This is a genomic window from Effusibacillus sp. SKA8, from assembly GCF_058273125.1.
Window position 1 is genome coordinate 57,672 of sequence record NZ_JBZCSF010000003.1, and the last position, 57,671, is coordinate 115,342.

Annotated in this window: 57 protein-coding genes and 1 other annotated feature (2 of these 58 cut by a window edge); of the genes, 4 read left to right on the forward strand and 53 right to left on the reverse strand. The window is 51.7% G+C overall.

All coding sequences use genetic code 11. The annotated features are described in order from the left end of the window. A protein-coding gene (locus AC4ED1_RS04085; RefSeq protein WP_490936144.1) for an Hsp20/alpha crystallin family protein crosses the window boundary here: on the forward strand, positions 1-165 show its end. The gene continues 276 nt to the left of window position 1, outside the view; 165 of the gene's 441 nt are visible here — the last part of the coding sequence; its start codon lies off the left edge, out of view; it ends in the stop codon at positions 163-165. 14 nt (positions 166-179) lie between these two features. Here AC4ED1_RS04085 and AC4ED1_RS04090 read toward each other — a convergent pair whose 3' ends face one another. The 4 genes from AC4ED1_RS04090 to AC4ED1_RS04105 form a co-directional block, all read right to left on the reverse strand. Beyond that, positions 180-2,303 (reverse strand): RNA degradosome polyphosphate kinase, encoded by a 2,124-nt coding sequence (locus AC4ED1_RS04090; protein ID WP_490936145.1) that lies wholly within the window; start codon positions 2,301-2,303, stop codon positions 180-182. Positions 2,304-2,421: 118 nt separating this feature from the next. Continuing rightward, positions 2,422-3,951, reverse strand: a complete 1,530-nt coding sequence (gene ppx, locus AC4ED1_RS04095; RefSeq protein ID WP_490936146.1) for an exopolyphosphatase — start codon at positions 3,949-3,951, stop codon at positions 2,422-2,424. Between the two features lie 85 nt (positions 3,952-4,036). Then, complete coding sequence (locus AC4ED1_RS04100; protein ID WP_490936147.1) at positions 4,037-5,317, reverse strand: ATP-binding protein; 1,281 nt, start codon at positions 5,315-5,317, stop codon at positions 4,037-4,039. 20 nt (positions 5,318-5,337) lie between these two features. Beyond that, positions 5,338-6,048: a class I SAM-dependent methyltransferase gene (locus AC4ED1_RS04105; protein WP_490936148.1), complete on the reverse strand. Its 711-nt coding sequence runs from the start codon at positions 6,046-6,048 to the stop codon at positions 5,338-5,340. A 367-nt stretch (positions 6,049-6,415) separates the two neighbouring features. On the opposite strand from AC4ED1_RS04105, the gene AC4ED1_RS04110 reads away from it, so the two are divergent. After that, positions 6,416-6,604, forward strand: coding sequence for a hypothetical protein (locus tag AC4ED1_RS04110; RefSeq protein WP_490936149.1), 189 nt, complete (start codon positions 6,416-6,418; stop codon positions 6,602-6,604). Between the two features lie 101 nt (positions 6,605-6,705). Here AC4ED1_RS04110 and AC4ED1_RS04115 read toward each other — a convergent pair whose 3' ends face one another. The 30 genes from AC4ED1_RS04115 to AC4ED1_RS04260 all read right to left on the reverse strand — a co-directional run bounded on the left by AC4ED1_RS04115 (position 6,706) and on the right by AC4ED1_RS04260 (position 34,640). Continuing rightward, complete coding sequence (locus AC4ED1_RS04115) at positions 6,706-7,062, reverse strand: phage holin (protein ID WP_490936150.1); 357 nt, start codon at positions 7,060-7,062, stop codon at positions 6,706-6,708. Positions 7,063-7,064: 2 nt separating this feature from the next. Next, entirely contained in the window at positions 7,065-7,811 is a 747-nt protein-coding gene (locus AC4ED1_RS04120; protein WP_490936151.1) for an N-acetylmuramoyl-L-alanine amidase, read from the reverse strand. An 815-nt stretch (positions 7,812-8,626) separates the two neighbouring features. Continuing rightward, positions 8,627-9,328, reverse strand: a complete 702-nt coding sequence (gene sigK, locus AC4ED1_RS04125) for an RNA polymerase sporulation sigma factor SigK (RefSeq protein ID WP_490936152.1) — start codon at positions 9,326-9,328, stop codon at positions 8,627-8,629. 172 nt (positions 9,329-9,500) lie between these two features. Further along, positions 9,501-9,704 carry a hypothetical protein gene (locus AC4ED1_RS04130; protein ID WP_490936153.1) on the reverse strand — a complete coding sequence of 68 codons (204 nt, stop codon included), beginning with the start codon at positions 9,702-9,704 and terminating at the stop codon, positions 9,501-9,503. Beyond that, positions 9,701-10,870 (reverse strand): HEAT repeat domain-containing protein, encoded by a 1,170-nt coding sequence (locus AC4ED1_RS04135; RefSeq protein ID WP_490936154.1) that lies wholly within the window; start codon positions 10,868-10,870, stop codon positions 9,701-9,703. The genes AC4ED1_RS04130 and AC4ED1_RS04135 overlap by 4 nt, the downstream gene beginning before the upstream one ends. Positions 10,871-10,993: 123 nt before the next feature. Then, on the reverse strand, positions 10,994-11,683 hold the full coding sequence (locus tag AC4ED1_RS04140) for a class I SAM-dependent methyltransferase (RefSeq protein WP_490936155.1): 690 nt from the start codon (positions 11,681-11,683) through the stop codon (positions 10,994-10,996). Between the two features lie 51 nt (positions 11,684-11,734). Beyond that, positions 11,735-13,528 (reverse strand): putative bifunctional diguanylate cyclase/phosphodiesterase, encoded by a 1,794-nt coding sequence (locus AC4ED1_RS04145; RefSeq protein WP_490936156.1) that lies wholly within the window; start codon positions 13,526-13,528, stop codon positions 11,735-11,737. Positions 13,529-13,571: 43 nt separating this feature from the next. Next, on the reverse strand, positions 13,572-13,874 hold the full coding sequence (locus AC4ED1_RS04150; RefSeq protein WP_490936157.1) for an STAS domain-containing protein: 303 nt from the start codon (positions 13,872-13,874) through the stop codon (positions 13,572-13,574). A gap of 27 nt (positions 13,875-13,901) precedes the next feature. Continuing rightward, on the reverse strand, positions 13,902-15,614 hold the full coding sequence (locus tag AC4ED1_RS04155) for a methyl-accepting chemotaxis protein (protein WP_490936158.1): 1,713 nt from the start codon (positions 15,612-15,614) through the stop codon (positions 13,902-13,904). Continuing rightward, a complete protein-coding gene (locus AC4ED1_RS04160) occupies positions 15,592-16,107 on the reverse strand; it encodes an ATP-binding protein (RefSeq protein WP_490936159.1) in 516 nt (171 codons plus the stop codon). Before AC4ED1_RS04160 ends, AC4ED1_RS04155 begins: the two co-directional genes overlap by 23 nt. A gap of 43 nt (positions 16,108-16,150) precedes the next feature. Beyond that, a complete protein-coding gene (locus tag AC4ED1_RS04165) occupies positions 16,151-17,620 on the reverse strand; it encodes a SpoIIE family protein phosphatase (protein ID WP_490936160.1) in 1,470 nt (489 codons plus the stop codon). A 22-nt stretch (positions 17,621-17,642) separates the two neighbouring features. After that, positions 17,643-19,790, reverse strand: a complete 2,148-nt coding sequence (locus AC4ED1_RS04170; RefSeq protein ID WP_490936161.1) for a sensor domain-containing protein — start codon at positions 19,788-19,790, stop codon at positions 17,643-17,645. Between the two features lie 275 nt (positions 19,791-20,065). Then, positions 20,066-21,151 carry a hypothetical protein gene (locus AC4ED1_RS04175; protein WP_490936162.1) on the reverse strand — a complete coding sequence of 362 codons (1,086 nt, stop codon included), beginning with the start codon at positions 21,149-21,151 and terminating at the stop codon, positions 20,066-20,068. Positions 21,152-21,280: 129 nt separating this feature from the next. Beyond that, positions 21,281-22,543: a peptidase U32 family protein gene (locus AC4ED1_RS04180; protein WP_490936163.1), complete on the reverse strand. Its 1,263-nt coding sequence runs from the start codon at positions 22,541-22,543 to the stop codon at positions 21,281-21,283. A gap of 1 nt (position 22,544) precedes the next feature. Continuing rightward, on the reverse strand, positions 22,545-23,183 hold the full coding sequence (locus AC4ED1_RS04185) for an O-methyltransferase (protein WP_490936164.1): 639 nt from the start codon (positions 23,181-23,183) through the stop codon (positions 22,545-22,547). Between the two features lie 94 nt (positions 23,184-23,277). Beyond that, on the reverse strand, positions 23,278-24,360 hold the full coding sequence (gene mltG, locus AC4ED1_RS04190) for an endolytic transglycosylase MltG (protein ID WP_490936165.1): 1,083 nt from the start codon (positions 24,358-24,360) through the stop codon (positions 23,278-23,280). Positions 24,361-24,484: 124 nt separating this feature from the next. Continuing rightward, the gene (locus AC4ED1_RS04195) at positions 24,485-24,754 is read right to left on the reverse strand and encodes a DUF1292 domain-containing protein (protein ID WP_490936166.1); all 270 of its coding nucleotides are present in this window, start codon (positions 24,752-24,754) and stop codon (positions 24,485-24,487) included. 14 nt (positions 24,755-24,768) lie between these two features. Then, a complete protein-coding gene (gene ruvX / locus AC4ED1_RS04200) occupies positions 24,769-25,185 on the reverse strand; it encodes a Holliday junction resolvase RuvX (RefSeq protein ID WP_490936167.1) in 417 nt (138 codons plus the stop codon). Then, positions 25,182-25,442, reverse strand: a complete 261-nt coding sequence (locus tag AC4ED1_RS04205) for an IreB family regulatory phosphoprotein (RefSeq protein ID WP_490936168.1) — start codon at positions 25,440-25,442, stop codon at positions 25,182-25,184. The genes ruvX and AC4ED1_RS04205 overlap by 4 nt, the downstream gene beginning before the upstream one ends. A 102-nt stretch (positions 25,443-25,544) precedes the next feature. Beyond that, positions 25,545-26,609, reverse strand: coding sequence for an AI-2E family transporter (locus tag AC4ED1_RS04210; RefSeq protein ID WP_490936169.1), 1,065 nt, complete (start codon positions 26,607-26,609; stop codon positions 25,545-25,547). Between the two features lie 113 nt (positions 26,610-26,722). Next, on the reverse strand, positions 26,723-27,595 hold the full coding sequence (locus tag AC4ED1_RS04215) for a UbiA-like polyprenyltransferase (protein WP_490936170.1): 873 nt from the start codon (positions 27,593-27,595) through the stop codon (positions 26,723-26,725). A gap of 82 nt (positions 27,596-27,677) precedes the next feature. After that, on the reverse strand, positions 27,678-27,872 hold the full coding sequence (locus tag AC4ED1_RS04220) for a YrzR-like zinc ribbon domain (protein ID WP_490936171.1): 195 nt from the start codon (positions 27,870-27,872) through the stop codon (positions 27,678-27,680). A gap of 16 nt (positions 27,873-27,888) precedes the next feature. After that, the gene (locus tag AC4ED1_RS04225) at positions 27,889-28,392 is read right to left on the reverse strand and encodes a PRC-barrel domain-containing protein (RefSeq protein WP_490936172.1); all 504 of its coding nucleotides are present in this window, start codon (positions 28,390-28,392) and stop codon (positions 27,889-27,891) included. A gap of 53 nt (positions 28,393-28,445) precedes the next feature. Continuing rightward, positions 28,446-29,579, reverse strand: a complete 1,134-nt coding sequence (locus AC4ED1_RS04230; protein WP_490936173.1) for a cysteine desulfurase family protein — start codon at positions 29,577-29,579, stop codon at positions 28,446-28,448. A 24-nt stretch (positions 29,580-29,603) separates the two neighbouring features. Then, positions 29,604-30,011: a cysteine metabolism transcriptional regulator CymR gene (cymR, locus tag AC4ED1_RS04235; protein WP_490936174.1), complete on the reverse strand. Its 408-nt coding sequence runs from the start codon at positions 30,009-30,011 to the stop codon at positions 29,604-29,606. After that, the gene (locus AC4ED1_RS04240; RefSeq protein ID WP_490936175.1) at positions 30,008-30,730 is read right to left on the reverse strand and encodes a YczE/YyaS/YitT family protein; all 723 of its coding nucleotides are present in this window, start codon (positions 30,728-30,730) and stop codon (positions 30,008-30,010) included. Before AC4ED1_RS04240 ends, cymR begins: the two co-directional genes overlap by 4 nt. Next, positions 30,708-32,063, reverse strand: a complete 1,356-nt coding sequence (locus AC4ED1_RS04245; protein WP_490936176.1) for an AAA family ATPase — start codon at positions 32,061-32,063, stop codon at positions 30,708-30,710. The genes AC4ED1_RS04240 and AC4ED1_RS04245 overlap by 23 nt, the downstream gene beginning before the upstream one ends. 166 nt (positions 32,064-32,229) lie before the next feature. Further along, positions 32,230-32,403 carry a hypothetical protein gene (locus tag AC4ED1_RS04250; protein WP_490936177.1) on the reverse strand — a complete coding sequence of 58 codons (174 nt, stop codon included), beginning with the start codon at positions 32,401-32,403 and terminating at the stop codon, positions 32,230-32,232. 125 nt (positions 32,404-32,528) lie between these two features. After that, positions 32,529-33,653, reverse strand: coding sequence for a tRNA 2-thiouridine(34) synthase MnmA (gene mnmA, locus AC4ED1_RS04255; RefSeq protein WP_490936178.1), 1,125 nt, complete (start codon positions 33,651-33,653; stop codon positions 32,529-32,531). Between the two features lie 93 nt (positions 33,654-33,746). Next, positions 33,747-34,640 (reverse strand): LysR family transcriptional regulator, encoded by an 894-nt coding sequence (locus AC4ED1_RS04260; RefSeq protein WP_490936179.1) that lies wholly within the window; start codon positions 34,638-34,640, stop codon positions 33,747-33,749. A gap of 109 nt (positions 34,641-34,749) precedes the next feature. Between AC4ED1_RS04260 and hpaB the strand changes: the two genes are divergently transcribed. Beyond that, positions 34,750-36,240 carry a 4-hydroxyphenylacetate 3-monooxygenase, oxygenase component gene (gene hpaB / locus AC4ED1_RS04265; RefSeq protein ID WP_490936180.1) on the forward strand — a complete coding sequence of 497 codons (1,491 nt, stop codon included), beginning with the start codon at positions 34,750-34,752 and terminating at the stop codon, positions 36,238-36,240. A 39-nt stretch (positions 36,241-36,279) separates the two neighbouring features. Next, on the forward strand, positions 36,280-37,272 hold the full coding sequence (gene hpaD, locus AC4ED1_RS04270; protein ID WP_490936181.1) for a 3,4-dihydroxyphenylacetate 2,3-dioxygenase: 993 nt from the start codon (positions 36,280-36,282) through the stop codon (positions 37,270-37,272). Positions 37,273-37,316: 44 nt separating this feature from the next. Here the strand turns inward: hpaD (AC4ED1_RS04270) and AC4ED1_RS04275 are convergent, their stop codons facing one another. From AC4ED1_RS04275 to AC4ED1_RS04365, 19 genes are all read right to left on the reverse strand, one after another. After that, positions 37,317-37,730, reverse strand: coding sequence for a PaaI family thioesterase (locus tag AC4ED1_RS04275; protein WP_490936182.1), 414 nt, complete (start codon positions 37,728-37,730; stop codon positions 37,317-37,319). A gap of 17 nt (positions 37,731-37,747) precedes the next feature. Next, positions 37,748-38,206 carry a pyridoxamine 5'-phosphate oxidase family protein gene (locus AC4ED1_RS04280; protein WP_490936183.1) on the reverse strand — a complete coding sequence of 153 codons (459 nt, stop codon included), beginning with the start codon at positions 38,204-38,206 and terminating at the stop codon, positions 37,748-37,750. A 27-nt stretch (positions 38,207-38,233) separates the two neighbouring features. Beyond that, positions 38,234-38,962 carry an ABC transporter ATP-binding protein gene (locus AC4ED1_RS04285; RefSeq protein ID WP_490936184.1) on the reverse strand — a complete coding sequence of 243 codons (729 nt, stop codon included), beginning with the start codon at positions 38,960-38,962 and terminating at the stop codon, positions 38,234-38,236. After that, positions 38,956-39,744: an ABC transporter ATP-binding protein gene (locus AC4ED1_RS04290; protein WP_490936185.1), complete on the reverse strand. Its 789-nt coding sequence runs from the start codon at positions 39,742-39,744 to the stop codon at positions 38,956-38,958. The genes AC4ED1_RS04285 and AC4ED1_RS04290 overlap by 7 nt, the downstream gene beginning before the upstream one ends. Further along, positions 39,744-40,832 carry a branched-chain amino acid ABC transporter permease gene (locus AC4ED1_RS04295; protein ID WP_490936186.1) on the reverse strand — a complete coding sequence of 363 codons (1,089 nt, stop codon included), beginning with the start codon at positions 40,830-40,832 and terminating at the stop codon, positions 39,744-39,746. The genes AC4ED1_RS04290 and AC4ED1_RS04295 overlap by 1 nt, the downstream gene beginning before the upstream one ends. 12 nt (positions 40,833-40,844) lie before the next feature. Next, positions 40,845-41,726, reverse strand: coding sequence for a branched-chain amino acid ABC transporter permease (locus AC4ED1_RS04300; protein WP_490936187.1), 882 nt, complete (start codon positions 41,724-41,726; stop codon positions 40,845-40,847). A 92-nt stretch (positions 41,727-41,818) separates the two neighbouring features. Then, a complete protein-coding gene (locus AC4ED1_RS04305; RefSeq protein WP_490936188.1) occupies positions 41,819-42,997 on the reverse strand; it encodes an ABC transporter substrate-binding protein in 1,179 nt (392 codons plus the stop codon). Between the two features lie 302 nt (positions 42,998-43,299). Beyond that, a complete protein-coding gene (locus AC4ED1_RS04310; protein WP_490936264.1) occupies positions 43,300-43,989 on the reverse strand; it encodes a GntR family transcriptional regulator in 690 nt (229 codons plus the stop codon). A 66-nt stretch (positions 43,990-44,055) separates the two neighbouring features. Further along, a complete protein-coding gene (locus tag AC4ED1_RS04315) occupies positions 44,056-45,234 on the reverse strand; it encodes an MFS transporter (protein ID WP_490936189.1) in 1,179 nt (392 codons plus the stop codon). A gap of 78 nt (positions 45,235-45,312) precedes the next feature. Further along, positions 45,313-46,752 carry an aldehyde dehydrogenase family protein gene (locus tag AC4ED1_RS04320; RefSeq protein ID WP_490936190.1) on the reverse strand — a complete coding sequence of 480 codons (1,440 nt, stop codon included), beginning with the start codon at positions 46,750-46,752 and terminating at the stop codon, positions 45,313-45,315. Positions 46,753-46,772: 20 nt separating this feature from the next. After that, positions 46,773-47,762: a 3,4-dihydroxyphenylacetate 2,3-dioxygenase gene (gene hpaD, locus AC4ED1_RS04325; protein WP_490936191.1), complete on the reverse strand. Its 990-nt coding sequence runs from the start codon at positions 47,760-47,762 to the stop codon at positions 46,773-46,775. A 42-nt stretch (positions 47,763-47,804) separates the two neighbouring features. Further along, positions 47,805-49,331, reverse strand: a complete 1,527-nt coding sequence (gene hpaE, locus AC4ED1_RS04330) for a 5-carboxymethyl-2-hydroxymuconate semialdehyde dehydrogenase (protein ID WP_490936192.1) — start codon at positions 49,329-49,331, stop codon at positions 47,805-47,807. Then, positions 49,312-50,103, reverse strand: a complete 792-nt coding sequence (locus AC4ED1_RS04335; protein ID WP_490936193.1) for a fumarylacetoacetate hydrolase family protein — start codon at positions 50,101-50,103, stop codon at positions 49,312-49,314. The genes hpaE and AC4ED1_RS04335 overlap by 20 nt, the downstream gene beginning before the upstream one ends. Then, positions 50,100-51,023, reverse strand: a complete 924-nt coding sequence (gene hpaI / locus AC4ED1_RS04340; RefSeq protein WP_490936194.1) for a 2,4-dihydroxyhept-2-ene-1,7-dioic acid aldolase — start codon at positions 51,021-51,023, stop codon at positions 50,100-50,102. Before hpaI ends, AC4ED1_RS04335 begins: the two co-directional genes overlap by 4 nt. Before the next feature lie 297 nt (positions 51,024-51,320). Next, positions 51,321-53,111, reverse strand: a complete 1,791-nt coding sequence (gene aspS, locus AC4ED1_RS04345) for an aspartate--tRNA ligase (protein WP_490936195.1) — start codon at positions 53,109-53,111, stop codon at positions 51,321-51,323. 4 nt (positions 53,112-53,115) lie between these two features. After that, on the reverse strand, positions 53,116-54,363 hold the full coding sequence (gene hisS, locus AC4ED1_RS04350; protein ID WP_490936196.1) for a histidine--tRNA ligase: 1,248 nt from the start codon (positions 54,361-54,363) through the stop codon (positions 53,116-53,118). A 37-nt stretch (positions 54,364-54,400) separates the two neighbouring features. Further along, positions 54,401-54,657: a binding site (T-box leader), on the reverse strand. A gap of 107 nt (positions 54,658-54,764) precedes the next feature. After that, the gene (locus tag AC4ED1_RS04355) at positions 54,765-56,147 is read right to left on the reverse strand and encodes an MFS transporter (protein ID WP_490936197.1); all 1,383 of its coding nucleotides are present in this window, start codon (positions 56,145-56,147) and stop codon (positions 54,765-54,767) included. A gap of 36 nt (positions 56,148-56,183) precedes the next feature. After that, positions 56,184-57,185 (reverse strand): TAXI family TRAP transporter solute-binding subunit, encoded by a 1,002-nt coding sequence (locus AC4ED1_RS04360; protein WP_490936198.1) that lies wholly within the window; start codon positions 57,183-57,185, stop codon positions 56,184-56,186. A 184-nt stretch (positions 57,186-57,369) separates the two neighbouring features. Next, positions 57,370-57,671 carry the 3' portion of a sigma-54-dependent transcriptional regulator gene (locus AC4ED1_RS04365; RefSeq protein WP_490936199.1) on the reverse strand. 1,066 nt of this gene lie beyond the right edge of the window, so the window shows 302 of its 1,368 coding nt (coding positions 1,067-1,368); its start codon lies beyond the right edge, outside the window; its stop codon occupies positions 57,370-57,372.

Sequence of the window (57,671 nt, forward strand, 5' to 3'; positions counted from 1 at the left end):
ACGGTGCAACTCGAAGCGAAAACAAACGGGGACCATGGCGCCGTATGGAAGTCCTACTACGAACATTTTGAACGAACCGTCCCTCTGCCCGCCCCTGTCCGCTGGGCGGACCGGCAAATTGCCGCCCAGCCGGGGCGCTGGAGCATCCGGCTGCCGAAAGCCTGAAACAATCGGCCATATCATTCCGGCGCGTGCAAGATCGGCTGCAGACGGTTCGGGCGCGGTCCCCCGCTGTCCGCCGCAGCCCTTCGATAAGCCTCTTCGACAAAATACATCTGGCTTTCCAGCGGCGGCCCGTTGAGCCCCTGGACTCTTTCGTAGGTACCGTCGGGCAGGAGAACCCAGGCTTTCACATTGTCTTTCAGCATGATGTCCAAAATCTCTTTCAGCCTGTCCTTCAAATCGTCCTGCACCACCGGGAAGAGCAGTTCCACCCGCGCGACCATGTTGCGGGTCATCCAGTCGGCGCTCGACAAAAAAATCTGTTCCTCCCCGCCGTTCCCGAAATAATAGATTCGGCTGTGCTCCAAAAAGCGGCCGACAATGCTTCGCACGCGAATGTTCTCACTGACGCCGGGGATCCCCGGGCGCAGGCAACAGATGCCGCGAACGATCAGATCGATCTGGACGCCGGCGCAGGATGCCTTGTAAAGAGCTTGGATGATCTGCTGGTCGGTCAGCGAGTTCATTTTCGCGACAATCCGGCCGGGCTTGCCTGCCGCGCAGCAGGAGATTTCGTTGTCGATCAGCCGCAGGAACTTTTCCCGCAGCCCGACAGGCGCCGTGACAAACACATTCCAGGCTGGGACCGCGGAATAACCGGACAAATGGTTGAAAAAAGCGGTTGCGTCGATCCCGAACTCTTCTCTTGCGGTAAACATGCCCAGATCGGTGTAGACACGAGCCGTCGATTCGTTGTAGTTGCCGGTGCCAAGATGCAGATAACGGCGGATGCCCTTTTCTTCCGCCCGCACCACCAGCGTGATTTTGCTGTGGGTTTTCAGGCCGACCAGGCCGTAAATCACGTGGCAGCCGGCTTTTTCGAGTTTTTTTGCCCATACGATATTGTTTTCCTCGTCAAACCGGGCCTTCAGTTCCACCAAGACGGTTACCTGCTTGCCGTTTTCCGCCGCCCTCGCCAGGGCATGAACAATCGGGGAGTCCCCGCCGACGCGATAGAGCGTCTGCTTGATCGCCAGAACCTGCGGGTCCACCGCTGCCCGCTCGACAAAATGCACCACCGGGTCGAAGGATTCGTAGGGATGATGCAGCAGAATGTCCTTCTGGGCAATTGCGGCAAAAAGATCGTCATTGTCAAGAAACTCCCGCGGCATCTGCGGTTTGTGCGGTTCAAATTTCAAATGCTCGTAGCCGGGAATGTTGTAAAAACTGAAAAAGAAGCTGAGATCAAGCGGTCCCTCGATCCGGTAGATGTCCCACTCTTCCAATTCCAACCAGTCTTTGAGGGTTTCTTTCAGGAATTCGCTCATCGTGATGTCGATGCCGAGGCGAACTGCCGCTCCCATTTTTCGCTTTTTCAGTTCCTGTTCGATCGCTTCCAGCAAATCCTCGGTTTCGTCCTCGTCGATGGTCAAATCGGCGTTTCGCGTAATCCGGAACGGGCTCGCTTCAAGAATTTTGTAGCCCTGGAACAGGCTGCCGATATGCTTACGGATGATTTCTTCCAGCAGGATAAAATGCGCTTCGCCTTCCGGCGAAGGGAGGCGGTGAAAGCGCGAAAAAACGGAAGGGACCTGCACGACGGCGAACAACGGTTCGTCCTCTTTTTCCGTTTCGCTTTCCAGAAGCACCGCCAAATTCAAGCTCTTGTTCATAAGCATCGGAAACGGATGGCTGGCATCGACAGCCATCGGCGTTAAAACGGGATAGATACGGTTATGGAAATAATCTTCGACAAACCGCCGCTGCTCGTCGTTTAACTCACCGGTTTGCAGAAAACGAATGCCCTCTTTGGCAAGTTCGGGCAGAATCTGGTTTTGCAGAGTAAAAAACAGCTTGGGAAGTATGAAATGGGTACGTTCCGCGATCGCGGCAAGCTGCTCTTTCGGAGTCATGCCCGATTTGCTGTCGGGCTTTGCAAAACCAGCTTTCACTTGGTCTTTTAACCCCGCGACCCGCACCATAAAGAATTCGTCAAAATTCGAACTGGTGATGGCGAGGAACTTCAACCGTTCAAACAAAGGGTTGGCGGGGTCCATCGCTTCCTCCAGCACCCGTTCGTTAAAAGAAATCCAGCTCAATTCCCGATTGATGTAATAATCCGGCAGATCAAACTTGTTCATCGGTGACCAACCTTTTTTGACGTTTTGCACAAAACAAGCTCTAAATATTAACATTATAGCAGGTTGTTTTTAAATATTTGTTAAGATGCAAACCGATCGTGCGGATCACGCGTGCGGATCACCCGGACGTTTGTGCCACATAAGAGAAGGGTCTTTGGAAAACCTTTGACACTTTCCCGAGAATATCTTCCAAAAAGATGTACTCCATAAGATTTTCTTGCGTTCCCAGGCATTCCAGCACGATGTTTTTCTTTTTCTCGTGCAGTCGGACCGCCCGGATCCGTTGGGTCATGGAACGGTCCAGGACGCGTGCGAGCAGAATGAGATGGCCCAATTTTTCGATCAGCGGCTTGTCCGATTTCCCGACAATGTCGTTGTGCTGCCGGATCTGCCTTTGCAGTTGCCTGTTGTTTTTGTAAGCGGCCATCATGGCGATCAGCAGCCGCTCCTTGTGCGTCAATCCCAACAGCAATACATTGGATAAAAGATAGAAAGTGTGCTGAGACGTCTCGTACACGTTGATCGACCGGCCGACGTCGTGCAGCAAAGCTGCGGTTTCCAGGAGTTTCCTTTCGGCGGTTCCCATCTCCAGCACTTGCAGGCGGTTCAATTCGTCAAACAACGTGACCGCCAGATTCCGGACATGCATCGCATGGGCTTTGTTCACCTGGTAACGGTTCATAAATTGCTCGGTGCTGACCCGCAAGACCTCACCGCTACCGGGAATGCTCCTGCAAGCGCAGTTTTTTTCATAAAGCACCCCATCCCTAAGCCCCTTGCTGCTCGTGATCAACTGGTCGCTTTTGATCCAATCCAACAAGGTATGCAATACCGTGATGCCGGCGATGATGACATCCGCTCTGTCTTTGGACAGGCCGTTTATGTTTTTGCGCGCTTCCAGCGGCATTTGCGCAATCGACTTCAAGATCTCCCCAACGTCCGATTTTTTCATGACATAATGGTGCAAACTCGCCATCGAATAATCGCGCTGCCGCTGGTGGATTTTCGCGAGATTTCTTGCGGTCCCCCCCATGGCGACCAACGGCAGCCCCTGTTGGGCCAGCCAAGGCTGCGTCGCCAACTGCCGCCTGAGAAACTGCCGCAATTGCTCCAATTCTTCCAGCGCCGGAATTTCGTCGTGAAAAAATTGTCGCGTCAGCGTTACAATGCCAAACGGGAAGCTGACACTCGCTTTTAGTTCCCGTTCTTCGATCCAGGTGATTTCGGTGCTCCCGCCACCAATGTCCACGGTAATCGCGTTTTCCACATTCATGCTGTTCACAACCGCCAAATATCCGTAACGGGCCTCCTCTTCTCCGGACAACAGCCGCAGCTCAACCCCCGTTTCCCGCCTGATCGCCTGCAGCAATTCGAAACCGTTGCTCGCTTGGCGAACGGCGGCGGTTGCAACGCCGATAATCTCGGTCACCTGCCGGACGTCGCACAATTCCTTGAATTGACGCATGCAGTCCAGTGTCGCCTGGAATCCCGTTTCGTCGATCGTGAGATCATCCCGCAAATAATTGCTTAACCGCAGAACCCGCTTGATATTGTCGTTTTCGTATAAAATTCCCTGATCGTCCCGGTAATACACAACCAGACGGGCGGTGTTGGAGCCCAGGTCAATGATGCCGACAAAATGTCCCACGACGTCCCCTCCTTCCGTTACAGCCTGTTTTTTAAACGGGTGGACTATCCTCCGGTTTCACGGCGGCAACACTGTTTTACGGCCGTTAGGATTTTACTTTTGGAACCAGAATTGCAAATTGTGTACCACTTCCTTTTTTGCTTTTGACCTCGATTTTACCGTTCATTGATTCGATAATCCTGTAACTGACTGTTAGCCCTACGCCGGTTCCTTTTGCCTTCGTGGAGTAAAACAAAGTTCCAAGTCTTTCCAAATCCTCTTCTGTCATCCCTACTCCGGTATCAATGACTGTAATTTCCACAAAATCGTCTTTTTCTTTTACTTCAATTTTGAGTGAACCTCCGTGGGGCATAGCCTCAATACCATTTTTCATTATGTTAATCAGCACCTGGCTAAATTTTTCAGGCTCGGTTTCAATACACGGTGAACCGGCACCGCCGACGTGAATCTCTACACCGTGCAAATTTGCATAAGGGGATATCATATGGATCACGCGTTCTATAAGCTCCAAAACAGATATTTTTTCCGTCTTTTCCATCTGCGGTTTTGCAAAAGACAAAAAACCGGAAATAATGGATTGCGCCCTGTCCAATTCTTCAATCATCAGTGCCATATAATGTTTTGTATTCTTGGGCAATTGATCGTTTTCATTCAACAGTTGCAAGAATCCTCTGACCACCGTCAAAGGGTTTCGAATCTCATGCGCTACGGATGCAGCCATTTCACTTAATGCATTTAGCTTCTCCGCTTGCCGCAACCGGTGCTGCAAGAGAACTTTTTCTTGTATTGCCTCCATAAAAGAAGCGGTTATAAACATCGTGCCTGTTTGGAGGACACTGAATCCGCCGATAAATACGAAAAAATCGCGGTTAACCGGTGCATTGGACCACAAAAGCACAAAAAACGTCACACCTGCAATCAAAACGGTCGTCAACAGCGTTAAGGCCGTTGCGATTATGATTTTATATTTTGGGCTATAATTACTGTATTTCGGGACCAATGCAACTGTTAAGGGAATCACGATGGCACAGACAATTACCGGGACAAGGAGTCCTTCCCCCCCTAAATAGTAGCGAAAAGTAAACAAAGCCAATGCAGCAAGAATCCCCGCACCATAACCTCCATACAAAAACCCGATCAATAATGGGACGGTTCTTAAATCGATAAAGTATCCCTCGGAAATCGGAAATGAGAAAACCATACACAGGACAATTGAAATTCCGGCAATCCCCCCAAAGATTAACTTAACGCTTTTTTTGCTCTCGATCAGGATCTTATGCCCCCAAAACAAGTAATAAATCATCAATGGAAACAAGATATTGAGCATCTGTATATATATCTGCTTAATTCCGTTGACCGCATCCACAAACTCACCTTCTCAACACATTATCTGCAAAAGATTTTTAACATCGTATGAGCATTTCTGTGAAATTCATACTGAACCTTGACTTTTTCCGCACGCAACCCTTTTGCTCGGAGCCAGTCAATAATCTCTCCCAAATGCTGATACTCATTGCCGTTCATATCAGTTATCGGAAAAATGCGAACCTGGTCCTTCGTTACTCGAATCATTTCCCGAATACTCCGAACATGAAAATTGAAATCCAATTTGTCGGCATACATAAACAATAGATGAGCAGAAAGGGTGATGTCAAAAAACTTGTCTTGAAAAGGTAATACTGGCAATTTTGCCGGAAAATACCTTTCTCCCTCCATGTTTTCGAAATCCTCGATAAACCGGTTTAAGGCTGCAACCCTTGCAGATTTCAGTTCATCCATGGATTTAAAATACTTCCAATTGTACCTTCCTTCCAACTGTTCCAATTTGGAAATTACATACTCGATATCCTGTAATCCTTTTATCTTGAGTTCATCCGGCTTATAAGAATAAGCCGTGTCAATCGCAATCGCATGAATTCCATATCTGTTGGCAGTGGAAGTGAATGAACTCGCTCCTCCCGGACAGTCCAGTATCCGAGCCCCAATCAGTTCCTCTTTTGACAAGTCAAACATCAACAAATATTCATCCCATGTCCGGCCAAGAAAAACAATATGACCTAGTTCCAGACGACCGTTTTCCCAATCTTGATATCTCATGCGCCTGTTCCTCCAAGCATAATATAATATATTTTCCAAATGAACAAATACCTTCCTTTACTACTAATATCTTACTTTCTATCTCTCTTGTCAATAAAAACCTTCCTGCCACACAAACTCACGCTGCGAAAGTTGATCAACTTCCGGAAAAGCAAGAGACCCTGAGCCGGTGCCACGGCCAGAGTCTCACCTCACTGTAGGCGCGAGGGCGAAGGCCCTCCCCTACACTCCATCTTATGTGTATCATACCCTCTCTATTCGCCTAATGTCAAATTGAGGAGGCGGCAGCTATGGAAACTCTCACGCTGGTCATTAGTATAGTTGCTTTAGCGATTTCCCTGATTGCTCTTGGTCGGGCCATCAGGAGGTGACAGACTTGGCAAAGCCAACGTCCTTTCGATTTTCGGATGAATTCCTGGAACTCCTCCGGACATGGGCTTTTGTAGCGGAGAAAACGCAGGCGGAATTGATCGAGGAAGCATTCTTTGAGTATACGGAGAGACGCCCCGAAATCAAAGAGAAGGTGCAGAAGATCATCGAGACGATGCAAAAATAACCCGGAATGCCGGGTTTTTGTTTTGTGGATAAGTTGTTGACAACCTGTGAATAGATTGTGGACAAACAAAAAACCCCGGCCTTCTGGCCGGGGTGCAAGGTTTATCCGCCAAACCGCTTTCGGATTCCCTCTGTTTCAAGCCACGCTTTCTCGATCGCCGTTTTTGCGGCATCCGCGTCGAATGGGATTCCTTTTGCTTTCGCCTGTTGTTCCAGATAATTCAGGGCATGGCTCAGTTTTTCATGGCCAGCCAGATCCCGGTATGCAGTTTCAGCGAAGGCGTAGGCTTCCCTGGCCAGCAGGTGCAGGAGTTCCGCCTGTTTTGCATCCGTGTGGGTGGCGATATAGGCTTCGACTTTCCGCTTCAGGATTGCAAGTCCATAAAAAACAGCAAGGGCCGCGATCTGCACCAAGATCGTCAGCCCTTCCGAAATGTAGGGGGTAAGCAGTTCCTTCATGATCACTTTACCTCCCGGATATTTTCTGCTGCCCTGTCGATCAGTCGGCAAATGATTGCAGCCGCCTGCCCGCGGGTCAGCGGGTCGTCCGGTCCAAAATGCCGGTCGTCATATCCGCGCATGATACCGGCGTCCATGACGCGCCGGATCTCCTCCCGGAATTCGTGATCCTCCCAATCCGTTTTCGGAGCGGGTCCGGCTGGTGAGATATACGCGACGCCGAACGCCTCACACAACCCGCGAACGGTCGCCTCTGCAGCGCCCTGTCGAAAATTCGTGTCGGCGAGTTTCTGTGCGTCGGTCGAGTCGATGAAACCGTACTCCAGGAGCGCGGCAGGCATCGCCGACTCTCTGCAGACTGCTAGATCGGCTTGCTTGCGGCCCCTGTCCGGCAGCCCGTTGGCAGCGAAGAACTCCGCCACACGCTGATGGATCATTCCGCGGATTCGTCCGGTTTCACCCCTGTCATAACCAGGTTGAACGAAAGACTCGAACCCGGTTCCTCCCCCGGCGTTGATGTGGATCGACAGAAAATAGTCCGCTCCTGCGGCGTTGGCCATGCTCGCACGCTCGCTGAGGCCAACATAGCGGTCGTCGGTCCGTGTCAGCAGGACCGAAAAACCGTGCTCACGGAGACGATTCGCGATACGGAGCGCGATGTCCAAAGTCAGGTCTTTTTCGCGGAGGCCGTTTCCCACGGCACCGCTGTCTGCTCCCCCGTGGCCGGGATCGATGAAAATCTTTGGCATTTGCGATCACTTCCTTTACCATACAATATTCAAATGCTTGTCAGACTGTTACCGGTCAAGTGCCTAAGCATGTCAAGTGCCTAAGCACCGTAAAATCGAGTAGGAGGGGGCGGCTAACCCCCGTCCTCTCACACCACCGTACGTACCGTTCGGTATACGGAGCATATTCTCACGGTTTACCACTTGCTCCATCAGGTGATCCAGGCACACTTCGCGGGTTGGTTCCTTGGGTCGTGCCGGTGAAGAACTCGGCGCTTCTTCCGTCCCCTGCAGATTCACTGCTTCCTCCTGAAGATAGCTCCCCTTCGGGATTTTCTACTTTCTTTGCTCTTCTCTCGAACTTGCCATGACCAACCCTCACAATCATGTTCGGCCCTTCCCTGTTTGGTCGTCTCCTCGCAGGTACTATGGCCTCTGCTGACTCCTGCCGGTTCAGCCGTACCTCACGGTACGGGTTACCAATTGAATCGGCGCGCCGGCAGGTCTCCCCGGGTAAGGGCGTTGTCTTTCCCTCCATCTACCTGCTTCATTTACTCTCGATTGTCTTTGGTAGCAAGGACTTTGTCTTGTTGTGCAGACTCATCCAACAATCGCTAGCCTCATATGAAGTTCGTGTTCCTCAGGCCGGAGGTTTGCCTCCGGCAACATCAGCTTCCGCCTCGCGGCGGATACCCTTGCTTTAAGCTATGGCTACTGCTACCTTCGCCATTCGGGACTCTCACCCTATAGACAACGCCCATGCCGGGCGCACACAAAAGAGCGCCCAGCGGTTAGCTGCGGCGCCAGATGAAATCACTTTTAAACCTTGTCTGTTCTTATTCCCGGTTCTTTGGTCGGAACTCATGCAAAAGCTTCGTCAACGCCCTTTTCTCAATCCGCGACACATAGGATCGGGAGATTCCCAATTCCTCCGCGATCTCGCGCTGTGTCTTCTCTTCCCCGTCCGGCAGCCCGAAACGGCTCCGGATGACTTCTTGTTCCCGCTCGTCCAGATGGGACAGGCGGGAATAAATTTTCGCTTTCTCCAATTTCAGTTGCACTTTGTCCAGCACTTCATCCGAATCGGTTCCCAGGACGTCGATCAGCGTAATCTCGTTGCCCTCCTTGTCCGTGCCAATCGGGTCGTGCAGCGAAACGTCTTTCCGCGTTTTCTTCAAAGAACGCAAATGCATGAGAATTTCATTTTCTATACACCTGGCCGCATACGTCGCCAGTTTGGTTCCCTTGTTCGGCTGAAAACTTTCAATCGCCTTGATCAAGCCGATCGTCCCGATCGAAATCAGGTCTTCGTTGTCTTCTCCCGTATTCTCGAACTTTTTGACAATGTGCGCAACCAGACGAAGGTTGTGTTCAATTAAGACGTTGCGGGCGTTTTCATCGCCGGCGGCCATCAGCTTCAGGTACTTTTCTTCGTCCTGTTCGGACAAAGGCTGCGGAAAAGCGTTATTTTTAATATACGAAACAAACAGCGCGACTTCCCTGATTAACCACGCAACTGTTGCCAGAATTCCAGGCATCTGATGTCGGTCACCTCCCACAGGTATGTACTGGTCCATCTGTACTTCGTCTGTGGTTCACTATATGTGGGAATGTGGGCCGCTGTGCCTGTCTTGGAGAAAAAGGACGCACAAAAGCCGCAGAAACAGAAGAAATTCTTCTACTCTGCGGCTTGTATCCGCCCTTCATTCTTCAAACAATCTTGAGCCCCTCTTTGACTATGAACGAAACACAGGAAATCCGTTCCGAGTGCACCGAATCCTCCGCTCCGAATACATTTGCCAGTTCGTAAGGTTCGCTCGGACGAACCAATAGATACTGCCCAATGGTAAGATGGGCAAGGTCGACGATCCAGTATTCCGGAACGGCAAACCGTGCGTAAGACTCTTTCTTCATGGTCCGGTCCCGTTTTCTTTCAACAAATCATAATACGATGGATTCGCCGCCAAAATCATTTGCTTTCGACCTGTTTCCCGTTCACCGAGTTCGGGAAGCGAGTATTTCCATCCCCGGTCAGTTGCTTCCTCATACTCTCTCAACAAATCGAGTATTGCAGTCCCCCACTCTTTCATATCAGGGTATTCCGGAAGGTTAGGGTAATAATGGAAGTATACTCCGCGCAGCAATGTTTCTGCGACTTCAAGCAGCCAGATTGGCAGATCCGCATTGTCAATCCGCTCGGCAATTTCTTCCGACAGCTCCAGATTGTTCAGGATAATCTCATCAAACTGGTATGGCTCAAGAATGTGTTCTTCCTTGGCCAGCCAAAGCTCCACCCAATCGAGTATCCTTAAATAATCGGCAGGAAGGTTCGGCTCCAATACGGGAGAAGGCTCGTCCAGATTCACGACATAAGCTTGTCCGAGTTTGTTGACTCTCACATTCCCATTAACTCCCAACCAGCGCAAAGCAAGAAGCGCGAATGTCTTCGCCTTGGGGTCCACGTTTTCATTTCTGCACAAACGGCGCAACAATTTTTCACTGCGGGGGTGAGGGAACAAACTGATCATCCGGATCCCCGCTATGGATGTTTCGGGAGTCTCGATCCACTCTTGAAGCTCGTCCAGGATTTCCTCTGTCGTTTCATCCAACAGCCGATCAAGTTCAAGTTCTCCTTCCGCAATTTCCTCCAACGGAAACATTCCGTCTTCTTCCAAGGTTTCAAGGCCGAATTCATCAACCATTTCACGGAAAATCTGTTCCATATTGGTCGCCATCTTGGATAGCGATTGGCGGATTTTATCCGGTATCCCCTTGGATTTCACGGTCAACCGGAGCCATTCGGCGAGAGCTCTCGGGTTTTCTCTGAAAACGATTATCGCTTGGGGAACCAGTTCATCCGTATAGGGCAGCCCTTTCAAAGCATATCGCGCCAGGACCGTTTGAGTATCATAATAAGAGCACATCATGGTAGTGGCTAGCGAAAGTCCGGTCCATGCCTCCACATTCTTTTCATTTTCCATGATTGCCCTAAAATAATAATGCGCCGCAGCACCAAAGGCTTCCGCCTCCATATAGCCATGGGCCTTGTCCGTAAATCCTGCAACATTAAGGAATTGCATGTGTATCCCCCCCCCCCGTTTTTTGGCGGTTTCCCGCTTTCGACAAAGATCGTTTTCCTTTATCGTACCAGTTTTGAACATCGTTTGACACAAACTGGCCAGAAAACATGATTGAATCGGCTCTTATTTTTTATCCCACCGGGCTACAAGATACCCCGCTCCTTCCTCTTGTTGGCTCTTGGATCTTTGCTCCTCCAGCCGAGCGGCCTGTTCCGGGTCGACAAATTCCAACGGGGCTACATACAACCCGAATCGGATTTCGGCGGGTTTGATCCCGTGAAGGCTGCAGATGTCCTGTAAAGAGAAAAAACGTGCCTTGGCGAATACGCTTTCGGTATTTTCTCTCCCCCGTTTTTCATAGTTTCTGGCCCATTCACTCTGTTTTCCGATCATGCCTGCCACAAGCCGCCCGCCCCTTTTTAATACCCGCAGCCCCTCGGATATGACAAGGCTGGGATTCTCTACAAATTCGAGCACCACATTGCATATTGCCAGATCAAATTGCCTATCAGCAAAAGGCAAATGATGAAGATCTCCCTCGACAAAACTGACGTCAATCGGTTGCCGGAAAGCTTTTTCCCTGGCTTTTTTCAACATTCCTGATGAAATGTCTATCCCTGTAACCGATAGTTTCTGTTGGGCCAGCCAGAGAGAGTAGCTCCCTGTGCCACAACCCAGATCAATTGCGGATTCACCCGGATTCGGGCGGGCGACCTCCGCGACAATCCGTTTTTCCAATGCATCAACAAAAGAACCAAGGGGAGTGCTGCACCATTCGTCGTAGGTTTGAGCCGATTTGTCGAACAAAGCCAATACCGAATCCCTCTCTCCTATGAATCCGATTCTCCAGCCGGGCATGGCCGGCTAGGCCTTAAGCGCTTTTTTCTTCAGCAAGTCCGCGAACTTTTCGGCAGGCAAGGGCCTGCTGAACAGATACCCCTGAATAATGTCGCAGTTAAATGAGCGCAACAGGTCAAGCTGCTGTTGGGTCTCCACCCCTTCCGCCACCACTTCCAATTTTAAGGTGTGAGCCAGATTGATTACCGCGTTGACAATTGCCATATCGTCAGAACTTGACGGGAGGTCCCGCACCAGCGACCTGTCGATTTTGAGCGTATCGATCGGAAATTTTTTCAGGAACATCAGCGAAGAATAGCCGGCTCCAAAGTCGTCGATTGCAAGGCGGACGCCCAGCAACTTTAATTCGCGAAGCGTGCCGATCACTTGTTCCAGATTCGCAATTGAAAGGTTCTCGGCGATTTCCAACTCCAGACAACCGGGATCGATTCCCGTTTCCTGCAATACCCAGGCAACGGTAACAACAAGGTCTTCCTGCAGCAATTGGCGAGCCGACAAATTCACGGAGACGCGTTCGACCGGCAGGTTGGCTTCCTGCCAGAGTTCGATTTGTTTGCAAGCCGTCAGCAAAATCCATTCCCCGATCTGCACGATCAACCCCGTTTCTTCCGCCGATTGGATAAAATCTTTTGGGCAGACGATCCCCAATTCCGGATGCCGCCAGCGGATCAAAGCCTCCGCACCAACAATCCGACCGGTAGACAGGTCGGTAAAGGGGTGATAATGCAGTTCAAATTCCTCCCGGTCCAATGCCCTGCGCAAATTTGTCTCCAATGCCAACCGCTCGACGGATTTCACATTCATGTCAGCCGTATAAAACTGGTAATGGTTACCGCCTTTTTCCTTCGCGCGATACATCGCCGCATCCGCATTTTTGATCAGCGATTCGATATCGGTGCCATCAGTCGGATACAGGCTGATGCCGATGCTTGTCGTGATGAAAAACTCGTGCCCGTTCAACACGAAGGGCGTGAACAGGGAGTTAATAATCTTGCGTGCCGCTTTGGCGGCATCCTTCTCCTGGGCAATCTGCGGGATAATAACGGTAAACTCGTCTCCCCCGAGCCGGGAAACGGTGTCCACTTCCCGCAGGCACCCCGTCAGCCGCTGCGCCACGGCTTGCAATAACTGGTCCCCGACGGCATGCCCCAATGAATCGTTGATCAATTTGAAACGATCCAGATCCAAAAACATGACCGCCAGCATCTCGTTGTTCCGGCTGGCACGGGCCAATGCCTGGCTGAGGCGGTCATGAAACAAAAGACGGTTGGGCAACCCCGTCAGCGCATCGTGATAAGCCTGATGTTTGATCTGTTCCTCATAGCGTTTGCGTTCGGTAATATCGCTGAACACGCCGGCGTAGTAAATCGTTTTGCCGGATTCGTCCTTGATGTTGGTAATCGTCAACAATTCGAGATAAATTTCGCCGTTTTTCCGCCGGTTCCAGATCTCCCCCCGCCAATGCCCCATCTCATGGATGGAAGCCCACATGTTGACGTAAAATTCTGCATCCTGCTTCCCGGAGTTTAGAATGCGCGGGGTTTTGCCGATCACTTCCTCCGGCGCGTATCCGGTTACAGAGGTAAAAGCCGGATTCACCAAAATGATCGTTCCGTTTGCGTCTGTCACCACGACCCCTTCGAGCGTGCTCTCAAAGACATGCGCCGCCAAACTCAAATGATTTTCCGGCCGTTTGCGCCGGGAAAGTTCGCCGGAGCCTTGTTCCGCCGCAATCTGTTGCCGCAGTTGCCGCAATTCCGCGATCAACTGTTTCTTGGTTTTTTTGTAATCGTCGTCCATTGGAGTCCCTCCCCCAACAGGATTCCGGCATGGTTCCGTCGGCTCACTGAATAGCAAAGACTTTTGTCAGACGAGTCAGTTCGAACAACTCCAGGACGGTTCCTCGTAGTCCGGATATCGCCACGCCGCCCCCGTTTTGCAGCGCCCGCTTTTGCAAGGCGACAAGCACGCCAAGGCCCGAACTGTCGATGTACTCGACTTCCGACAGGTCGATCACAAACCGGTTGTAGCCTTTGTCAACGTATTGCAAAAGCCTTTCCCGGATGACGGTCGCCTCTCCGACATAAATGTTTCCGGAGAGGGTAACAAGAACTTGACCATTCACAACCTTGATTTCCTTGATCATCGACGGTTTCCCCTTTCTCCCTTTCCCCTAAAGTTTGAAGACTTCCACAGTCGATTTCAACTCCTGCGCCATCGCGCTCGTCTGTTCCGTGGACGCGGCTATCGTTTCGACCGCCGCGGTTGTTTGTTCCGTTGAGGCCGCCACCTCTTCCGCGCTCGCCGCGGTGCTTTCGATAACGGAAGCAACCGAATGGATCAACCGGACAATCTGTTCGGAAGCGGCAACCTCATCGTTGGCGACCTGCACAATATCGTTAATATCGCGAACCGTATTTTCGACAGCCGATAAAATGCTTTGCAAAGCTTCCCCCGCCAGGTTAACGCTCGTGACCCCCGCTTCGACTTCGTTTCTGCTTTGTTGCATGGCTGCCACCGCGTTTGCGGAACTTTCAAGAATTTTTTCAACCAGACCGGTTACTTCAGCGGCACCCTGATTCGATTGCTCCGCCAATTTGCGGACTTCGTCCGCCACTACCGCGAATCCCCTGCCGGCCTCACCCGCCCGTGCCGCCTCAATCGCCGCATTCAGCGCCAACAAATTCGTCTGGTCGGCCAGATGTGTGATCATAGAGGTAATACTGCCGATTTGTTTGGAATATTGGTCGAGCCGCGCAATCAATTTCTGGGATTCGATCGTTTTCGCCTTGACCGCTTCCATACGTGACACCGTTTGGTTTACGGTTTCTTTGCCGTTCGCCGCAGCTTCCAATGTCACATTGGAATTTTCCGCGGCAGACAGGGCTTTGTTTTTGGCGATTTGAATCAGTGACGAAAGCTCCAGCAGCACTTTTGACACTTCGACGACCGAACGGTTCCCCGTTTCAGCGTTGTGCGCGACTTGCTGCATGTTTTTGGACACATCCGTCACCGAGGCGGTAACCTGTTCGGTGGACGCCGCCATTTCTTCCGACGCGGCCGCCAGTTCGTCCGCCGCCTTTCTCACCGCCCGGACGATGGAGGCCTGACTTTGAATCATCTTGTTAAAGGATTCGGTCAACTTCCCTATTTCGTCACGGGAGCGAATTTCTCCTTTCACAGTAAGGTTGGCGTTGCCCGCCTCCGCCATCAGTTCCCCCAAATTTCTGACCGGATTGGCGATCATCTGGGCCATGGGAATGCCGACGATCGTAAAAATGATGGCGGCAAGGACAATCAGGGCCAGCATCATCCAATTTGCGGCCGCCGCTTTGTTTTTGACATCCGCCGCATACGCTTCCGCCGTCCGGGTTTTGTAATCGACCAGTTCGGTGAACAGCGCATTGATGTTCTCCAAATGCGGAGCAGCGTTTTTCCGGTAGTATTCGTACGCTTCCCGCTTTTGTCCGGCAACGGCCATGTCAGTCGCCTTTTTCCGTTCAGGTCGGTAGAGGCCGATTTCTTTTTTCAGTTCTGCCAGCTTTTCTTTCTCATAGGGAAGCAGGCCGCTGCGTTCGTATTCGGCGATCAGGCTGTCGTTTCTCGGAATCCGCCGCTCAATGTCGGCCAATATTTCATTTGTTCGCGCCTCGTCGTTTGTGGACATCAGTTCCAGATTGTACGCTTCCACCACGCGAAAACCCGTCCGCACTTCAGCAAGCGACTTGACCGGCAACAGGCTGTTTCGATAGATTTGTTCGGCATATTCCTGCATTCGGTTCATGTAGAAATACCCAGTGAGACCGACTCCCACCATAAACAGGACCGCCAGCGCAACCAGAACAAACAGTTTGTGCCGGATTTTAAGATTTCGAAACAAGTTCATAGACCATCCCCCTCGAGTCAAATGTCCGCAAACGGGATGCCACATCGTCAAAGCCGCCTATGCCGGTTTTTGCAGCGATCCGTTTGACCAGCAAGACTTCGTTGCCTTTTTTGCTAAAGGCGATGGTGTCGGCCGCCGCTTTCATGATGAGCAAGCCCCGGCCCGATTCCTTTAACAGCGCGTCACCGGCAGCGAAACAATCGCAACGCTGCAGTTTCTCCAACATTGCCTGCGCCGGAAACCCCGGCCCCGGGTCTTTGACTCTGACCATCAGTCGTTTTCCTGCAAGCACTTCGATCTTCAGCGTGACAAATCCTTCGTTTGCGCCGGCTAGGCCGTGTTTGAAAGCGTTGTTGACCGCTTCGTTCATCGCCACTTCCAACAACGGGCGACGGTCGGACAAAACCTGTTTGAGATAGTCGCTGACGAATGGCCTGATCTTTTCAAAACCGGCAAAATAGTTGAATTTAAACTCAAGAACGGATTTTTTCATGCTTTTCAACTCCAGTGGTTTCATGAGATCATTCGATGACGGATCATCCCAATCTGATGCAGACCGCCGTAGCGTCATCATGGGCCGTTTCCGAAAGCTTTTGCAGCATGTCGACCGCCGCTTCAAAGCCGAGGGCGATTGGGGCATTCCGGTTGGACAGCAAATCCAGCAAACCGTCGCTCATAAAATAGAAACAATCCCCCGGCTGATAAGGAAACACATGCTTTTCATACGTTGCATCCTGAAACATGCCGACAAACGTTCCCGGCAGTTTCACCAGCGTTTGCCCCCGGGACGATGAGGCAATGAAATAATTGATGCCGCCGGAAGCGCAGGTCAGCGTTTTTTGTGTCAAATCGATTTCAAAACAGATCACCGCCGCAAAAGAATCCTCCCCAAAATAAGCCATTGCCTTGCGGTTCAGCCAGGCCATTTTTTGATCCAGCGGTAGATTTTTCTCCGCTGCTTCGCAAAACAGCACTTTCAAGGCGGAGTTCTGCAAGGCCGGTGCCAGTCCGTGCCCCATGACGTCGATCACGCATCCAACCACAATGTTTTTGTCCCGGTTCCACCTGAATTCGTACGCATCGCCACTTAGGTAATTGGCAGGCCGGTAAACGGTCTTGACCGTCACCCGTTCGTCCGTGATGTCTGGCGGCAACAGTCTTTTTTGAATGAACCCCGCCCGCACCGCATCTCTTTCGAGCTGTTTCCGCTCGGTAATGTCGTGGAACACGCCGACATAGTGTGTCGCATTTCCCGAGTGATCTTTAATCGTGTTGATCGTCAGCCACTCCGGGTAAATCTCGCCATTTTTCCGGCGGTTCCAGATTTCCCCCTGCCACCGACCGGTGCGTCGGAGGGACGACCACATATTTTGGTAGAAAGACTCGTCCTGCCGGCCGGATTTCAGGATGCGCGGGTTTTTCCCCTGTGCTTCTTCCGCACTGTAGCCCGTTACGGTTGTGAAGGCAGGGTTGACCGATTGGATGATCCCCTTGTCATCCGTGATGATGACGCCTTCCGTCAAGTTCTCAAACACCTTGGCAGCCAGTTGCATTCCCGCCTCCGAACGCTTGCGTTCCGAGATGTCACGCCCGATGACCACCAGCCCCTTGCGCCGCCCGTCGGGGTAAAACAGCGGGATCTTGGTCACCTGGAAAGACAGGAATCCTCCGCCTGGCTTGCGAACAACCCGTTCAAAATGGACGGTTCTGCCCGCCCTCCAGATTTCTTCGTCGGGCTCTTCGCAAGCAAGAAACAGATCGCAGTAAACGCTTCCCGGACCGTAAAAATCGGTGGCCTTTTTTCCCTTGTACGAGGCATGTTGAATTCCAAAATAGAGCAGCGCCGTTTGGTTGGCCTCCAGCCACCTTCCTTCGCCGTCCTTGAGAATCACGATGTCCGGCAAAGCGTTCACCAGCGTGCGCATTCTCTCTTCGGGTTCTTCCAACGCCGCAGCATGTTCGGTTGCTTTGCAATCCTGTAGGGAATCCGGATTTTTCCCCCGCACTCTCGGTCCACCCCAGTCCGCGTCAATTCGTCTCGAATGTCCCCGATGCCGCCTTCGCCAACAGTTCTGTAAAGGCGGAAGCCGGTACCGGACGGCTGAACAAATATCCCTGCATCTCGTCGCACTCACGGGCTTGCAAAAACAATTGCTGTTCCCGGGTTTCAACCCCTTCGGCAACCACTTTCAGGTTGAGGCTGCGCGCCAGTGTGATGATCGCCGTCACAATCGCCCTGTTGTACGGGTCCGTCACGATGTCGCGCACAAAGGATTGGTCGATTTTTAACGCGTCAATCGGAAATTGCTTGAGATAGCCAAGCGAAGAATACCCCATGCCGAAATCGTCGATCGAAATGCGGACTCCCAGTTTTTTCAGTTTTTTTAGTGTAGCGCTGGCCTGGTCCACATCCTGCATTGCAATGCTTTCGGTGATTTCCAATTCCAGGTAATCGGGATCGAGTTCCGTTTCTTGCAGAACGCGTTCGACGATTTGCACCAGATCTTCTTGCTGAAACTGGCGGGCGGAGAGGTTAACCGCAACGCTCACCGGCAGCAAGCCGGCCGCTTGCCAAGCTTTGTTCTGTCGGCAGGCGGTTCGCAGCACCCATTCCCCAATCGGCATGATCAACCCGGTCTCTTCCGCCAGAGAGATGAATTCAGTCGGCGGTACCATTCCCAATTGCGGGTGCTGCCAACGGATCAACGCTTCCATTCCGGCGATCCGGCCGGTGCGCAGGTCAACCTTCGGCTGGTAGTGCAAAACCAGCTCGCCCCTCTCCAACGCCCTGCGCAGATCGGTTTCCAATTCCAGCCGCTCAACGGCTTTCGCGTTCATGTCCGGCATATAGAACTGGTACTGGTTGCCGCCCTGTTCTTTCGACCGGTACATGGCCGTGTCGGCGTTTTTGATCAGCGTTTCCATATCGGTGCCGTCTGTCGGATACAGGCTGATCCCGATGCTGGTGGTGATAAAAAAATCGTAGCCGTCAACGATCAGCGGTGCCCGGAACGCTTCATTCAGCGCCAATACCCGTTTGACGACGTCTTTTTCGCTGTTGATCTGCGTTAGTATGAAGGCGAACTCATCTCCGCTCAAACGTGCGACAGTGTCGGATTCGTGCGCGCAGCATTTGAGCCGTTCCGCAATCGCCTGCAACAACCGGTCGCCAAGAGCCGGCCCGAGGCTGTCGTTGATGCTCACAAAGCGGTCTATATCAATGAACAGCACAGCCAGCATCCGTTTTTGCCGCTTTGCGTTTTCCAATTCATGCTCCAGGCGTTTTTGCAAAAGCGCCCGGTTCGGCAACCCTGTCAACACATCATAATAAGTCTGGTATGCAATACGGTCTTCATAACGTTTGCGTTCGCTGATGTCGCTGAACACGGCAGCGTAATGCGTGATTTTTCCGGTTACGTCCCGGATCGCGCTGATATGCAGCCATTCCGGATACACCTCGCCATTTTTCCGGCGGTTCCAGATTTCCCCCTGCCATTGTCCTTTTTCATGGATCGCCGCCCACATATCGATGTAAAATTTCCGATCATGTCGCCCGGATTTTAAAATACGCGGATTTTTGCCGATCACTTCGTCGGCGCTATACCCCGTTATCACGGTAAATGCGGGGTTTATCAACTGAATCGAACCGTAGATGTCGGCAACCATGACTCCTTCAACGGCATTTTCAATCACCTTCGAGACGAGATGAAGCTGTGCCTCCATCCGCTTGATCTCGCTAATGTCAGTGAAAACCGACACATAATGGGTGATTGCCCCCGCGTCGTTTTTGATTGCGCTGACGGTCAGCCACATAGGGTATTCTTCGCCGGTCTTGCGCCGATTTCGGACTTCCCCTTGCCATTGTCCGGTTTCGCGAATCGCGGACCGTATGTTGGTGTAAAATGGTTCGTCAAACCGTCCGTAATTGAAGTCGCGGACGGTTTTCCCGATCACTTCTTCCGCACTGTATCCGGTGATCGCGGTAAACGCAGGGTTGACAAACTGGATGACGCTCTCCGTATTGGTGATCATGACCCCTTCCTGTGCCGTTTCGTATACCTTCATGGCAAGGCGCAACCCGTCCTTGTCAAGTTTGCGCTGTTCGAAACTTGAGATGATCTGCCCGCTGTCAACGGTCATCCCGTCTCCTTGGGTCGAGCGGATGAGATTTCCCATTGTGAATTCTCCTTACTGTGCGCTTCTCGCTAAGAAATGAACCTCTTTATAATTATAATAATCCTTTTTCTCACTATAAACCCGGTAAAAGATTTTGAACATTGGGGAATCCCCTGAATATATGGAAATATTTGAGGATGTTCCCTGCTAAGGCTTTCGATTCGCCTGTGGACAAGCGTCTCCGGTAACAGTTTTGTGACAAAAAGCAACAAATTTGTGACAAAACAAAAAGGACGTGCGCCAAACACGTCCTCACGTATCCTCCGATGTGCCGGTCAATCCTGTAGTGAGTTGTAAAAACGGGTCTCGTACTCTGCCAGAGACATTCCGTATTGGGATTGAAAACTGGCTTCGACCCCGTCTTGAACAGCCCCCGCCAAAAAAGCCTTCAACTTCGGCAACCCCGCTTGTTGAATCAGGTTTTCCACCGCCAAGTAATCTTCCCATTCGACATTGTACCGCGCCTTCAGGATTCCTTCTTCGTCGACGGTCAACGGCAGCAGTTGGCCTCTGTCCGCCACTTTCCGGAGTTGTCGGTTGTAGGTGTTCGCCAATTGTTGCGCCCTTTGCGGAGCGGTTTGCGTAAGCGCCCGCATCCCTTCGTGCCAGGCGATCCCTTCGTTGATCCAGGTCGGAAGGATGTCGCCGATTCCCCGTTGGTTTAAAACCACGTGCGTCAGTTCATGGGTCAGCGTGTTGGCCAAGTCTGCCCCGGAATGCTGGTTATACAGGGGAATCCAAATATCCGATCCGATGGTCAAACCGCCGGTCTCCGACACGATTCCGCGGACTTGTTCCCTCGGAATTCCCGCTTTCAGCAACGATTTTCCGTACGAATCGGGAGTTGAGAACAACGCCACCCGCACGGGTTTGGACGGTTCCCAGAATTCGGACTTCAAAACGGGAAGCGATATGTTTTGAACGGTGTGCAAAGCTTCCTGCAAAGCGCTTGCCGGTATACCCGGATCGCCTGCCGCGATCAGGACTTGCCCAGCTCCTTCAGGGGACAGGTTCGGATTCGCTGTATCGGGTCTGGAAGGCAGGTGACGAATGTGAAGACTGCGGGAAACAGCCTGATCCGTCAGCAGCCGGTCGATTTCCTGCAGATCGCGGAAGATTTGATCGAACTGGCGGTTCCAATCCTCCAGACTGACCGTTCCCGCCCCGAGCCTTTCCAACAAGGATTCAAGGTCGCGATTCAGCTGTTGCGGCAAATTTTCCCACGCCTCAAGATGCTGCGCTTCACGCCAGAAAGACATAAACTTGGGAGCCGCCACGCCATCGGATTTCACATTCGGAGCCAGCGCCTGTACGGCCAACGATGCCGCAAGGACTCCGGCAGCAAGAAACCAGCCTCGCATTGCGATCCCTCCTTTTGCATGCACATCCTGTCATCTGAAATATGATCCAATCAATATTATCTTACAAAACATCATATAATTGTAGAGAAAAAATGTGTAAAATTTAGGCGAAGGGGTTTCAAACCCTGGTCATTTCGCTTTTCGCATCATGTCAAACTGGCGGACCGGCTGGTCGACCTTGAGTTGAACGATCATCTGCGGATGCGGGGCGGCTTCAATCGGGGTGCCGGATTCGTCCCACATCTCCTGAATCGTCATCGAAAAATGGGTGTCCGGCCCGAAGAATTCGACTTCTTGCCCGACCTTAAAGTTGTTGCGCTGTTGGACAGTCGCAATTCCCGTCTTTGCGTCGTAAGAGTCGACCAGACCGACAAAATCGTAAGCCCGGGCGGTCTGGCCGGGGACATAGATCTGGTCGTGCTCCGTCGGTTTGCCGTAATAAAAGCCTGTCGTCATCGACCGGGTGCTCGCCTTCAGAATCTCGTCCACCCAGTGCGGGTCAAACTTGAAGTTCCCGGGATCTTTGCAATACTCGTCGACCACATGGCGATAGGCATTGACAACGGTGGCCACATAGTGAATCGATTTCATCCGGCCTTCGATCTTCAGTGAATCGACTCCGGCATCGATCAACTCGGGGATGTGTTCAATCATCGACAGGTCCTTCGAATTCATCAGGAACATGCCTTCATCCCCTGCAAAAACGGGCAGCAGTTCGGCGGGTTCCCCGGTACTATACATGCCGTTCCCGGACTCTTCCCCTTTGTCTTCCACCAACAGATAGTTCCAGCGGCAGGATTGGGCGCACCCTCCGCGATTCGCGTCCCGTTCCGCCATATAGTTGGACAGAACGCAGCGGCCCGAGTAAGCGATGCACATCGAGCCGTGAATAAACACTTCGATTTCGGCGTCGACATGTTTCTTGAACGCACGGACCTCTTCCAGCGACACTTCACGCCCGAGTACGAAACGGGTGACCCCCATCCGCTGCCAGAACTTCACCGTCTGATAATTGGACGTGGAAGTTTGCGTGGACAGATGCAGTTCGAGCCGAGGAGCCACTTCCTTCGCCGCAATCAGCAGAGCCGGGTCGGCGAAGATAATCGCGTCGACCCCCGCCCTGTCGATCGCCCGCAAATACTCTCTCAATCCGGCAAGATCCTCGTTATGGGCGACGATATTCGTCGCCACATAGACTTTGGTGCCGTGGCTGTGGGCGAAATCCACCGCGTGGGCCATTTCCCCAAAGTCGAAATTGCCCGCTTTGGCACGCAGTCCGTAGGCTTCGCCGCCGATATACACCGCATCCGCGCCGTAACGGATGGCCATCTCCAGTTTTTCCATATTCCCTCCCGGAGCGAGTATCTCCGGTTTTTTGATCGCAGTTTGCATGTCATTCCCTCCTCCCTCTTTTGACAGATACGGCCAATCCATCGCCCAGCGGCACAAAGGCCGTTTCCAACTGCGGATGGTTGGCCAGCAATTGGTTGTAGCCGCGAAGACGCATCACGATCGTGCGCAGTTTGTGCTTCACATGTTCGGGGCCGGCTACCAATCCCTGAAAAAACACGTTGTCGCTGAACAGCGTCCCGCCCTCGCGCAAAAGCGGCAGCACCAATTCGAGAAAATGAGGATATTGTCCCTTTGCCGCGTCCAAAAAAACGACATCGTAGCGGTCGCCAAGCGCGGGCAGAATATCGAACGCATCTCCCTGCAAAAGCCGGATACGATCCCGGTATCCCGCCTTTGCGATGTTGGCAAGCGCCGCTTCCGCCCGGGACGGATCGCGTTCGACCGTAACAATCGAGGCGCTGCACGCCTGCGCCATCACAATCGCCGAATAGCCGATCGCGCTGCCGATTTCGAGAATTTTGTCCGGATTCATCTGCCGCAACAGGACGCGCAGCAATTGCGAGGTCTCCAGATCCAAAATCGGAATGTACAGTTCTGCCGCCCTGCGCTCGATCTCGGTCAAAAGCGGATCGCGTTCCGGCACCAGGCTGCGGATGTAAGAAATCAACCCGTTGTCCATAGTCACATCCCAGACATAACAGTTCTTTTAACAGAATAATTCTATTCTATCATTTCTTCGGTTCCCGGCAACACCCGATGCTCTTACTCTTGGTTCAATTCGGTGGCTTTTTGTTCTGTTCGCTTAACGCGATATTGCGGTTGTGCTCCTCGAGAGTCTTCGCGAAATAGTGTTCGCCCGATCCGTCTTTTTTCGTCACATAGTACAGATACTCATGCTTGGCGGGCGACGCCACGGCGTTCAAGCTGTCCCTGCCCGGCATGGCGATCGGTCCCGGCGGCAGTCCTTCCCGTTTGTAAGTGTTGTACGGGCTGTCGACTTCGAGATCTTTCAGCAGAAGTTCCGCTTTTTGCCCCACGGCGTATTGGATCGTCGCGTCGATTTGCAGGAGCATCGGCGGTTTTTGCTGCAACCGGTTCAAAATCACCCCGGCGACCATCGGCCGTTCCTTCGCCACCCGCGCTTCCCTTTCCACAAGCGACGCGATCGTCACCGCCTCATGCAGCGACAGTCCCTGCGCTTGGAAGCTCTGGCGCATCTCCGGCGTCACAACCCGATCAAACTGTTTCAGCATGGTATCGATGATTTCATGTTCGGTGGCGCCTTTTTTGATTTCATAGGTGTCCGGGAACAAATACCCTTCCAGACGATGCCGCACACCAGGAGTCAAGGGAATCTCCCGGAGGAAATCATAATCAAACATCCCGGTGTCCGCTTCTTGCAGAAAGGATTTCCGGTCGGCAAGCCCTTGTTGCGCCAGTGCATCCGCGATTTGTTCAAGGGTATAGCCTTCCGGGATCGTCAAGCGCACGGTGTTGGGTTTTACTTTCCCCTTGACAATTACGTTAAGGATTTCCGGAATGGAAGAACCGCGGGCGATCTCATAGGTCCCCGCTTTCAAAGCGGCGCTTTGTCCGCCCAATACCACAGCCGCCCGAAACAGAAGCTCGCTTCGGATCAGCCCTTTTTTCGCCAAAGTCGAAGCGATTTCAGCGGTTGTGGCGCCCTTCGGTATTTCAAGCGACACGACTTCGCCCGTCGCTTCCGGCGGCATCCATTGCGACCAGACGAAAATCGGAAGCATGGCCAAAACCGATAACAACACGGCAAAAAATTTGATCCTGCCCACACGCGGCAAAAGCTTGTCCAACGATTTCCGCAAACCGGCGGAGTCCAAGCGGCTCTCCCCCTTTCCATCACCGCTATTTTCCCGATACCACCAGTATAACAAAAAAACCGGACGATTTTTACGTCCGGCACGCCGTGCGCGAAACCACCCCAAAATCGAGCAGCTGCCAAGCTCACTTGTCGAGTTCCTCGAACAGCAAAGTGTCGTACATCTCCGCCACTTTGTCCCACTCATCGTCGTCTTCGATGTTGACGAGGATTTCATTGCCGTCTTCATCCTGCTCGATGCGCAGAATGATCGCCTCATCATCCTGCGTGTCGGTCGGCTGCAGGATGGCGTAGGTTTTGCCATCGACTTCCAGCACTTCCAGCACTTCAAATTCGTGTTCTCCGCCGTCCTCGTCCGTTAAGACAATCATGTTTTCGTTTTGCCCTTCGCTCATTTTTTACACCCCTTTTATCGAATGGAATCGAGGTAGTTTTGCAAAATGATACCCGCCGCCATTTTGTCAACCACCCGCTTTCGCTTGTCGCGCCGGACATCCGCTGCGATCAGCATCCGTTCGGCCGCCATCGTCGACAGCCTTTCATCCCATAGTATGACCGGCAGCGAGAACGTTTCTTCCAACAGTCGCGCAAACTCCCGGGCGGCTTCGGCCCGCGGTCCGACGGTACCGTTCATGTTTTTCGGGAACCCGAGAATGATTTTTTGCACTTCGTATTGCCGGATCAACTCGCCCAAGCGCTTCAGGTCGTCCGCTTGCGATCGCCGGCGGATCACTTCAACGCCCTGCGCCGTCATACCAAGCGGATCGCTGACGGCGACGCCGATCCGGGCGTCCCCCAGATCGAGACCCATCAGGCGTCCCGTCATGTGCGATCCGCCAGATACGCACGAACCAGCTCTTCGATCAGATCGTCCCTTTCGACTTTGCGAATGGTATTCCGTGCATCGTTGTGACTGGTGATGTAGGCCGGGTCGCCCGAAATCAAATACCCGACAATCTGATGGATCGGATTGTATCCTTTCACCTTCAAAGCTTCGTACGCTATAAGAAGTGCTCGCTGCGCCTCGTTCGCCTCGTCCTTGTTGCCCGAAAACATCATCGTTTTATCGAGATGTGAAGTCATAAGAAGACACCTCTTTTTGGTAGTCTTGCGGAACCCTTGGGAACTTATTCGCCTTTCTGGCTTGAATTTCCTCTTTTTAAAAACAAGAAGTTTTCTCCCGCACTACCTTCTCACGTAATGCAGCACCAGATGCTCCAGCACCACTTTTAATATCGCCACGACGGGAACAGCCAGGATCAGTCCCATAATGCCGGCCACTTCACCGCCGAGCAGCAGCGCAAAAATGATCAAGAGAGGATGCAGGTTCAAGCTTTTGCTGACAATCTGGGGAGCGATGAAATTGCCCTCAAGCTGCTGCACGATCAAATTGACGATGGTAACTTTTAAAGCCATAACCGGGGAAACGGTAAACGCGAGAATGATCGCCGGCGCAGCCCCGATAAACGGCCCGATATACGGAATGATGTTGGTGATCGCCACAAACAGGGCAAGCATCAGGCTGTACGGCATGCCGACAATCGCGTATCCTGCGTAAACCAGGGTTCCCACTGCCAACATCACGACCAGTTGGCCGCGAATATAATTCCCGAGCGCATCGTCAATCGATTTGATCAGGTCGATCAATTCCTTACGGTGGCGGCTCGGAAAGATCGTCACAACCGCCCGTTCCATCACTTTCAGATCTTTCAGCATATAAAACACCAGAAACGGAATGACCAGCGCCGTAAGCATCTGCTCCAATGTGCTGCCAAGCGACCCGAGAAAGTTCGTGATGTAACGGGTGACCGCTTCCTCAAAGGCGATCAGATTGGTATCGATCGCCTTATGCACCGCTTCCGGCATCTTTTTTGCCCCGTCGTCAAGGTGCTTGCTCCACGTCTCGAACTGTTCGATGATGGAAGGGAGCTTTTCCGCAAACTCCTTCAACTGATCGATAAAAACGGGAATGGTGTTGGCCAGTGCCACCGCTAGCAATGTGAAAAACACGAAATAGATCAGAATCACGCTGACGCCGCGCGGAACTCCCCGGTCGACCAGCTTGGTCACAATCGGATTCAACATATACGAAATCACGACGGCGATCAAAAACGGGGCCAGCACGGCACGCAAAACAACCCAGATTCCAAGCAGCAATCCGCTCATCTGGGTCAGTAAAAACATGCACCCCAATATCAGAAGTACCAACAGTGCAAGATCGATGGAACGATTTCGCGGGGCCCTTTCCATGCCGGTGTCCCCCTTCAGGCAAACAAAGGTTTCTCAGGACAGCTTTTCCCATTGTTACAAGTATATGCGGGTTGTCCGGGTTCTATAGCAGAAAAGCAGCACCGAAGTGCTGCTTAAGCCGACAAGCTGAACGCAATATCCGTAAACGTAAACAGAAACGCCACACTGGCGACTATACTGTTCACCTTAAAGAACGCTACATCGATCCGCGACATGTCCTTCGGCGAAATGATCAAATGTTCATAGAACAGAAGCACGGCCACCGCGGCAACACCGGCGTAATAGATGGCCCCCAGCGACACGTAGAGCGGAATCAGCAAAAACAGCACAATCGTCAGCACGTCAAGGGCACGCGAAATCCACAGCCCGCCGGCAATCCCGAACCGGCTGGGGATGGAATACAGCCCCTCGTGCCTGTCAAAGTCCACATCTTGGCACGCGTAAATGATGTCAAAAGCCGCAATCCACGCGGCTACCGCTCCGGCCAACAGCAGGCCGGGCATGTCAAAGCGGCCGGTAACGGCTATCCAGGCGCCCAGCGGTGCCAATCCGTCCGTAATCCCCAACACCAGATGGCAGGCCCATGTGAACCGTTTGGTATACGGATACAGCACCAGGAAAAAAACTGCGACCGGCATCAGATAAAAGCAGAGGGGATTGAGCATCCAGGCGGAAACTCCGAGCAGCACAAACGATCCCAGGATGAACGCCACCGTCTCGGCGCTGCTGATCGCGCCCCGCGGCAGTTCCCGGTTTGCCGTACGCGGGTTCTTCGCGTCGATCTGTTTGTCGATCAGTCGGTTTAACGCCATCGCGGCGCTCCGGGCGCCGACCATTGCCAACGTCACCCAGAAAAATGTGCTCCAGCCCGGCCACGTGCCGTTTTTGTAGAAACTGGCCATAATCATGCCGATATAGGCGTAAGGCAAAGCGAAAATTGTATGCTCAAACTTGACCATTTCAAGAAAAAGTCGGATTTTGGACAAAGCAAAAACCTCCTGCTGTCAGCTCGCTTACACTACAATTAAGCGACAGGAGCAGAAGGGTTGTCAAGCGCCGGCTATGTACTTAACGCGCGATCCCGGAATGTTCCTCCGCTGCGCCCGCCATATCCCCGAACAAACTCAAAGACCCGTCTTCTTCAACCTGATACAGCTTGACTTCTTCCCCGTTGACATTGAATTCGACAAAACACTCCCAGCAATAATACTGGTTGGTTCCGACCTTTCCGATGTCACGGCAATTGCAATTCGGACAACGCATCAAGAACTATCCACTCCTATGGGCTTGGTTGGAGGTCGGAAAGCTTTGCGTTCGCTTTCACTATAATCGGATCCCCGATTTGAACCGTCTCCGTAAAGGGCAGCCATTTCCGTCCCGTAACCAGGTCTGCAAGCAAGCCGTCCGACACTTCGTACCCTACTATGTTGTCCGTTTCCTGTCCGATGTAAACATCTTCCACCGTTCCCAACATAACGCCATCTTCGGTAAACAATTCCTTTCCCACCAGCGCCCGTTCTCCCGTCATCAGGCGGCACTCCCATTCTTCCGCTCCGCATTCCGTGACAAGATCCGGCGATTCCACAGTCACCGCATCTTCGCCGATTGACTTGACCCGCGTCAGCCGGACGATACCCTGACCGGCCAGCAGGCCTTCCTTTTTAATCAAAAGGGCGTCCGCACGATTCTCCCGAACGAATCCGATGTCAACCACCTCTCCCAACCGGACGCCCCCAAGCAGTTCGATCACCGGCAGACCAATCCAAAGCCGCGCCCGTCTCACACACTCACCTCCCGCCTAAAAAATGCCCGTCATCGGACATTCATTCGCAACGGTTACGACCGCCTCAGCCGGCGTACAATCGCCGCCGTTTTGCGTGCCGCCGCCTCGATTTCCCACAGCGTGTTCTGTTCTGAAAAACTGAAACGAATGGCAGATTTCACGCGATCCGGCGCTAAATTCATCGCAGTCAGAACGTGGGAAGGCTGCAGGGAACCGGATGTGCACGCGGAACCGCTGGCCGCCGCAATCCCCTCCATGTCGAGATTCATCAGCATCGTATCCGCCGGTATCCCCGGAAAAGACACCGACAGGATGGAGGGAACGGAACGTTCCGGCGAATTCACCGCCAGAAAATCGACTTCCTCCCGTAAAATGGCAAGCATCCGGTTGCGCAGTTGCCGGATATGTTCGCCATTTTCCTCCCGGTGACAGACCGCCCGCTCAATGGCGGCGCCCATCCCCACGATCCCCGGCACATTCTCCGTGCCGGCACGTCTTTTCCTCTCCTGGGAACCTCCGTGCAAAATCGGACTCCAAGCGATGTCCCGTTTGACGTAGAGCACGCCGATTCCTTTCGGGCCGTGCAGTTTATGGCCGGAGAGGGACAGCAGATCGATCCCGAACGCTTTCGCGTCAATCGGCAGCAGGCTGACAGCCTGCACCGCATCCGTGTGAAAAAGAACCTTGCGCTCCGCGCAGGCTTGCGCGATTTCCCGAATCGGCTGGATCGCCCCCGTCTCGTTGTTGACATGCATCACAGACACAAGAACGGTATCGGGACGAATCGCGGAAACAACCGATTCTAACGCAACAATGCCGTCAGCGGAAGGCGGAACAAAGGTGACCTCAAACCCCATTTTTCCCAAAAATTCACACGTGCGCAACACGGCATGATGCTCGATCGCCGTTGTCACCAAGTGCCGCCCTTTATCCCGGTTCGCCAGCACCGCCCCGATCATCGCCGCGTTATCCGATTCGGTGCCGCCGCTCGTGAAAACAATCTCGGCAGGGTCCGCCCCGATCGCTCTTGCCACCTGCTCACGGGCGCGTTCCACCGCCTGCCGGGCAGCGCGTCCGCTGCGGTGCATACTCGACGGGTTCCCGTATTCGGTTTCCAAATACGGAGCCATCGCCTCCCGTACGGCGGGATGCAGCGGCGTTGTCGCGGCGTTATCCAGATAAATCACCCATCCCCATTCCTTTCAAAAGCCTCAAATGTAGAACATCAAATTCTCGCCGCCGGTTTTTCGCCGTTCCACTGCATCGGCCAGCGTGACGGAGTCCAACACCTGATTGATCGCGTCCCGCACCTGTTCCCACAAATAATTCAACTCGTCCGCCGGGTCTTCGACCACCGTAACCGGTCCTTCCAACACGCGAATGACATCTCCGATCGTGATATCCTTCGGCGATTTCGCCAGGACATACCCGCCGTACGCCCCCCGGATGGAACGCACCAGCCCCGCGTTACGCAAAGGCGCAATCAACTGCTCCAAATAATGCTCCGACAATTCCTCCCTCTCCGCAACCGACTTCAGAGAGATCGGCCCTTCCCCATGATACATCGCCAGATCGATCATCAAAGCCACACCGTAACGGCCTTTCGTTGAAAGCTTCATGCAACTTCTCCCCTCTCTGTGTAGCGCCCGAACATTTTTTCCGCCGCTCGCAGCCCGTACTCCGTGGCATGGCCGATGGTTAGCGAAAACGCGATCGTCCCCCAGGAGAACGGCCCGCCGAGCCAGATCCCAACGACGACAGCCGATACTTCCAGCAAAGTGCGAACCCACCGGATGGCCCACCTCGTTTTCTCATACAGGGCCAGCATCAGCCAATCCCGCGGCCCGGCCCCCAGCTGGGACTGGATATAGATTCCGGTTCCGAACCCCCAAATCGCGATTCCGGCGGCGAACAATCCGACTCTGGCAGCCGCTTCGCTCCAATCCGGGACCAGATGCAACCGGATCACCAAGTCGCAAAATTCGCCCACCAGGATCATGTTGGCGATCGCGCCGAATGTCGGCCATTTTTTTAACAGCGTACAGGCGCTTGCCAAAATCGCCAGTCCGACCACCTGCTGCACCCTGCCAAACGAGAGGCCCGTATGTCTGGCAATCGCCAAGTGCAAAACGTCCCAAGGGGCAACGCCAAAATTCGCCTTGACGACGCACACAATCCCGTAAGACATGATCAAGAGTCCCAGCAGGAACACCAAAATCCGCTTGGCCAAAAGCGTTTCTATCATCGGCCTTCGCCGCGCAGCCGGCAAAGCTGGCGCGGCGTTCCTGACATCCGCACGCGCGGATGCCATGGTATCAGTATGTGTCTCCGTTTCCATCCATATCCTCCGGTCCCAGTTTGCCGATTGATCTTAAGTAATCGCGGATTTTTTTCTCGTACCCGTTTGAAGTGGGGTGATAAAAGGTTTTTCCCCGCAAATCTTCCGGCAAATAGTTCTGTTCGACAAAATTGCCCGGGTAATCGTGCGGATACAAGTATCCTTGGCCGTGACCGAGTCGGGAAGCTCCTTTGTAATGAGGGTCCCGCAAATGGGGCGGCACTTCCACAGATCCGCCGTTTCGAATCTCGCTCAACGCCCTGCCAATCCCCATGTAAGAAGCGTTGCTCTTCGGGGCGGACGCCAGGTACGTGGCTGCTTGGGCCAGCACGATTCTCGCTTCCGGCATCCCGATCCGTTCGACCGCCTGAAAAGCGGCCACTGCCACCTGCAGCGCCTGAGGGTCGGCGTTTCCCACATCCTCGGAAGCGGATATGACAAGCCGCCTCGCGATGAAGCGCGGATCTTCCCCGGCGTCGATCATCCGCGCCAGCCAGAACAGCGCGGCATGCGGGTCTGAACCGCGAATCGACTTGATAAACGCGGAAATCGTGTCGTAATGCTGGTCGCCCGCTTTGTCGTAACGAACCGCCCGCCGCTGGATCGACTCGGCGGCCACCTCAAGCGTCACATGAATGGCGCCGTCTTCGCCGGGCGGCGTCGACAACACCGCCAATTCCAACGCGTTCAACAAGCGGCGGGCATCCCCGTCCGCATAACGGACCAGATGAGCGAGCGCGTCATCGTCCATTTTTACGGAAAAATGGCCCAATCCACGCTCCGGATCCGCCAGCGCCCTGCGGGCCACCCGCTTCAGATCGTCTTCCGTCAACGGCTTGAGCGGAAATACCTGAGAGCGTGACAGGAGCGCCGCATTGACTTCGAAAAACGGATTCTCCGTAGTCGCTCCGATCAGGATGATCAGTCCGTCTTCCACATGCGGCAACAGCGCGTCCTGCTGAGCTTTGTTAAACCGGTGAATCTCGTCGACGAACAACACCGTCCGCCGGTTGTACATCGCAAGCCGGTTTTTCGCCTCTTCGACGACCTGTCGGATATCCGCGACTCCGGCGGTGACGGCGTTCAATGTATGAAAATAGGATCTTGTGCTGCCGGCGATAATCTTTGCAATCGTTGTCTTGCCGGAGCCCGGCGGTCCGAACAGGATGATGGAAGACAATTGATCCGCCTCGATCGCACGCCGCAAAAGCTTGCCGGGTCCCACGATCTCATCCTGCCCGACCAAGTCGTCAAGGGACTGCGGCCGCATGCGGGCCGCCAGAGGGGCCATACTTTTCTGCGCTTCGTCCGCCTGAAAGGAAAACAAATCCATTTCCGTCACTCCAATGCCCCTTTTCCTGTATCCGCTTACTATTCCGAGTGTCTGACTCTGATTTTATTATTGTAACAAAAACGGGAGAAAGTTGTAAGCGATCGCAAAGATCACAAGCGCTGCAGGGCCGGAACTGACTCTTGCAACCCCCGCGTGCGCTTTTCCGTCAAGATCCCCCGTTTCTTTTGCCCAGTTCCTCCCGAATCTCCCGCAACACCTTTAAAATGTTGTTTAATGCCAACAGGACAAACCCGAGCATGACAAACGCAACGATCTCCCCGGTGAAGACCGCGACGGCCCCCAACACCACCGCGTACAAAACGAAAAGCCAATCTCTCATTTCCGCTCTCCTCTCCGCAAACTTCCGTTCATGCGACTGTTTTACGCCGGAGCACCCTCGAAATGGCTGTTCCACCGCTGCTGGCCCATGCGAAACAGGCGCCCCCAAAGGCGCCTTCGCCGAACTTATCTTGCGCTTGCCACCTGGTACGCCTCCGGCAACTCCCTGTATACCCGGTCGATGATCCCGCCGCCCAGGCACACCTCGCCCCGGTAAAACACCACCGCTTGTCCCGGAGTAACCGCTTTTTGCGGTTGGCCAAAAATCACGTCGCATGTCCGATCCGGTTTCACATGAACGGTTACGGCCTGGTCCGGCTGCCGGTAACGGAATTTCGCCGTGCAGGCAAAAGTCTGTTCCGTCATCTTCGGGCTGATCCAGTTGACGTCGGTCGCAAAGAGGCCTTTGGAGTACAGGCGGGGGTGTTCGGCTCCCCGTCCGACATACAAAATATTGTTCTGCACGTCTTTGTCGACAACAAACCACGGTTCGCCGGCGCCGCCGAGTCCCAAACCGTGCCGCTGCCCCAGCGTGTAATACATCAGTCCCTCGTGTCTGCCGACGACTTCCCCCTCCACGGTTCTCATTTCCCCCGGCTGCGCGGGCAGGTAGTTGCTCAAGAATTCGCGGAAGTTGCGTTCGCCGATAAAACAAACCCCCGTGCTGTCTTTTTTCTTTGCCGTCGGGAGCCCCGCCTTCAGGGCGATTTCCCGCACCTTTTGTTTCGTCAGGTGGCCGATCGGGAACATCGCCTTTGACAGTTGGTACTGATTCAAGGCGCTGAGAAAATAGGTCTGATCCTTGTTCGGGTCCGCTCCCCGCAACAGGCGGTACTCCCCATCCGCCCGGTCAACCCGGGCATAATGGCCCGTCGCGATAGAATCGGCCCCAAGATCCAGCGCTTTTTCCAGAAATTCTCCGAACTTGATTTCCCGGTTGCACATCACGTCCGGGTTGGGCGTCCGCCCTTTTCTGTATTCGTCGAGAAAATACTTGAACACTTTGTCCCTGTATTCTCTCTCGAAATTCACCGTGTAATAAGGGATTCCAATATGTTCGCAGACGCGCCGGACGTCGTGAAAATCGTCTTCCGCCGTGCAATGGCCGAATTCGTCCGTGTCATCCCAGTTTTTCATAAAAACCCCGACGACATCATACCCTTGCTGTTTCAACAAAAGCGCCGTGACGGAAGAATCGACCCCGCCCGACATTCCTACGACGACGCGCGTCTCCTCAGGTCGCTTTACCACGGACAGTCACACCTTCCTTTCCGTTTCCGGTTTTCCGTCATTTGAAGTCTCGTTTGTTCCGGTATATTGTATCATAAGAAACCGGTCCGCTAACTAAAACATTTCGATAAATCGCTTTGCCGCTTTTGACAAATATCGATCCTTCAGCCATATGACAGCCGATTCGGACTGAAGGGTACAATCCTTGAGGGCAATGATCTTGGTTCCATTTAACGGTAACATGGATGCGGTCGACTGTGGGATCATCGTTGCTCCCAAACCTGCCGCTACAAGCGAGATCAGCACGGTAACATCCGGACATTCACAGATAATGTTGGGCTCAAAGCCAAATTTTCGGCATTCGTTGACAAGCATTTCGAACACGCCGGTGCCATTTGTCCGGTGCAAAAACAAAAGCGGGAAATCTTTTAAGCTTTCCATTTTAATCGTGGATTCCGGGATATCCCAATCGTTTGGCGCAAGCAGGACATAGGGCTCGTCCTGCAACCGGATCATCGCCAAATCACGCGTGTCCACCGGAAGTCTTACAATGGCCACCTCGATTCCCCTGCTGTTTAACCAATAATACAATTGGGAAGTGTCTCCCTCCCAAATTTTAAAGGAAACGAAGGGATAGTCATTCCGAAAATCGACAATCCGCTTGGGAAGCAAGGGAAGGCAAGACTGAACCGTCCCAATCGATAAGACTCCCCGGAATCCTTGTCCCGCTTCTCTCACTTCTCTCATCAATTCGTCAAACTGCCGCAAAAGCTCCTCGCCTTTTTCATAAAGAAGCCGCCCCGCCTCTGTCAGTTCCATGCGTTTCCGGTTACGTTCCAACAAGATCGTGCCGAGTTCTTCCTCAAATATGCGAAGCTGTTGACTAAGGGGCGGTTGGGCCATGTTCAGCTTTTTGGCCGCCCGGGTGACCTGTCCTTCCTTTGCAACCGTCAGAAAATACCGAAGTTTCCTGGTATCGATGCGAATCCCCTCCGAATCCAGTTCCATATTTTTTTCGTATATATAATCAATAATATCAATATTTTTAATATTCTCTAACATGTATTATATTTGGGGTAGTCGGAAAATTCAAACCAAAATTGAGGGAGGGGCTATCATGCCGGCAAGGACAGGAAAACAGTATAAGGCGGATTTGGACGCTGCCAAAAACAATGTATGGATTCATGGAGAGAAGGTGGAAAAGGTATCCGAACACCCCGCTTTCCGCAACATCGTCCAAAGTATGGTTGAGTATTATGACATGCAGCACGAAAAAGCGGACAAAATGCTGTATACCTCACCGGTTACCGGTGATAAGGTTGGGCTTTCCTACATTGCTCCGCAGACGAAAGAAGATCTCGTGAAACGCAGGGAAATGATCATGGAATGGGCCCGCTATTCAGGGGGGATGATGGGACGCTCCCCGGATTACCTCAATACCAGCATCATGGCGTTTGGTACGGCAGCTTCCTATTTTGCTCAGGGGGATCCAAAATTCGGCGAAAATATTTCTAAATATTATGATTATTGCCGCGAAAATGACATCAGTTTAACCCATACTCTGATTCACCCGCAAGCCAATCGTTCGAAAGCCCAATCGGAACAAAGGGATCCGTACTTGTCCGCCAGAGTTGTGGAAAAGAATTCGGACGGGGTTGTCGTTCGGGGATGTCGTTTGTTGGCGACCCTGGGTGGCGTTACCGATGAACTTGTCATTTTCCCATCGACTCTACACAAAGTGCCCGCCCAGGATAATCCTTATGCGTTTGCGGCCGCAATTCCCAACAATACCCCCGGGTTGAAATTCGTCTGCCGTGAAGCGTTTGATTATGGCCGCAATCAATGGGATCACCCGCTTGGAGCCCGTTATGACGAAAGCGATGCGATTGTCATTTTTGATGACGTTTTAATCCCGTGGGAGCGCGTATTTATTTTAGAAAACGCCGAATTATGCCAAAACACTTATGTGGGCACCAACGCCGTCATTCACATGGCCCATCAAGTCGTTGCAAAAAACACGGCCAAAACCGAATTTGTGTTGGGCGTTATCTTAAGCATCATTGACGCGATTGGGATTGAACAGTTCCAGCATGTCAAAGAAAAAGCCTCCGAAGTCATGATCGCTCTCGAAACGATGAGATCGCATCTGTATCGGGCTGAGGAGAACGCGTCCATCGACAAGTACGGGAATATGACTCCAGACTTTGCTCCATTGAATGCGGCCCGCAACTGGTATCCTAAAATGTACCAGAGAATCGTGGAAATCATCCGCATTTTAGGTTCCTCCGGCTTGATGGCGATCCCGACTCTCGCGGATTTCCAAAACGAAGAAATCGGGGAGGCCATGCGAAAATACAATCAGGGAGCAAATATTGACGGATTTGAGCGAGTCCAGCTGTTCCGGCTCGCCTGGGACATTTGCATCAGCGCTTTCGGCAACCGCCAGGCTTTGTATGAGTACTACTTTTTCGGCGATCCGGTGCGGATGTCAAACGTTTATTACGATATGTACGAGAAGGATCAATACAAGCAAATGGTCCGGAGTTTTCTGGATCGGGCAAAACACCTTGCTTCAGAGAAAAAACTTTTTGCTTCACAGGGAGTCTAAGACTCCCTTTGTTCAAACAAACGGAAGGAAGGTGCCAACTTGAAAAAACCTTTTCATATCATCCGTTTGCATCATGTTGAGCTGAATGTCCGCGATTTGGACCGCGCCAGAGATTTTTACGTAAATGGACTCGGCTTCATCGAGACGGAGTCGGATGACAATCATATTTATCTTCGGGCAATCGAAGATGCAAACCACCATTGTCTCGTTCTCGCCAAGTCGGAAACGCCTTGCTTGAATCACATAGCCTACCGGGTGAGTTCGGAAGAGGATCTTGATCATCTGGCCGAGTTGTTCACCGCCCAACAACTTCCGTTTCGCTGGCTTGAAAAAGGGGAGGAAAGAGGTCAAGGCCGGGCCTTGAGAATTCAGGACCCGGTGCAAATGCCGGTCGAATTCTTTTGTGAGATGGAAAAGGCAGAGCAAATGCTGCAAAAATTCCATTTGCATCGGGGAGCCAAAGTCAAGCGAATCGACCATGCGAACTGTCTGGTTCGCGATATCAACCTCGGGTATCAGTGGTATACAAGCAATCTGGGGTTTATGCTCTCCGAGTATACGGTTTCCGAGGAGAAAGGTGATGAAACCCTTTGGGCGGCATGGCTGCATCGAAAACCGAGTGTGCATGATTTGGCTCTTATCAGGGAAACGGGTCCCCGTTACCACCATACCGGTTTTTGGATGGATGACGCCAAATCGATTCTTGACGCATGCGATGTGCTGGCATCCCAGGGGTATGTCGCCAACATCGAGCGTGCGCCCGGACGCCATGGAACATCGAATGCATTTTTCGTTTATGTTCGCGACCCGGACGGACACCGCATTGAGCTTTATACGGGGGATTATTTCACGAATGACCCCGATTTTGAACCGATCAAGTGGAAGCTAAGCGATCCGCAGCGTGCAACGTTCTGGGGAACGGAGCCTCCAAGCAGTTGGAAAACGGAAGCGATGCCTGTCCGGCACGCTTTGACAGGTGAAATATTGAAGATTGAACCTCCCGTTTGTCAAAAGGCGGGTGCGATTACCTGAATAAAATCGGGCCGTCTCAAAAATCGTTGAGACGGCCCTTGAATTTACTCTTGCCGAATCATTACGGAAGAGACAGATGCGGCCACTGCTTTTCCTTCCTGGACAAGGCTGGCAACTGCATAAGCAATATTACGCCCCAGTCTTTCAACCCGTGCCTCAATCTCGATAACACCCTTGAATGCAGGCCGATGGAACGTGGTATGCAAGTTAATGGAAGCAAATCCTCGGCCATCCTCCAGACAGGAAGCAATGGCATAAGCCATCATCGTGTCCGCAACCGCAGAGAGAAATCCTCCCATCACGACCCCGTGGCCATTTAAAAACGAATCTTTGACCTGCCAAACGCCTTTGGCAACGCCGTTTTCCGCATGTACAATCTCAATCCCGAGGGTTTGATCACAGGGAGGCGGAGCGCTTCCATTCTTGACGACATCCACCAAATTATAAATTTTGTTCATAACTCCCATCCTCATATCTATTTCAGCAATGACTCGAATACCTGATTGTCTAAAACCTTGGCTTTTTGCGGATCAGACGTTTTCTCAAATTGCGGAGCCTGCGTAATTTTGGCCCCCCAAAACATACTCTCAAAAATCGCACTCACATTCACTTCGATTTTGGCAAGCGGCAGCGCGACACCATCCATTTTTTCCGCAAGAATACGGCAGGTGCCGACTATGGAATACACGGTTCCAAGCCCGATCACACAAAGTGTTACGCGCGGGTTTGCTTGAATATTGGCAACGATCCGCGAGTTGTTCATCACGGCAAAGCGTATTCGGTCCGCTGCAAGCGCCTTGACCCAGGAAATGGCGGAAATGCTTGGCGTTTGCGTTTCCCTTTCCACGGTGCTTAAGAGAACGAGTGTTTCTCCGTTGATCAATTCGATCTGTTCCAGAGCCAGTCTTGTAGGGATATCGTGATTTTTAACCATTGGGATGCTCCCCTCCTTGGAATTATTTTAAACGACTTCCTTGCTTTTGCCAAAATAGGCGTTGCGAACAGCCGGGTTATTCATGACTTCCTGTGCGGAGCCATGTATCACAATTTCGCCGCGTTCAAGCACACAGGCATAGTCCGCAATTGTGAGCGCCGCCTTTACATTTTGTTCAACGAGAATAATCGTTGTCTCAAATTCATTTTTCATTTGTTTAAAAATCCCCATAATTTCTTTGACAATCAAAGGCGCCAAACCCAACGACGGTTCATCCAGCATGATTAACCGGGGATTGGCCATCAAGCCGCGGCCGATGGCAAGCATCTGCTGTTCCCCTCCGCTTAGCAAGCCTCCGGGACGATCAAGCATCGTTTTCAGTTTCGGGAACAATTCGAGGATTTTCTCAAAATCCCGCTGAACCTGTTTCTTTTCCCCTTTAAAACGATGATAGGAACCCAGCAGCAAATTGTCTTTAACGGAAAGAGAATCAAAAATTTGCCTGCGTTCGGGAACAAGACTGATCCCTTTCGGTACAATCTGCTCGGCGGATAGAGCGGAAATGTCCTCACCGTCAAACAAAATACCGCCTTCTCTCGGCTTATAGATTCCCGCAATGGTCCCCAAAAGCGTACTTTTCCCCGCCCCGTTGGAACCGACAATCGAAAGGATTTCTCCCTTATTCAGCGCAAAGCTGATCCCTTTTAATGCGTGGAGATAACCATGATAGGTGTGCAAATTGGAAACTTTTAACATCCAACAGCCACCTCCTCATCTCCCAGGTAGGCAGCGATAACATGTGGATTATTGTAAATTTCTTGCGGAGAACCTTCCGCAATTTTTTGGCCAAAGTCCAGTACGATGATGTTATCGGCAATCGACATCACCGTTTCCATATCGTGCTCAACGAACAGGAACGTCATCCCCTGACTGCGCATCTTAAGGATAATATCAACCAACTCTCCCGATTCTTGCGGATTCAAACCGGCCATGGGTTCATCCAATAAAATGAGTTTGGGATCGGAAGCTGCGGCACGTGCGAGTTCCAACAACCGTTGGCTGCCGTAAGGCAAGGTTGCCGCATTTTCATAAGCCTGTTCAAAAAGCCCCACTTCCTTTAACAGTTCCATTGCTTTTTGCAAGACGGCTTCCTCTTCTTTACGAACCCAGGGGAATCGGAAAGCGGCCCCCCAAAAACCGGTGTTCAAACTCACATGACTCCCCGTCATCACATTCTCAATAACACTCATATTCTTGAAAATTTGCAGATTTTGGAAAGTCCTGGTTATTCCCAGCTTTGCAATGTCACACGGCCGTTTCCCGGTGATCTCAATTTCCTGAAAATGGACAGTGCCGGATGTCGGAGGCAGAACGGCGGTAATCATATTAAAGAGAGTTGTCTTTCCCGCACCGTTCGGACCGATCACGGCCACAATTTGGCCCGGAAAGACATCGAATGATACATCACGGACAGCAGTTACTCCGCCAAAACTTTTCGTTAGATGAGAAACAGTCAATAACGTTTTTTTCTTGTCCATCAATTCCCACCTCCCGCAGCCTGAGCAGGAATTTCTTTTTCCCCTTGCCGTCCTTCCATTGTAACAGGTTTGTTGTGCGAACCATTCCCGTTTCCCCTAATCTTGCGAATCCACTTTTTCCGTAATTTCTCAAGTCCGGGAGCAAAACCTTCCGGCATATAAATCAGCAAGATCACAATGAGAACACCGAAGAAGACAATGATCGCTTGATCACTCGCATGATCTACGATCAGCGGCATCACTTCTTTTAATACCTCTCCCAGCAGGACAAAAATACCGGCTCCGACGAATCCTCCCCAAATGCTACCGCTTCCCCCCAAAACCGACATAATCAGCAAATCGATCGACGCATTCGCATCAAATAACATGGGATTAATAAACGAAATGTAGTGGGCATAAATACTTCCTGCAACGGATGCGTATACCGCGCTCATGACAAAAACCTGCAGTTTATACTTCCTGGTGTCAACTCCGATCGAACCGGACGCGATTTCGCTGCCGTGTATCGACCGAAGGGCACGCCCTACCCGCGATTGGATCAGATTCCGCGCCAGCAAAATACCCGCAAGCGCAACCGTCCAAACCAAGTAATAATACTTTAAATCCGTATCAAATTTAAAACCGAACAGATTTAGAGAAGGGATGCCGGAAAACCCCTCGAGACCGCCGGTAAAACTTTTCAATTGCTTGAAAAAGATAAAGACAATCACTCCAAACCCCAATGTTGCAAGCGCCAAATAGTGACCGGTTAATTTTAAAGTAGGGATTCCCACAATATAGGCAATGAGTACGGCCAACAATACACCGGCAAGGATGCCAACGAATCCGGGCAACCCCATTTTTACGGTAACGAACGCGGAAGCATATGCGCCAATTCCATAAAAAGCGGCATGCCCAAGGGAAATTTGCCCCGCATAGCCCATGAGCATGGTCAACCCCGTACAAATCAAGGTATAAAACCCTATCATGATCAATGTGCTTGTAATGTAATTCGATGGAACCGCAAGCGGTATCAGAAAAAGAATACCGGCGAGGAACAAGACTCCTTTCAAGCTACGGTCATAAATTTTGTGCAAATCTCCTTTCATCGGGCTCCTCCTCTACACTCTTTTTCCCGACACTTTTGCAAAGATTCCGTTTGGTAGGAAGAACAGGACCAGCAACAGTCCGGTAAAGCTGATTGCGTCCTTAAAGCCGCTCGTCCATAACCCTTCTGTAAAAGATTCCAGAAGTCCGATCAGCATCGCCCCTGCAATAGCGGCCGGCGCATTGGACAAGCCACCTATGACAGCAGCAATAAAAGCTTTCATTCCCAACATGAGCCCCATATTATAAGATGCTCCCGAAATCGGTGCGATGATGATTCCTCCAATCGCCCCGAGGGCCGCACTGATACTGATTGCAAGCAAAGACATTTTCTCCGGCCGTATCCCCATTAACCGGGACGCAAAGCCATTAATCATACAAGCCGTCACAGCTTTTCCTGTAAACGTTTTCTCGAAAAACAAATACATCCCCAACAAGCTGACCAAAGAAACCCCGATTGCCCATAAGCTCTGCGGCTGAATGACAGCCCCCAGAATATTCAACGGTTCTCCTTCCGTAAATGGCGACAGGGATCGCGGATCCGTCCCCCAGATAAACAGGGCGACACCGCGCAAAGCGATCGAAACGCCAATTGTAATGATAATCATGGTGGATACCGAAGAATGGCGTGCCGGATAAATGGCGGCCCGTTCAAAGAGTGCGCCGACCAGAAAAACGAGGACGATGCTGACCAAAACCGCCAAAATCTTTGGCAGGCCCAGTGAAACGGCAGAAATGCAGATCAATGCACCCAACATGGCAAATTCGCCTTGGGCCAAATTTAATACTCCCGTAATGTTATAAGTGATCACAAAACCGATGGCAATTAACGCGTAAATGCTGCCAATGGTTAAACCGGAGAAAATCAGCTGGGTGACCTGGCTGATGTGTTCCACGTTTTACAGTCCTTTCATAATTTTTGTCGAGGGGATCGAGAAAGAAACCCCGAAGGTAACAAACGAAGGCACATTCGGGGCATCTTTCGGGATTACTCTTTTAATTTCCACTTTCCATCCTTAATCTCAATGATCACTAACGCATCCGATTTCAATCCGTTATGATCGTCTTTTGACATGTTATAGATACCGCTGGTCCCCACCAGATCTTTTGTGCCGGATTCGATGGCGTCGCGAATCTTGAGCGGATCGTCTCCTGCCGTTTTGATGGCAGTTTTTAAAATTTCAAAAGCGTCCCACGCATGACCGCCGAAAGTGCTTGGCGGATATTGATACTTATCTTGAAACTCCTTCGCATACTCTTGCAAGACCTTCTTTTGTTTGTTATCGTTCGGAAGTTGATCGACAACCAAGAGACGGCCCGCGGGGAAAACCACTCCCTCGGCGGCTTTTCCGGCCAAATCAATAAATTGTTGATTGGCAATGCCGTGTGACTCTATAATCGGGACATTGATTCCAAGCTCACGCACGTTTTTTGTTACAACGGCAGACTCCTGAGTGGTACCCCAAATCACAATCGTCTGCGGATTGGCATTTTTCACACGGGTTAACATGGGCTTTGCATCATTGACAGTGGCCTCAAAGGTTTCGGCAATCACAGTTTCAATTCCCGCTTTTTTAGCCAGCGCGTCAAATTCTTCTTTTCCACTGGAGCCATAGGAATTGTCGACATTTAACCAAGCTACTTTGGTGAAATTCTGGTTTTTTAAATACTCGACGACACGGGGAACCACAACTTCGTCACCCTGCGCTGATTTAAAAACAAATGCCTTTGTAGGCCTATTGATATTCTTGCTGGCGGCCAACGAAATAAAAGGAATTTGGGCTTTTTCCGCCAGAGGAATCATGGCCAAGGAGTTACCGGATATCGTACCCCCGATGACAGCAACCACTTTATCCTGCTCGATCAGTTTTTTCGTGGTAAGAACGGCTTCATTTTGATTGGACTTGTCATCGTATGTGATTAACTCGATTTTACGCCCATTGATTCCCCCTTGCGCATTTGTTTTGTCAACCACCATCTTCAATGTGTCCAACTCGGGCTTCCCCAGAGAAGAAGCAGTACCTGACACCGAAAAAACACCGCCAATTTTGATCGGCTTGTTGCCTGCCGCATCCTTTGAACCCGTCGTAGAACCGTTGCCTCCGCATGCGGCAGTAAAGAAGACCATAAGCAGACTTAACAGGACAAACGGAATTTGCTTCTTCATAACAGTCCCCCTCTGATTTCTTTGTAAGCTTTTAAAAGCAACAGACAGGATAATGGCTTTAAAGTTTCATTTCATCCCCCCCTCATTTGACAGCTTGCTATCTAGAGGATTCTACCGATTGATTGGTAGCCTCAATCGTTTGATTTTTATGACTTTTTCTATCATTATAATATATTAAATGGTATATGATTTCAAGATTTTTTTTATACGAATGCGCATATTTTATTCAAACAAAAGAAAAAGGCATTATCACAAGCATGTTCCGAAAAGGAACCCGCCGGGATAATGCCGGATTCAGGCTTTTATTCGAACAAAACCTTGCCGACCGTTTTCGACTCCGCTTTTCGATTCTGAAACGCTTTTACCGTGTTCAGCTTGTGTTGCCGCACAGCTTCCTCAATCTCCTGAAAAGAAGCCTGTTCTTTCAACAGTTGAATGATATGGGAATGCTCTTGGATAGATTCTCGAGCGCGTTGTGGCACAAAGGTAAAACCCGACCGCCGGACTCGGTCCATACGTTGCCCCGCCTGTCGAATCTCTTCTATCAAATACGCGTTCCCACAGCTTTCGTTAATCAGGGCATGAAACTTTTGGTTCAACTCCCCAAATCGTTCAAACTCAAAGTTATGCAGGGCCTCGTTCATTTCTTCATTAATTTCTTCGAGTCGCTTTATTCCCTCCTGTGTCATTGTCTTAGCACCGAGAGCCGCTGCATATCCCTCCAGTACCGCCAATACCGACAACGTTTCCAGATATTCCGTTTCATTGATTGTGCTGACAATCGCCCCGCTATACGGTTTGTATTGAATGAGACCGTCCGCTTCAAGTTGTCGAATGGCTTCCCTCACCGGGATTGCGCTTAGGTTAAGTTCTCTGGCGACCTGATCGATCACGATTCGATAGCCTGGCCCATAGATCCCGTTCAAAATGTTAGAGCGAATAAATTCATAAGCGTATTGCGTTTTATTCATTTGGTTTTTAGAATTTTTCATACCACTTATCATATCCAAAAATATATAGGATTTCAAGGGGGTATCGTTTTTCGTATGTTTTTCGTATCATGTCTTAGGACTCCACCGCAAAACACTCAAATAAAACACGTATATTATCAAAAAGAGAACCATGGCCAGTGCAGATATTCGGTACATCATCTCGTAACTGCTAATTTTGGCCACTCCCCCGAGCACCATCGCACCCATTCCAATCCCTAAATCAAAAGCGGTAAAATAGGTTCCGTTCGCCACACCCCGCCGGTGAGGTGTCACTCGATTGATTGTCCACGCTTGCAACGACGGTTGGATGGCCCCAAAACCGATACCATAAAACATCGCCGAAAGAACGAGCAAATATGCGTTTGAAGTATAAGACAAGAGAAACAGTCCGGCGCCGGCAAAACATGCTCCCGGCAACAGTACCCAAGTAGGCCCCTGGCGATCAAACAAGATCCCGGCAAACGGACGGACAAGCATAATCATCAGGGCATTGGACAGGAAAAACCAGCCTATATTGGAAATTCCCGCCTCTTTACCAAACAAAGTGATAAAACCGATAATCCCCCCGTAGGTAAAACACAGTAAACTCATGAGGAAAGCCGGGAACAAAGCTTTTGGTTCAAACATCTCGCGCCAAACAGATGGATTCCCTGGTTTTTTCACTCGAATCGGTTGCGGGTAACGAATCGGCTGAGACACTCCCAACGCGAGTCCCCCGATGACGGAGGCAATCAGGGATAGAACGCCAAAACCAATTTGATCCATGATCCAAATTCCCACAAGCGGACCTAATGCCATGGCCAAATTGTTGGATAAACCAAAATATCCCATCCCTTCGCCGCGTCTTGCAGCAGGAAGAATGTCGGAAATAATCGTATTGACGGTTGTAGTCGCAATTCCCCAACCAATTCCATGAATAAAACGTAAAAGCAAAATCAATGATACCGAAAACACCCAATAATTACCAAGCATTGAGAGGATGCAAAGGGCATACCCCAGGAATAAAATCTTCCTTCGATCCATCGTATCCAAAGCCTTGCCGATGAAAGGCCGGGTAATTAACGCCGCAATCGTAAAAATTCCCGTGACCATGCCCACGGAAAATTCGTCCCCGCCTCTCTGACCTACAAAAACAGGTATGGTGGGAATCAACATCTGCAAGCTGAACCATAAAAAAAGATTGGAAATGATTGCCCTGACAAAATCTTTTATCCAGAGTGGCAGTTTTTCCGAAGTTTGCTCCATCAATCCCCCGCCTTTCCAGACAAATTCCTTAAGCATCCTCCAATCAGTTTGGGGGATCTTGACGATCCCCCTCTCCGTTTAATTCCGATTCAAAACGACTAATTTCAGTTCCGTCATTTCCTGAACGGCATACTTTATGCCTTCGCGACCGTATCCGCTCTCTTTGACACCCCCGTAGGGCATGTGATCCACACGGAAGGTTGGAATGTCGTTGATCATGACGCCACCTACGTGCAATTTTCCAGCTGCGTCGAAAGCGGTCTGCACATTTTCGGTGTAGATTCCCGCCTGCAAACCAAAACGTGAATCGTTTACAAGCCGAATCGCCTCATCGACGGAAGAGATTTTATTGATAAGAACGACCGGCGCGAAAACTTCCTGACACGAAACTTTAAGCGTCGGATCGGCGTTCAATATGACCGTAGGAAACAAAACGTTTCCTTGGGCTTTTCCGCCGACGGCAACAGTGGCTCCGTTTTGTGCTGCTTCTTCAATCCAATCGAGGGCGCGTTGTACATCCTCATTGGAAATTAACGCCGATACATCGGTTTTTGGATCAAGCGGATCGCCGATTTGCAGACCCTCGGTCACTCTTACGAATCCCTCTACAAAACTTTCATAGAGGGATTCGTGAACATAAATACGTTGCAGGGAAATGCAAATTTGCCCTTGATTGGAAAAAGCTCCGGTGACACAACGGGGAATAATTTTCTCCAGGTTCACCCCTTGATCAATGATCACTGCGGAATTTGAACCCAACTCCAGCGTAACACGTTTTAATCCCGCTTTGTTGCGAATTCCAATTCCTACAGCCGGACTCCCTGTAAAGGTAATCATTTTCACGCGATCATCCGTGACAATCTTGTTCCCGATGACGCGTCCACTCCCGGTTACCACATTCAAAACCCCTGCCGGCAACCCCGCTTCTTGCAAAAGTTCCGCCAGAAAAAAAGCGGACAGCGGAGTTTGCGAAGCCGGCTTTAAGACGATCGTGTTACCCGAAGCGATGGCGGGACCGACTTTGTGTGCAACAAGATTCATTGGGAAATTAAAAGGCGTAATGGCTCCTACGACTCCAAGCGGTTCGCGAAGGGTGAAGGCGACTCTGCCCTCGCCGCCCGGCGCGGCGTCCAATGGCAATGTTTCTCCGTAAATTCGCTTCGCTTCTTCTGCGGCGAATTTATAGGTTTGAATCGTTCGGGCCACCTCTCCCTTCGCCGTCGTGATCGGCTTTGCAGCTTCCAAAGCAATGAGTTGGGCCGCTTCTTCCGCGTGCTCTTCCAACAAGTGTGACAATTTGTCCAAAATGGATGCGCGTTGGTGAGCCGGCATCTTCGCCATGACATCTCTTGCCTGATAGGCGGCAGCAATCGCCTGATCCACTTCTCTTTCCGTTGCAAAAGGGATTTCCGCAATTATTTTCCCGGTATATGGCGAAGTAAGAGTCATATATTCTCTTGTTTCCATCCATTCCCCGGCGATGAACAATTTTTTCCTTACAACCGTACCGATCGACATTCGAGCCGGACACCCCGCTTCTATTTTGTAGTGACGCCAGCATCCGATCTGCCGGGATCGCCGATTTCCATCAATTCGCCGGTTAAGATATGCTGAACAGGCATCGCTTCATTTTTCCAGCTCATCGGCGGCTCGGCTCCCCATAATGTGGCGCGTTGCGGGTCTTCCAAATGCCACTTGACGGGTTCCCAATCCGGATCATTGGTAAAATAGTCACCCGTATACAATTCCACCCGATGCCCATCGGGATCGCGCATGTATACGAAGAACGCGTTCGAAGTCCCGTGGCGCCCCGGCATACGCTCAATGTTCGCGTAATACCCGTAAGAAGCCATATAATCACACGCATCCAGAATGGACTTCGCATCATCCAGCCAGAAACCGATGTGATGAAGCCGCGGTCCCCGCTCACTGATCAGGGCAAGGTCATGCACACTGGGTTTCCGGTGCAACCAGGAAGCCCACAAGCGCTCATTCTCCTTCGGTCCTGTTACGGTATACTCGGAACATCTGAATCCCAAGTTTTCGGTGTACCATTGATTGATCATCTCAATATCGCGGACAAGGCAATTCGCATGATCGATTCTTTTTACTTTCGCCCCGTAATGCTTGTCAAACTTCTGCAGCATCCGTTCGGCTCTTTCCATTTCAAAGAAGAATTCGACAGGTATGCCGGCAGGGTCTTGGATACGGAGAGCCCTTCCCTGACCTCTCTCTTCCCCTTTCGCAAGCCAACGCATCGGCAAATTCTGGCTGGCAAAAAACTCGCCCAATCTGTCCAGTTGTTCCTCGGAACCGACCCGATAGGAAATATGGTTCAGACTCGGAACATCCGCTTTCGTAAGAACGAGACAGTGGTGATTCGCGTCTTCGATTGCACGCAAATAAATATGGTTGGAATCGGACTCTGTTTCAATAAAGCCGAGGCCGTTTACATAAAAATCGCGGGCGCGGTCCAGATCGGTCACATTGAGCTCAGCGTGTGCCAATCGAATAATGTCAAACTCCATTCCGCCAACCTCCTATCTCTCATATTTCTTTGCGAAACTTTGCTAGCATGTACAAGACTGGCTTAAAGATGCAACAGGCTGATTGCTTGATTTTCCGAACTTTGGAATATGATGGTTCCCCACAGCCACATGGATGACCTGAGTCTCGGTATAAAATTCAAAGCTGTAATGTCCGCCTTCGCGACCGATTCCGCTGTATTTGGAGCCGCCGAACGGAATCCGCAAATCCCTCACGTTTTGCGAATTCACCCACACCATGCCGCTTTCCACCGCCTGGGCCAGACGATGACCGCGCTTCATGTCATTCGTCCAAATGTAAGCGGCAAGCCCGTATTTTACATCGTTGGCCATCCGGAGAGCTTCTTCCTCGGTTTTAAACGAAATCACAGCCATCACCGGACCAAAGATTTCTTCCTGTGCCACACGCATGTCATTGGTGCAGTTCAGGAGAAGTGTTGGCGCTACATAGTTCCCGTTCCGATAGGCTTCCGGAATATGGCCCGTAATGATTTCGGCCCCTTCTTCACGGGCAATTTCGATATATTTCTTGACATTCTCCCAATGCTTGCGATGGATTAGCGGCCCGATTTCCGTTTTTTCGTCCATGGGATCGCCGACCCGGATATTGGCAATCCTCTCTTTAAGCGCATTTACAAATTGATCGTAGATTGATTCCTGCAAAAATAGGCGGGAATTCGCGGTACAACGTTCGCCGTTGAAGGAGTAGATTCCCCAAACCACCGCATCCAGCGCGCTTTCCAGGTCGGCGTCCGCAAAGACGATCGCGGGCGATTTGCCTCCCAACTCCATCGACAATCGTTTCAATGTATCCGCGCCATTCTTCATAATTTCCGATCCGGTTGTCGTCTCCCCCGTGAAGGAAATCAGCTGTACACCCGGATGTGCCACAAGCGAGGCTCCCGCTGTTTCCCCGAAGCCGTGAACCACGTTAAATACGCCTTCCGGCAAACCTGCTTCGTGGATGATTTGCGCCAGTTTATTGGCGGTAAGCGGCGACCATTCCGCCGGTTTTAACACCACTGTGTTGCCTGTGGCAAGCGACGGAGCCACTTTCCATGTTTCGAGCATAAAAGGCGCATTCCACGGGGTAATTAAACCTGCAACCCCTACGGGTTTGTGGATCGTATAGTTGATAAAAGAATGATCGACCTGGTAGACTTCCCCCACCATGCGGCTCTTGACCATTTCCGCGTAGAAACGGAAGTTTTCCGCTGCACGGGCCGCCTGCTTCTTGGTTTGACTGATTGGCAAACCGGTGTCAAGAGTTTCCAGATACGCGATCTCTTCGGCATTCGCTTCGATCAGATCCGCTATCTTGATGATATATTTCAACCTTTCCTCCACGCTCATCGTGCGCCAGGGACCTGCGTCGAATGCTTTGCGGGCGGCCGCAACAGCCAAATCTATATCTTCTTTGAAACCTTCCGCAACCTCGTTGATCGGTTTGTTGTTGAACGGATTGACATTTTGGAATGTGCGACCCGCCACCCCCTCAACAAACTGACCGTTAATATAGTGAAGGACTTTGTCAACTTTGAACGACTTCATGCTCGTTCCTCCCCGCTGTCGGCTCTGTTCTGCCGTCAAGAACCGGATTTTCCAATGCTCCGAGCCCCTCGATTTCAAGCCGCATGACATCTCCAGGATTCACATGGGAAATGCCCTTCGGCGTCCCCGTCAAGATCATGTCACCCGCTTGCAGAGTCATGAATGAACTGATGAATTCGATGAGATCGGAAATGGTATAGATTAGATCTTTCGTATTTCCTTTTTGCCGCAATTCACCGTTCACATAGGTGCGCAATTCCAAATTTTCCACATTGGGAATGTCCTCTTTATCAACGAAGAAAGGACCCATGGGGCCGAAAGTATCGTGCCCCTTGGCGCGAACGGGCGGCCGGTAGAAATTGTTCACAAAATCCCGAACCGTTACGTCATTCATGATGGTATATCCACTGACATAATCAAAGGCGTGCGCATGTTTGATGTTACGGCCCGGTTTCCCGATGACAACCGCAAGCTCATTTTCGTAGTGCATGTAGGTCGCTCCATTGGGATAATAGACAGGCGCCTTATGGCCAACAAGCGTACTGTTGGGTTTAATGAATAAAACCGGTTCTTTCGGCTTTTCCAATCCCAATTCTTCCGCATGGTCCGCATAGTTCAAGGCAAGCCCGATCATGTTGTTCGGAACCACCGGAGGCAGCCAAACATCAATCTGACTGATCTGGTGTTCTTTCCCCGCTTCATCAACGATGACTTCTCCCTGAACAACTCCTGTCACGATTCGGCCTTCATGCAAGAAACGCGCGTGTTTCACTGCTCCATCCCCACTTTCCGCTCCAACAGTCCATATTCAATTAACGTTTGGCGAATTTCCTTTTGCAGTTCTTCAGACGGCGGACCCATCGGCAACCGTAAAGCGGGATTGATTTTGCCCATCATGCCCATGGCCGTTTTCAACGGTCCCGGATTGGTGTCCTTAAATAAAACATCGTTTAAAGGCATCAGTTTGTAATGCAGATCAATGGCTTTCTCAACTTCGCCCGCAGCCCAGTAATTGTAGAGGTCGGCCACTTCCTTCGGCACAATGTTCGCGGTCGCGCTCACATGGCCCGCGCCGCCGATAGCCAGCATCGGATAGCACAGCAGTTCAATGCCGGAATATAACAGAAAATCCCGCCCACAGTTCAGCAATACCCGATTTACATGTTCAAAATCTTTGTTCGACTCTTTCACACCGATGATATTCTTGCAATCTTCCGCAAGGCGAGCCAGCGTCTTGACCTCCAAATTCGTCGCGGTTCGGCCGGGAATGTTGTAAATAATAATCGGAATATCCACAGAATTTGCAACAATTTTAAAATGGTTATAGAGCGCTTGCTGGTTGGGGCGATTGTAGTAAGGCACAATCACCATGGCTGCATCCGCCCCCATCTCCTGCGCCCGTTTGGTCAGATGCAGCGTCTCGGCATGGTTGGTGGAACCCGTTCCCGGCACAACGGGCACGCGCCCGGCTGCAGTCTTAATGGCGGTCTCCATCACAAGTTCCCGTTCCGCAATGGTAAGCGAACTGGGTTCCCCCGTGGTTCCCGTTACGGAAATCCCGTGGGAACCGCTCGCAATATGCCATTCAATGAGGTCTTTGAGCGCCTTTGTATCCACATTCATCTGTTCGTCAAACGGAGTCACAATCGGAGCAATCGAACCTCTTAACCGTTGTTTGGCTTCTTGGTACATAAGAGATCACCCTTTCGGAATTTTGGATATTTTTATAATTTTTAAAATACTATTTGGACTTTGGATAAAAATATAAATCGATTCACCTCTGTTTCGCCGATTTTGGTTTGTATAGTTTTCACACTATAATCATATACCTAAACATATATGATTTCAAGAAAAAATTTTTGTCTCATACCGGCCAAATTGCTGTGCAGACTTGGAAAAATGGCTCAAATCCCAATACATCGATGAAGGCATATGAAAACCCCAGTTTCCTGTGGCGGACGCTGGGGTTTCGTTTGCAAACCGTTTCGTTTACGCTTTCGCAATCCGGATATGCAGCTCCTGCAACTGACGCGGCGACACTTCGGACGGCGCCTGGGTCATCGGATCACTGGCGGACTGCGTTTTCGGGAATGCAATCGTGTCGCGGATCGACTGGCGCCCCGCCATGATCATGATGATGCGGTCCAATCCGAACGCAATCCCGCCGTGCGGCGGAGTACCGTATTCGAACGCGTCAAGCAGGAAGCCGAATTTGTCGTACGCCTCTTCCATCGTAAAGCCGAGGGCCTTGAACATTTTCTCCTGGATGTCCCGCCGGAAGATCCGCATCGACCCGCCGCCGATCTCATATCCGTTCAGTACCATGTCGTATGCCTGCGCCCGGACGCTGCCCGGGTCGGTGTCAAGCTTGTCGATGTCTTCCCACATCGGCATCGTGAACGGATGGTGCTCCGCCACCCACCGCCCTTCTTCTTCGTCGTAGCCCAGCAGCGGGAACTCCGTCACCCACAGGAATTTGAACGTTCCTTCCGGGATCAGATTGAGATCCCGTCCGAGTTTTAAGCGCAAATTGCCGAGCACGTCCGCCACCGTTTTCGGATTGTCCGCGGCAAACAGCAGCAGATCGCCGGTTTCCGCTTCCAGTGTCGTCTTGATCGCCGCAATCTCGTCGTCCGTGAAAAATTTGGCGATCGGCGATTTGAGGCCTTCTTCCGTGAACGCCATCCACGCCATGCCTTTTGCCCCGTAGCGCTTCGCGAACTCCTCCAGTTCGTCGATCTGTTTGCGGGTATAGTTGCCGCACCCTTTGGCGTTGATCGCTTTCACGACGCCGCCCTTCTCGATGGCGGTTTTGAACACTTTAAAACCGCACGCCGCCACGATTTCGGAGATATTTTTCAGCTCCAATCCGAATCGCACATCCGGCTTGTCCGATCCGTAGCGGTCCATCGCTTCCTTGTACGTCAACCGCTGGAACGGACGCGGAATGTCCACGTTCAGCGTCTCCCTGAACAAGGTGGCCATCATTTCTTCCATCAAGTCCTGGAATTCATGCAGAGGCATAAACGACATCTCAATGTCGACCTGCGTAAACTCCGGCTGGCGGTCGGCACGCAAGTCCTCATCGCGAAAACAGCGGGCCACCTGGTAATAACGCTCGAATCCCGACACCATCAGCAACTGCTTAAACAACTGGGGAGACTGCGGCAACGCGTAAAATTCGCCCGGGTGCACGCGGCTCGGAACCAGATAATCCCGTGCTCCTTCCGGCGTCGATTTGGTCAGCATCGGGGTTTCCACATCCAGGAAGCCGTGCCGGTCCAAAAAGGAACGGATATGCTGCACAGCCTTGTGGCGCAGGATGAACGTATTTAGCATCTCGGGGCGGCGCAAGTCGAGATAGCGGTACTTTAAGCGCACCATTTCGTCGACATCGATATTGTCTTCAATGTAGAAAGGCGGATTTTTCGCGGTGTTCAGAACCTCCATCCGAAGCGCCTGCATTTCGATCTCGCCGGTCGGGATTTTCGGGTTCACGGTTTTGGGATCCCGCACCACAACCTTCCCTTTGATGGAAACGACGTATTCGTTGCGGAGCTTGTCCGCCTGTTCCATCAGTTCGGGAGACGAAAATTCCGGATTGAATACCACCTGCACAATGCCGCTGCGATCTCGTAGGTCGACAAAAATCACCCCGCCAAGGTCGCGCCGGCGCTGGATCCATCCGCTCAACACCACTTCTTTTTCCGCGTCGTCCGTGCGGAGTTCTCCCGCGTTGTGAGTCCGATACAATTCGATCGCTTTGATCTGTCCAGCCATTGTGTTATCCCTTCCTCATCTGCAATTTCTGAACCAGTTCCTGGAGCGGCACCGTAACTTGCTCCCCCGTCGCCATGTCTTTTACGTTCGCGACGCCTTGCGCGAGCTCGTCATCGCCAAGGATGACCACCTGCTTGGCGCCAAGCCGGTCGGCCGCTTTCAATTGCGCTTTCATGCCGCGGGCCAAATAGTCCTTGTCCGCGGTCAGGCCCGCGACCCGCATCTCTTGCAGCAGCGACACCGCTTTGCGGTCTCCCGCTTCGCCCAACGTTACGATAAACGCATCCAGTTCTTCTTCAAGCGGCAGTTCCGCCTTCTGGTTGGCGAGCGTGATCAACACGCGGTCCATCCCGCAGCCGAAACCGATTCCGGGCGTCTCCGGCCCGCCAAGCTCCGCCACGAGCCCGTTGTACCGGCCGCCCCCAATCACGGTCGAGCCGTCGACCAGGATCTCGAAAGCGGTTTTCGTGTAGTAATCAAGCCCCCGCACGATGTGCGGATTGACGGCAAAAGGAATGTTGGAGTCTCTGAGATACCCCTGCAGCTGCTCGAAATGTGCGCGGCAGCCTTCGCAGAGGTGATCCAGCATGACAGGCGCATCCGCCAGTTTGTCTCTGTCCGCCTTGCAGTCGAGAATCCGCATCGGATTTCGTTCATAGCGGCTGTTGCAGTCTTTGCAGAGTCGGTCCAATTTGCCCGCAAGATGCTTCTTCAGTTGCTCCCGGTAGCCGGGACGGCAGTCCGGACAGCCGACCGAGTTGATTTCAAGCGACAAGCCGCGCACGCCAACCTCCGCCAAAAACGTCATCGCCAAAGCGAGGATTTCCGCGTCCACGCTCGGATGATCCGACCCCAATGCCTCGATTCCGAACTGCACAAACTGGCGGTTCCGTCCCGCCTGCGGCCTTTCGTAGCGGAACATCGGCCCAATGTAATAGAGTTTGGTCGGCTGCTGCGGAAGTCCGTACATTTTGTTTTCGACAAACGCCCGCACCGCGCCCGCCGTCCCTTCCGGCCGCAGGGTGAGGCTCCGATTGCCGCGGTCGGTAAACGTATACATTTCTTTCTCGACAATGTCGGTCGTTTCCCCGACGCCGCGCGCAAACAGTTCCGTATGTTCAAACAGCGGCGTCCGGATCTCGCGGTAATTGTAACGGCGGCACACGTCGCGGGCCGTTTTTTCAACGAACTGCCACTTTTCCGTTTCGCCGGGCAATATGTCGTACGTGCCCCGCGGTTTGCTCGTAAACATCACAGAATCCCTCCAATAAATAAAAACCCCTCATCCCGATAGGGACGAGAGGTTGATTCCCGTGGTACCACCCTGATTGAAGCCTTACCCTGCATAAAGCTTCCACTTACCGATAACGCCCGGCCGCGCCCGTCTGTTACTGCACGAACATGCTGAGCGATCAGTGTTCATGGTTCACAGAGGGTCCTCCAGGATGTCATTCACAAGGGAGCACTGGAAAGACGCTTTCAGCCGCGACGTCTTCTCTCTGGCCAGGCGGAAAACCTTGTTACTTCTTCCCTTCGACGGATCATGGTTCGCATATGTTCAGTTAGGATGTATCTTACTTATCCTGGCGGATAATGTCAAGTCCCCGCAATCACATATTCCCAACACATATTCGACACCAAATCATCGTGCCTCTAGGCGTTCATGTTATTCAGATTGCCCTGAGCCGGGTTCGTGTTGCTCTGAGCCAGATTCGCGGGCAGCTTGCCCATTTCAGCATTGAACTCGGATTCGATGCGGGAGAACTTCGAAGACTCTCCCATACGCCAGTAGACGATCAGGCTCACGGCAATACAGGCAGCTACATAGTAGTAGAAGAGCGACTCGAAGCCAATGCTCTTGAACCATAACGCGATGAACTCCGCCGTCCCGCCGAACACCGCCACGGTGACTCCGTAAGGGAAACCGACGCCAAGGGCGCGGACTTCCGTCGGGAAGAGCTCGGCTTTCACAACCGCATTAATGGATGTGTAACCGGTGACAACGATGAGACCCGCCATCATGAGCAAGAAAGCGCCGATAGGGTTCTTCGTCTGCTCCAAGATCAGAAACAGCGGCACCGTCAGCAACGTTCCGAGAATACCGAAACTAATCAATAGCGGGCGCCGTCCAATCCGGTCGGACAGCATGCCGGCGAGAGGTTGCAGTACGACGAATACCAGCAGGGCAACAAAATTGATCCAACTGACGACCTCCTTGGGGAGTCCCACAGTATTCACCATGAACTTCTGTAAATACGTCGTGTACGTATAGAAGGCGACAGTTCCGCCGAGCGTAAGTCCGACTACTGTCAGCACCGCCTTGGGGTGCTTCATCAGAGCCCGAATCGTCCCGGCGCCAGCCCGGCTTTCAGTGCCCATTTTTGAGAACTGCTCTGATTCGTCCATCGTGCGGCGCAGCCACAATACGGCCAATGCCCCCATTGCTCCGATGATGAAGGGAATACGCCAGCCCCAGGACTTCATATCGGGTTCGCTGAGCATTTGTTGGAGGATGATCTGAACCCCCAGTGCCACCAGTTGTCCGGCAATAAGTGTGACGTACTGGAAGCTCGAGTAGAAGCCGCGGCGGCCGCTGCTGGCCATCTCGGACAGGTACGTTGCCGAGGTTCCATACTCTCCACCTAGCGACAACCCTTGGAGAAGACGTGCGAGAACCAGAATAATAGGAGCCAGCACGCCAATGGTGCCATAGCCAGGGGTGCAGGCAATGATCAGAGAGCCGCCGGCCATGACGGAGATGGAAAGCGTCAACGCGGCACGGCGGCCATGACGATCGGCGTATCGGCCCAGCAACAGGCTCCCTATCGGGCGCATCAGAAAGCCGACGGCGAAGATCGCCGCTGTGTTAAGCAGTTGGATTGTCGGGTCTCCCTTGGGAAAGAACTCGGCCGAGAAATACACTGCAAAAGCAGTATAGACGTACCAGTCGTACCATTCGATCAGATTTCCAACCGAACCTTTGAAGATGTTGCCTGTGATGCGTCGCGTCGTTGAGTGTTCAATCGATTGAGCCATTGTAAATCCTCCTCTTGAAGTATCGATGAATGAGAATTAAAGCTTCCCTGCCTCTTTGTAATATTTTTCAGCACCCGGATGGAGGGGGACGACCAGGTCCTTCCACGCATTGTTCGCATCGATTTCCTTCGCGGCACTATGGGCAGCTTTCAGATCTCCCAAATTCTCGAACAACATTTTGGTTACTTTATAAACCTGCTCATCCGACAGATCACCACGGACCAAAAGAATGTTACGGATCGCTGCTGTCGGAATCGGTTTTTCGTTCTTATATACGCCTGCCGGAATCTCGGCTTGAACGAAAAACGGGAATTGTTTGACCATTTTTCCCAGATCTGCCGCTTGGATCGGTACAATTTCTACATTCTTTGTTGTTGACAGGTCGATTACCGTTGAATTGGGCAAACCCGAGGTCACAAAAGCCGCATCGATCGTACCGTTTTTCAACTGCTCGATGGCCTCTGCATACGAGAGATATTCGGGTTTTATATCGTTGTAGGTAATTCCGTGCCCCCCTAAAACCATTCGGGCGTTGACTTCCACCCCGCTGTTGGGAGCGCCTATACCAACTCGCTTTCCTTTCAAATCCGCAACCGACTTAATATTCTTTTCCTTCAAGGTAACAATTTGAACGTAATTCAGATAAAGCCCCGCGATTGCTCTAAGGTCTTTTACCGGACCACTGTCTTTAAAGTTTTCTTCCCCTTTAAATGCGAAGGATGCAACATCAGACATTGCAAACGCTATTTCCACTTTTTTGGCCTTTAACAGGTTAATGTTCTCGACTGTTCCATCTGTAGATTGAACGGATGTATGATAGCCAAGTTTCTCTTTGTATATCTTGGCCAAAGCCCCGCCAAGAGTGTAATACGGACCGGAACTTCCGCCTGTTGCGATCGTTACAAATTTCTGCTCTCTCACGTCTCCGCCCGTGCCCGTATTTCCCGTATTTCCCGTATTTCCTGTCGAACTGACACACCCTGTTGCAGCACTCAAAACCAATAGGACGCCGGTTAAGATTGAAATCATTTTTTTCATCAACAATTCCCTCCTTTCTAAATTCATGTTTCATTCAAATTTATCTAGCAAAAACGATGCCAACTCAATAGTTATGCGTAATTGTAATCGTTTTCATCAATCCGGAAAAATCAGCGTAAAAAAACCGGCAAAATCTGCCGGATCTATCGGCAAATTTTGCCGAACCCAAAAATCTAAACAGCGTTTACTCCTCTTTTAAATATTGTTTCAGTTTATCACGCAGCCCCCGTTCACTGATGCCCAGTTGCTGGGCAGTTTTTATTCGATGCCCGCCGTTTCTGTCCAATGTGTATAGAATAATTTTTTTCTCTGCTTCAGCAAGAGATAGGCCGGCAGGAATGAATACTCCTTCCTCCATAGATCCATTCGTTTTCGAAAGTCGATTATTGGAAAAAACAGAGGCTGGCAAATCGTCAAGCTCAATCCGGTCATCTTGCGAAAGAGCCACTGCATATTCAATGATGTTGGCCAATTCTCTTATGTTGC

Bases quoted from the DNA above. Each gene is read 5' to 3' on its own strand.
- hpaE (WP_490936192.1), bottom strand. From the start codon at position 49,331: ATGAAGTCGTTCAAAGTTGACAAAGTCCTTCACTATATTAACGGTCAG.
- AC4ED1_RS04275 (WP_490936182.1), bottom strand. From the start codon at position 37,730: ATGAACAAAATTTATAATTTGGTGGATGTCGTCAAGAATGGAAGCGCT.
- AC4ED1_RS04315 (WP_490936189.1), bottom strand. From the start codon at position 45,234: ATGGAGCAAACTTCGGAAAAACTGCCACTCTGGATAAAAGATTTTGTC.
- AC4ED1_RS04180 (WP_490936163.1), bottom strand. From the start codon at position 22,543: ATGCAAACTGCGATCAAAAAACCGGAGATACTCGCTCCGGGAGGGAAT.
- AC4ED1_RS04240 (WP_490936175.1), bottom strand. From the start codon at position 30,730: ATGGAAACGGAGACACATACTGATACCATGGCATCCGCGCGTGCGGAT.
- sigK (WP_490936152.1), bottom strand. From the start codon at position 9,328: ATGCCTGGAATTCTGGCAACAGTTGCGTGGTTAATCAGGGAAGTCGCG.
- AC4ED1_RS04195 (WP_490936166.1), bottom strand. From the start codon at position 24,754: ATGAGCGAAGGGCAAAACGAAAACATGATTGTCTTAACGGACGAGGAC.
- AC4ED1_RS04295 (WP_490936186.1), bottom strand. From the start codon at position 40,832: ATGAAAGGAGATTTGCACAAAATTTATGACCGTAGCTTGAAAGGAGTC.
- hpaB (WP_490936180.1), top strand. From the start codon at position 34,750: ATGCCGGCAAGGACAGGAAAACAGTATAAGGCGGATTTGGACGCTGCC.
- AC4ED1_RS04355 (WP_490936197.1), bottom strand. From the start codon at position 56,147: ATGGCTCAATCGATTGAACACTCAACGACGCGACGCATCACAGGCAAC.
- AC4ED1_RS04280 (WP_490936183.1), bottom strand. From the start codon at position 38,206: ATGGTTAAAAATCACGATATCCCTACAAGACTGGCTCTGGAACAGATC.
- AC4ED1_RS04155 (WP_490936158.1), bottom strand. From the start codon at position 15,614: ATGAACTTGTTTCGAAATCTTAAAATCCGGCACAAACTGTTTGTTCTG.
- AC4ED1_RS04210 (WP_490936169.1), bottom strand. From the start codon at position 26,609: ATGGAAAGGGCCCCGCGAAATCGTTCCATCGATCTTGCACTGTTGGTA.
- hpaI (WP_490936194.1), bottom strand. From the start codon at position 51,023: ATGTACCAAGAAGCCAAACAACGGTTAAGAGGTTCGATTGCTCCGATT.
- AC4ED1_RS04175 (WP_490936162.1), bottom strand. From the start codon at position 21,151: ATGCGAGGCTGGTTTCTTGCTGCCGGAGTCCTTGCGGCATCGTTGGCC.
- AC4ED1_RS04250 (WP_490936177.1), bottom strand. From the start codon at position 32,403: ATGAGAGATTGGCTTTTCGTTTTGTACGCGGTGGTGTTGGGGGCCGTC.
- AC4ED1_RS04290 (WP_490936185.1), bottom strand. From the start codon at position 39,744: ATGGACAAGAAAAAAACGTTATTGACTGTTTCTCATCTAACGAAAAGT.
- aspS (WP_490936195.1), bottom strand. From the start codon at position 53,111: ATGGCTGGACAGATCAAAGCGATCGAATTGTATCGGACTCACAACGCG.
- AC4ED1_RS04285 (WP_490936184.1), bottom strand. From the start codon at position 38,962: ATGTTAAAAGTTTCCAATTTGCACACCTATCATGGTTATCTCCACGCA.
- AC4ED1_RS04260 (WP_490936179.1), bottom strand. From the start codon at position 34,640: ATGGAACTGGATTCGGAGGGGATTCGCATCGATACCAGGAAACTTCGG.
- AC4ED1_RS04185 (WP_490936164.1), bottom strand. From the start codon at position 23,183: ATGGACAACGGGTTGATTTCTTACATCCGCAGCCTGGTGCCGGAACGC.
- AC4ED1_RS04245 (WP_490936176.1), bottom strand. From the start codon at position 32,063: ATGGATTTGTTTTCCTTTCAGGCGGACGAAGCGCAGAAAAGTATGGCC.
- AC4ED1_RS04170 (WP_490936161.1), bottom strand. From the start codon at position 19,790: ATGGGAAATCTCATCCGCTCGACCCAAGGAGACGGGATGACCGTTGAC.
- AC4ED1_RS04360 (WP_490936198.1), bottom strand. From the start codon at position 57,185: ATGAAAAAAATGATTTCAATCTTAACCGGCGTCCTATTGGTTTTGAGT.
- AC4ED1_RS04150 (WP_490936157.1), bottom strand. From the start codon at position 13,874: ATGATCAAGGAAATCAAGGTTGTGAATGGTCAAGTTCTTGTTACCCTC.
- AC4ED1_RS04320 (WP_490936190.1), bottom strand. From the start codon at position 46,752: ATGTCGATCGGTACGGTTGTAAGGAAAAAATTGTTCATCGCCGGGGAA.
- cymR (WP_490936174.1), bottom strand. From the start codon at position 30,011: ATGAAGCTTTCAACGAAAGGCCGTTACGGTGTGGCTTTGATGATCGAT.
- AC4ED1_RS04090 (WP_490936145.1), bottom strand. From the start codon at position 2,303: ATGAACAAGTTTGATCTGCCGGATTATTACATCAATCGGGAATTGAGC.
- AC4ED1_RS04115 (WP_490936150.1), bottom strand. From the start codon at position 7,062: ATGAAGGAACTGCTTACCCCCTACATTTCGGAAGGGCTGACGATCTTG.
- AC4ED1_RS04105 (WP_490936148.1), bottom strand. From the start codon at position 6,048: ATGAGATATCAAGATTGGGAAAACGGTCGTCTGGAACTAGGTCATATT.
- hpaD (WP_490936191.1), bottom strand. From the start codon at position 47,762: ATGGAGTTTGACATTATTCGATTGGCACACGCTGAGCTCAATGTGACC.
- AC4ED1_RS04160 (WP_490936159.1), bottom strand. From the start codon at position 16,107: ATGAAAAAATCCGTTCTTGAGTTTAAATTCAACTATTTTGCCGGTTTT.
- hisS (WP_490936196.1), bottom strand. From the start codon at position 54,363: ATGTTTACGAGCAAACCGCGGGGCACGTACGACATATTGCCCGGCGAA.
- AC4ED1_RS04220 (WP_490936171.1), bottom strand. From the start codon at position 27,872: ATGCGTTGTCCGAATTGCAATTGCCGTGACATCGGAAAGGTCGGAACC.
- AC4ED1_RS04135 (WP_490936154.1), bottom strand. From the start codon at position 10,870: ATGCAATTCCTTAATGTTGCAGGATTTACGGACAAGGCCCATGGCTAT.
- AC4ED1_RS04130 (WP_490936153.1), bottom strand. From the start codon at position 9,704: ATGAAGAAAGAGTCTTACGCACGGTTTGCCGTTCCGGAATACTGGATC.
- AC4ED1_RS04205 (WP_490936168.1), bottom strand. From the start codon at position 25,442: ATGACTTCACATCTCGATAAAACGATGATGTTTTCGGGCAACAAGGAC.
- AC4ED1_RS04310 (WP_490936264.1), bottom strand. From the start codon at position 43,989: ATGAAAAATTCTAAAAACCAAATGAATAAAACGCAATACGCTTATGAA.
- AC4ED1_RS04305 (WP_490936188.1), bottom strand. From the start codon at position 42,997: ATGAAGAAGCAAATTCCGTTTGTCCTGTTAAGTCTGCTTATGGTCTTC.
- AC4ED1_RS04145 (WP_490936156.1), bottom strand. From the start codon at position 13,528: ATGGACGACGATTACAAAAAAACCAAGAAACAGTTGATCGCGGAATTG.
- AC4ED1_RS04120 (WP_490936151.1), bottom strand. From the start codon at position 7,811: ATGCCAAAGATTTTCATCGATCCCGGCCACGGGGGAGCAGACAGCGGT.
- ruvX (WP_490936167.1), bottom strand. From the start codon at position 25,185: ATGACGGGACGCCTGATGGGTCTCGATCTGGGGGACGCCCGGATCGGC.